Source organism: Aquimarina celericrescens, from assembly GCF_042682765.1.
In the GTDB taxonomy this organism is placed as follows: Bacteria; Bacteroidota; Bacteroidia; order Flavobacteriales; family Flavobacteriaceae; genus Aquimarina; species Aquimarina celericrescens.
Genome location: NZ_JBHUHY010000003.1, coordinates 230,686 through 288,356, shown reverse-complemented (window position 1 = coordinate 288,356; position 57,671 = coordinate 230,686). Strand labels below are relative to the sequence as shown.

The 57,671-nt window shown below is 35.0% G+C and carries 54 protein-coding genes (2 of these 54 only partly in view); 26 read left to right on the top strand and 28 right to left on the bottom strand.

Translation table 11 applies throughout. The features are described from left to right. The 9 genes from ACFSJT_RS05150 to ACFSJT_RS05110 all read right to left on the bottom strand — a co-directional run. Nucleotides 1–397 carry the 5' portion of a transposase gene (locus ACFSJT_RS05150; protein WP_378319149.1) on the bottom strand. Its footprint begins 260 nt before the window's first position, so the window shows 397 of its 657 coding nt (coding positions 1–397); the start codon lies at nt 395–397; its stop codon lies beyond the left edge, outside the window. Between the two features lie 83 nt (nt 398–480). Beyond that, the gene (locus ACFSJT_RS05145) at nt 481–855 is read right to left on the bottom strand and encodes a hypothetical protein (RefSeq protein ID WP_378319148.1); all 375 of its coding nucleotides are present in this window, start codon (nt 853–855) and stop codon (nt 481–483) included. Between the two features lie 7 nt (nt 856–862). Then, a complete protein-coding gene (locus tag ACFSJT_RS05140; protein WP_378319147.1) occupies nt 863–2,014 on the bottom strand; it encodes an RHS repeat domain-containing protein in 1,152 nt (383 codons plus the stop codon). 406 nt (nt 2,015–2,420) lie between these two features. Then, entirely contained in the window at nt 2,421–2,654 is a 234-nt protein-coding gene (locus ACFSJT_RS05135; RefSeq protein WP_378319146.1) for a hypothetical protein, read from the bottom strand. A 557-nt stretch (nt 2,655–3,211) separates the two neighbouring features. Next, nucleotides 3,212–3,490 carry a type II toxin-antitoxin system RelE/ParE family toxin gene (locus tag ACFSJT_RS05130; RefSeq protein WP_378319145.1) on the bottom strand — a complete coding sequence of 93 codons (279 nt, stop codon included), beginning with the start codon at nt 3,488–3,490 and terminating at the stop codon, nt 3,212–3,214. After that, the gene (locus ACFSJT_RS05125) at nt 3,480–3,746 is read right to left on the bottom strand and encodes an addiction module protein (RefSeq protein WP_378319144.1); all 267 of its coding nucleotides are present in this window, start codon (nt 3,744–3,746) and stop codon (nt 3,480–3,482) included. The genes ACFSJT_RS05130 and ACFSJT_RS05125 overlap by 11 nt, the downstream gene beginning before the upstream one ends. A 59-nt stretch (nt 3,747–3,805) precedes the next feature. Beyond that, a complete protein-coding gene (locus ACFSJT_RS05120; protein ID WP_378319143.1) occupies nt 3,806–4,696 on the bottom strand; it encodes a tyrosine-type recombinase/integrase in 891 nt (296 codons plus the stop codon). Next, nucleotides 4,693–5,610 (bottom strand): tyrosine-type recombinase/integrase, encoded by a 918-nt coding sequence (locus tag ACFSJT_RS05115; protein WP_378319142.1) that lies wholly within the window; start codon nt 5,608–5,610, stop codon nt 4,693–4,695. Before ACFSJT_RS05115 ends, ACFSJT_RS05120 begins: the two co-directional genes overlap by 4 nt. A 51-nt stretch (nt 5,611–5,661) precedes the next feature. After that, nucleotides 5,662–7,248, bottom strand: coding sequence for a hypothetical protein (locus ACFSJT_RS05110; RefSeq protein ID WP_378319141.1), 1,587 nt, complete (start codon nt 7,246–7,248; stop codon nt 5,662–5,664). 145 nt (nt 7,249–7,393) lie between these two features. On the opposite strand from ACFSJT_RS05110, the gene ACFSJT_RS05105 reads away from it, so the two are divergent. Genes ACFSJT_RS05105 through ACFSJT_RS05095 form a run of 3 tightly spaced genes read left to right on the top strand, consistent with a single transcriptional unit; the run spans nt 7,394 to nt 8,523 of the window. Continuing rightward, nucleotides 7,394–7,720 (top strand): helix-turn-helix domain-containing protein, encoded by a 327-nt coding sequence (locus ACFSJT_RS05105; protein ID WP_378319140.1) that lies wholly within the window; start codon nt 7,394–7,396, stop codon nt 7,718–7,720. Continuing rightward, nucleotides 7,721–8,092, top strand: coding sequence for a hypothetical protein (locus tag ACFSJT_RS05100; protein ID WP_378319139.1), 372 nt, complete (start codon nt 7,721–7,723; stop codon nt 8,090–8,092). 8 nt (nt 8,093–8,100) lie between these two features. After that, a complete protein-coding gene (locus ACFSJT_RS05095; RefSeq protein WP_378319138.1) occupies nt 8,101–8,523 on the top strand; it encodes an energy transducer TonB in 423 nt (140 codons plus the stop codon). A gap of 51 nt (nt 8,524–8,574) precedes the next feature. On the opposite strand, the gene ACFSJT_RS05090 is transcribed toward ACFSJT_RS05095, so the two are convergent. The 3 genes from ACFSJT_RS05090 to ACFSJT_RS05080 all read right to left on the bottom strand — a co-directional run bounded on the left by ACFSJT_RS05090 (nt 8,575) and on the right by ACFSJT_RS05080 (nt 16,445). Continuing rightward, nucleotides 8,575–12,816, bottom strand: coding sequence for a DUF6443 domain-containing protein (locus ACFSJT_RS05090; protein ID WP_378319137.1), 4,242 nt, complete (start codon nt 12,814–12,816; stop codon nt 8,575–8,577). Nucleotides 12,817–12,881: 65 nt separating this feature from the next. After that, a complete protein-coding gene (locus tag ACFSJT_RS05085) occupies nt 12,882–15,017 on the bottom strand; it encodes a hypothetical protein (RefSeq protein ID WP_378319136.1) in 2,136 nt (711 codons plus the stop codon). A 186-nt stretch (nt 15,018–15,203) separates the two neighbouring features. Next, complete coding sequence (locus tag ACFSJT_RS05080; RefSeq protein ID WP_378319135.1) at nt 15,204–16,445, bottom strand: hypothetical protein; 1,242 nt, start codon at nt 16,443–16,445, stop codon at nt 15,204–15,206. A 964-nt stretch (nt 16,446–17,409) separates the two neighbouring features. On the opposite strand from ACFSJT_RS05080, the gene ACFSJT_RS05075 reads away from it, so the two are divergent. Then, nucleotides 17,410–21,102: a T9SS type A sorting domain-containing protein gene (locus ACFSJT_RS05075; protein WP_378319134.1), complete on the top strand. Its 3,693-nt coding sequence runs from the start codon at nt 17,410–17,412 to the stop codon at nt 21,100–21,102. Between the two features lie 73 nt (nt 21,103–21,175). Beyond that, nucleotides 21,176–21,634: a hypothetical protein gene (locus ACFSJT_RS05070; RefSeq protein ID WP_378319133.1), complete on the top strand. Its 459-nt coding sequence runs from the start codon at nt 21,176–21,178 to the stop codon at nt 21,632–21,634. Between the two features lie 13 nt (nt 21,635–21,647). Here ACFSJT_RS05070 and ACFSJT_RS05065 read toward each other — a convergent pair whose 3' ends face one another. From ACFSJT_RS05065 to ACFSJT_RS05040, 6 genes are all read right to left on the bottom strand, one after another. Further along, nucleotides 21,648–22,751, bottom strand: coding sequence for a TFIIB-type zinc ribbon-containing protein (locus ACFSJT_RS05065; protein WP_378319544.1), 1,104 nt, complete (start codon nt 22,749–22,751; stop codon nt 21,648–21,650). A 40-nt stretch (nt 22,752–22,791) separates the two neighbouring features. Further along, a complete protein-coding gene (locus ACFSJT_RS05060; protein WP_378319132.1) occupies nt 22,792–23,931 on the bottom strand; it encodes an SPFH domain-containing protein in 1,140 nt (379 codons plus the stop codon). Between the two features lie 67 nt (nt 23,932–23,998). Further along, nucleotides 23,999–24,727, bottom strand: coding sequence for a metallophosphoesterase (locus tag ACFSJT_RS05055; protein WP_378319131.1), 729 nt, complete (start codon nt 24,725–24,727; stop codon nt 23,999–24,001). 70 nt (nt 24,728–24,797) lie between these two features. Further along, nucleotides 24,798–25,934 (bottom strand): ATP-binding protein, encoded by a 1,137-nt coding sequence (locus ACFSJT_RS05050; RefSeq protein ID WP_378319130.1) that lies wholly within the window; start codon nt 25,932–25,934, stop codon nt 24,798–24,800. Between the two features lie 226 nt (nt 25,935–26,160). After that, nucleotides 26,161–26,550, bottom strand: a complete 390-nt coding sequence (locus tag ACFSJT_RS05045) for a four helix bundle protein (protein ID WP_378319129.1) — start codon at nt 26,548–26,550, stop codon at nt 26,161–26,163. Between the two features lie 33 nt (nt 26,551–26,583). After that, nucleotides 26,584–27,339 carry an SDR family NAD(P)-dependent oxidoreductase gene (locus tag ACFSJT_RS05040; protein ID WP_378319128.1) on the bottom strand — a complete coding sequence of 252 codons (756 nt, stop codon included), beginning with the start codon at nt 27,337–27,339 and terminating at the stop codon, nt 26,584–26,586. Nucleotides 27,340–27,589: 250 nt separating this feature from the next. Between ACFSJT_RS05040 and ACFSJT_RS05035 the strand changes: the two genes are divergently transcribed. The 8 genes from ACFSJT_RS05035 (at nt 27,590) to ACFSJT_RS05000 (ending at nt 36,843) form a co-directional block, all read left to right on the top strand. Further along, entirely contained in the window at nt 27,590–28,591 is a 1,002-nt protein-coding gene (locus ACFSJT_RS05035) for an AAA family ATPase (protein WP_378319127.1), read from the top strand. Between the two features lie 97 nt (nt 28,592–28,688). Beyond that, nucleotides 28,689–29,555 (top strand): DUF58 domain-containing protein, encoded by an 867-nt coding sequence (locus ACFSJT_RS05030; protein ID WP_378319543.1) that lies wholly within the window; start codon nt 28,689–28,691, stop codon nt 29,553–29,555. Between the two features lie 41 nt (nt 29,556–29,596). Beyond that, nucleotides 29,597–31,246, top strand: coding sequence for a BatD family protein (locus tag ACFSJT_RS05025; protein WP_378319126.1), 1,650 nt, complete (start codon nt 29,597–29,599; stop codon nt 31,244–31,246). Nucleotides 31,247–31,248: 2 nt separating this feature from the next. Continuing rightward, on the top strand, nt 31,249–32,253 hold the full coding sequence (locus ACFSJT_RS05020) for a vWA domain-containing protein (RefSeq protein WP_378319125.1): 1,005 nt from the start codon (nt 31,249–31,251) through the stop codon (nt 32,251–32,253). 102 nt (nt 32,254–32,355) lie between these two features. Further along, nucleotides 32,356–33,390: a VWA domain-containing protein gene (locus tag ACFSJT_RS05015; protein WP_378319124.1), complete on the top strand. Its 1,035-nt coding sequence runs from the start codon at nt 32,356–32,358 to the stop codon at nt 33,388–33,390. Continuing rightward, nucleotides 33,380–34,258, top strand: coding sequence for a tetratricopeptide repeat protein (locus tag ACFSJT_RS05010; protein ID WP_378319123.1), 879 nt, complete (start codon nt 33,380–33,382; stop codon nt 34,256–34,258). The genes ACFSJT_RS05015 and ACFSJT_RS05010 overlap by 11 nt, the downstream gene beginning before the upstream one ends. Nucleotides 34,259–34,313: 55 nt before the next feature. After that, nucleotides 34,314–36,080 (top strand): BatD family protein, encoded by a 1,767-nt coding sequence (locus ACFSJT_RS05005; RefSeq protein ID WP_378319122.1) that lies wholly within the window; start codon nt 34,314–34,316, stop codon nt 36,078–36,080. A 13-nt stretch (nt 36,081–36,093) separates the two neighbouring features. Beyond that, nucleotides 36,094–36,843, top strand: a complete 750-nt coding sequence (locus ACFSJT_RS05000; protein ID WP_378319121.1) for a tetratricopeptide repeat protein — start codon at nt 36,094–36,096, stop codon at nt 36,841–36,843. Nucleotides 36,844–36,846: 3 nt separating this feature from the next. Here ACFSJT_RS05000 and ACFSJT_RS04995 read toward each other — a convergent pair whose 3' ends face one another. After that, a complete protein-coding gene (locus ACFSJT_RS04995) occupies nt 36,847–38,052 on the bottom strand; it encodes a DUF418 domain-containing protein (protein WP_378319120.1) in 1,206 nt (401 codons plus the stop codon). A gap of 186 nt (nt 38,053–38,238) precedes the next feature. Between ACFSJT_RS04995 and ACFSJT_RS04990 the strand changes: the two genes are divergently transcribed. The 4 genes from ACFSJT_RS04990 (at nt 38,239) to ACFSJT_RS04975 (ending at nt 43,003) form a co-directional block, all read left to right on the top strand. Next, on the top strand, nt 38,239–38,559 hold the full coding sequence (locus ACFSJT_RS04990) for a hypothetical protein (protein WP_378319119.1): 321 nt from the start codon (nt 38,239–38,241) through the stop codon (nt 38,557–38,559). Nucleotides 38,560–38,705: 146 nt separating this feature from the next. Beyond that, nucleotides 38,706–40,286: a SulP family inorganic anion transporter gene (locus ACFSJT_RS04985; RefSeq protein WP_378319542.1), complete on the top strand. Its 1,581-nt coding sequence runs from the start codon at nt 38,706–38,708 to the stop codon at nt 40,284–40,286. A 101-nt stretch (nt 40,287–40,387) separates the two neighbouring features. Then, nucleotides 40,388–41,017, top strand: coding sequence for a carbonic anhydrase family protein (locus tag ACFSJT_RS04980; RefSeq protein ID WP_378319118.1), 630 nt, complete (start codon nt 40,388–40,390; stop codon nt 41,015–41,017). Nucleotides 41,018–41,134: 117 nt separating this feature from the next. Next, nucleotides 41,135–43,003 (top strand): SulP family inorganic anion transporter, encoded by a 1,869-nt coding sequence (locus ACFSJT_RS04975; RefSeq protein ID WP_378319117.1) that lies wholly within the window; start codon nt 41,135–41,137, stop codon nt 43,001–43,003. Nucleotides 43,004–43,025: 22 nt separating this feature from the next. On the opposite strand, the gene ACFSJT_RS04970 is transcribed toward ACFSJT_RS04975, so the two are convergent. After that, nucleotides 43,026–43,544 (bottom strand): CvpA family protein, encoded by a 519-nt coding sequence (locus tag ACFSJT_RS04970; RefSeq protein ID WP_378319116.1) that lies wholly within the window; start codon nt 43,542–43,544, stop codon nt 43,026–43,028. A 204-nt stretch (nt 43,545–43,748) separates the two neighbouring features. Between ACFSJT_RS04970 and ACFSJT_RS04965 the strand changes: the two genes are divergently transcribed. From ACFSJT_RS04965 to ACFSJT_RS04940, 6 genes are all read left to right on the top strand, one after another. Beyond that, entirely contained in the window at nt 43,749–43,991 is a 243-nt protein-coding gene (locus tag ACFSJT_RS04965; protein WP_378319115.1) for a hypothetical protein, read from the top strand. A gap of 5 nt (nt 43,992–43,996) precedes the next feature. Continuing rightward, nucleotides 43,997–44,287 carry a hypothetical protein gene (locus ACFSJT_RS04960; RefSeq protein WP_378319114.1) on the top strand — a complete coding sequence of 97 codons (291 nt, stop codon included), beginning with the start codon at nt 43,997–43,999 and terminating at the stop codon, nt 44,285–44,287. A gap of 166 nt (nt 44,288–44,453) precedes the next feature. Further along, nucleotides 44,454–44,999 carry a fasciclin domain-containing protein gene (locus ACFSJT_RS04955; protein WP_378319113.1) on the top strand — a complete coding sequence of 182 codons (546 nt, stop codon included), beginning with the start codon at nt 44,454–44,456 and terminating at the stop codon, nt 44,997–44,999. Between the two features lie 237 nt (nt 45,000–45,236). Beyond that, nucleotides 45,237–45,593: a hypothetical protein gene (locus tag ACFSJT_RS04950; RefSeq protein ID WP_378319112.1), complete on the top strand. Its 357-nt coding sequence runs from the start codon at nt 45,237–45,239 to the stop codon at nt 45,591–45,593. Nucleotides 45,594–45,992: 399 nt separating this feature from the next. Beyond that, a complete protein-coding gene (gene pheS, locus ACFSJT_RS04945) occupies nt 45,993–47,012 on the top strand; it encodes a phenylalanine--tRNA ligase subunit alpha (RefSeq protein ID WP_378319111.1) in 1,020 nt (339 codons plus the stop codon). Between the two features lie 97 nt (nt 47,013–47,109). Further along, the gene (locus ACFSJT_RS04940; RefSeq protein WP_378319110.1) at nt 47,110–47,505 is read left to right on the top strand and encodes a hypothetical protein; all 396 of its coding nucleotides are present in this window, start codon (nt 47,110–47,112) and stop codon (nt 47,503–47,505) included. 15 nt (nt 47,506–47,520) lie between these two features. Here the strand turns inward: ACFSJT_RS04940 and ACFSJT_RS04935 are convergent, their stop codons facing one another. Further along, nucleotides 47,521–47,943, bottom strand: a complete 423-nt coding sequence (locus ACFSJT_RS04935) for a hypothetical protein (RefSeq protein ID WP_378319109.1) — start codon at nt 47,941–47,943, stop codon at nt 47,521–47,523. 149 nt (nt 47,944–48,092) lie between these two features. After that, the gene (locus ACFSJT_RS04930) at nt 48,093–48,296 is read right to left on the bottom strand and encodes an energy transducer TonB (protein WP_378319108.1); all 204 of its coding nucleotides are present in this window, start codon (nt 48,294–48,296) and stop codon (nt 48,093–48,095) included. A 226-nt stretch (nt 48,297–48,522) separates the two neighbouring features. Between ACFSJT_RS04930 and ACFSJT_RS04925 the strand changes: the two genes are divergently transcribed. Then, complete coding sequence (locus ACFSJT_RS04925) at nt 48,523–48,996, top strand: hypothetical protein (protein ID WP_378319107.1); 474 nt, start codon at nt 48,523–48,525, stop codon at nt 48,994–48,996. A 187-nt stretch (nt 48,997–49,183) separates the two neighbouring features. Here ACFSJT_RS04925 and ACFSJT_RS04920 read toward each other — a convergent pair whose 3' ends face one another. Both ACFSJT_RS04920 and trpS read right to left on the bottom strand, forming a co-directional pair. Further along, on the bottom strand, nt 49,184–49,915 hold the full coding sequence (locus ACFSJT_RS04920) for a DUF6261 family protein (protein WP_378319106.1): 732 nt from the start codon (nt 49,913–49,915) through the stop codon (nt 49,184–49,186). Nucleotides 49,916–50,581: 666 nt separating this feature from the next. Beyond that, complete coding sequence (trpS, locus tag ACFSJT_RS04915) at nt 50,582–51,550, bottom strand: tryptophan--tRNA ligase (protein WP_378319105.1); 969 nt, start codon at nt 51,548–51,550, stop codon at nt 50,582–50,584. Between the two features lie 229 nt (nt 51,551–51,779). On the opposite strand from trpS, the gene ACFSJT_RS04910 reads away from it, so the two are divergent. Then, nucleotides 51,780–52,523 carry a lysophospholipid acyltransferase family protein gene (locus tag ACFSJT_RS04910; RefSeq protein ID WP_378319541.1) on the top strand — a complete coding sequence of 248 codons (744 nt, stop codon included), beginning with the start codon at nt 51,780–51,782 and terminating at the stop codon, nt 52,521–52,523. Nucleotides 52,524–52,755: 232 nt separating this feature from the next. On the opposite strand, the gene ACFSJT_RS04905 is transcribed toward ACFSJT_RS04910, so the two are convergent. The 4 genes from ACFSJT_RS04905 to recA form a co-directional block, all read right to left on the bottom strand. Continuing rightward, nucleotides 52,756–54,336, bottom strand: coding sequence for an outer membrane beta-barrel protein (locus ACFSJT_RS04905; RefSeq protein ID WP_378319104.1), 1,581 nt, complete (start codon nt 54,334–54,336; stop codon nt 52,756–52,758). Next, nucleotides 54,333–54,884 carry an RNA polymerase sigma factor gene (locus ACFSJT_RS04900; RefSeq protein WP_378319103.1) on the bottom strand — a complete coding sequence of 184 codons (552 nt, stop codon included), beginning with the start codon at nt 54,882–54,884 and terminating at the stop codon, nt 54,333–54,335. Before ACFSJT_RS04900 ends, ACFSJT_RS04905 begins: the two co-directional genes overlap by 4 nt. Before the next feature lie 23 nt (nt 54,885–54,907). Next, entirely contained in the window at nt 54,908–55,339 is a 432-nt protein-coding gene (locus tag ACFSJT_RS04895; RefSeq protein ID WP_378319102.1) for a hypothetical protein, read from the bottom strand. Between the two features lie 223 nt (nt 55,340–55,562). Further along, nucleotides 55,563–56,570 (bottom strand): recombinase RecA, encoded by a 1,008-nt coding sequence (gene recA / locus ACFSJT_RS04890; protein ID WP_378319540.1) that lies wholly within the window; start codon nt 56,568–56,570, stop codon nt 55,563–55,565. A 385-nt stretch (nt 56,571–56,955) separates the two neighbouring features. On the opposite strand from recA, the gene ACFSJT_RS04885 reads away from it, so the two are divergent. Next, a protein-coding gene (locus tag ACFSJT_RS04885; protein ID WP_378319101.1) for an RHS repeat domain-containing protein crosses the window boundary here: on the top strand, nt 56,956–57,671 show its beginning. Its footprint extends 2,473 nt past the window's final position; 716 of the gene's 3,189 nt are visible here — the first part of the coding sequence; its start codon is at nt 56,956–56,958; its stop codon lies off the right edge, out of view.

The following is a 57,671-nucleotide window of genomic DNA, read 5'->3' as shown; positions in this document are numbered from 1 at the left end:
CCTGGTCTGCTAAAAGAAGTACCACTTGATTGAAGATCTTTTTGAACTTGCCTTTCAATTTACCCGAACGAAAGTTGCTGATCGTATCATGATCCGGTGTAAGACCTCCGGATAACCACATAAAATGAATGTTCTCTGATAAAGATTGTTCTATCTTACGGGAAGAATACAAATTACGTAAGTAAGCATAGACTAAGATCTTCAATAAAACCTTGGGATGATAACTCGAAGTGCCACCTCCTTTATAACTAGCCTCCAAACTACTTAAATCTATGCGATCCAAAATCGTATTGACAATTCGAACCGGATGGTTGACAGGAACTAGATCATCATAATTAGGAGGAAGTAAACTTAATTGACCCTGATGGTTGATCTTCCAGACTTGTGTGCGTTTCATACCTAAAAATACAAACATCACAAATCTTATCAAAAAAAAAGAAGCTGCCTTTTTAGACAGCCTCATTTATACACTCTTTTTTTCTATTCAAATCTCGGCGACAGATAAAAAGTATCTTTTAAAAACCCTTGCTCTGTAAATTCTATTAGTTGCCAGTTGTATAATCCTATAAAAATTATATCTGTTTCATAATCAACTGATGAGTTAACACCTTCTAATCTTAGTTTATTTCTGCCAAAAGAGAGAGTGTATTCTCCGATATGTGCAAAATGGTCATTTAAGTTAACAGTGTCTTTCTTAACATCATTAATATACAATACAGCTTTTCCATAATTACTTCTATTTTGACCACTAACCACCAAATATGTATTGCCTTCTGATGTTATAAAGAGATATGCTTCATAAACTATCAATGCTAAAATTAAAAGTAGCGCTATATATAAAATCTTCTTTCTCATAAGCCTGTTAATTTTGTAACATCTTCTTGAAGAAGTCTGCTTTATTCAGTTTTTTATTTCGCCCTTGAGTATTCGTCGTATTAAATATTCCTTTTCCAAATAAAACACCTTGATTTGGAAGTCCATTTGCATCATAGTTTGAACCTTGATTTAAATTACCTTTCACATAATCTCTTATTATTGACCCAAACTGAGAACTACTTACGGAAGTACCACTACCACCTGAGCGCATTAAACCTGTCTCCGTATGTCTTAAATTAAAGAGATGTCCAAATTCGTGGGCAGCTGTTCTTTCTCCTGTATTCCCAAAATTAGTGTCATACCACCCTGTAAAATAGTCTGCATCCAGAAAAGCTACTTTACCTCCGAAGTTGTTAGCTGCGCCTGAGATATTACCTTTATTTTTACTGCCTGGTTCTGCTAAAACAAAAAGGTGGTCGTCTTCAGCAACATCTTCCATAGAATCAGCTACACTAATATTAGCTGTTGTACTTACCTCTAAACCTGCATACTCGCCGCTAAAAGATTCTTCGATTTCACTAACAATATCGGTTAACGCTCCAACTAAGTCTACATCATTATCAGAAAAATTAATCAACTTACCTGTAATGTTAATATTTACACCTGTTTTTATTCTATTGCCATCGTCATCTAATACATCATTCCCATCATCATCTTTTTGATACGTATAACTTATATCAATTCTCTTACCATCAGGGTCAATAAAATATATAGGATTATTAGCCGTGTATGTATATGGGCTTATATTATAGTAATCATCTGCCAATGGGTCAATATTCATCCAACGTCCTAATGAAGCATCATAATTTCTAAACCCGAAGTCGTGCCAGTCTAAACCAAGCTCTTCATTTTCTTCTTTACCATTATATCCATATGGATGTTCGCGTCCAGTTATCGAATTATTATACCCCTGGTGCGTTAATCCAAATGGATAATAATTATTTTCCTGTACAATCTCATTTTGACTTATAGTACCATCACTATTAATGTCTTTGTAGGATAGTCTAATATTTCCTAAATGATCTTTGTATTGGTAGATATAGTCAAATGATGAGATTACCGCGCTACCGCTCGCAATGACAGGTTCTACATACCCTTCGGCATGATTAAAGAACTCTAATTGTCCATTTTTGTACACATAATTTCCAGTGTATTCAGTTACGCAAAAAAATAAATTCTGTACCCTTTTTTTTAGCGGCCTGCTGCTACGAAGCAAAAATTAAGAACGTTCTTCTCTGTCATCATCTCTCAACTGAAGCAAAAGTACTAAATACTTCTATTGCCACCGCTACCACCAAAGCTATGTTTACATAATTGGTAGTTATAGCCGCTCTTCCTCTCGTCAGGGTCTATAACGCAACTATGTAAAATAGCCGCACACCGACTGCTATACTTGAAGATTTGGGCTTTAAGACACGTTTTTTGGAAACAATATTATAATATTATAGAGGTATAATTGTGTCGTAGAACGCTTCCCTAGCGTTGTGGGGTCATTCAATCGCCATTAAGGCTAGTATTTTAATAAAAATCGGAAGTCCAGCCACTTAAAGCCAAGGCATTCCGCTTTTTACTAAAATATCTATAACACTACTTGGTTTCGTAATTGCTAAAATTATCATCACTATGATTAAGCCATATTGCCACCATTTCCATTTAGGGAACTTTACTTTTATTTCTTTTATAAAAATCATATTTAATTGGTTAAAAGTTATAATAAAAAAGCCCCAACCCTCTAAGGCTGAAGCTTTCAGTAAAAATAAAAGTTTAATTTTAAACATGCAAAAAGCTTAATTCTACTTTAAGCTTTTTGCTTTTTACAATAAATTTATTAAACAAACATTTAGATTAAAGTTGAAGTGCGCAACGGCAGTTGCTGCTGACCTTCCGCTTTAATCTAAATGCTAGCCATACGGCGATTGAGTTGCCTGCGTGGCGAACGCTAAACAAGCGTAGCCTAGCGGAGTGGAGCGAGTGACGCACAGAGGAAGTCCCGACAGGGCGACTGTGCGCCAGATGATTTTTTGTGACCTTAATTCAACAATATAAACTTTCACAAAAAATCATATAACGAGCGACTTAGCGGCGTAGCCCATGAAGTGGCGGTGGATTGTGACGTAGGAACAAGACAGAGTAGCCACGGGTGAACGTAGCAGAAGCGTTGGCAGCGCAGCATCCCGGTGACGTCCGGGGGCTGTGCCTAGTGTAGGGCGGAGTGAACACCTTTGATCAGCCCGTAATTTTCGATTTATAACTGACGTTTAATTAAAAAATCCCAGACCTTCCGATCTAGGATTTATATTTCTAGCGAGCTGCGACTGTAAGGAGCAGCGAAGCTTTATCCTCTTGGTTTTCTACTCGTATGTAACACTGCGTGTACATACACTGTTTTATCTTCTACCGTATAATGAACTCCATAACGGAAGCGATCTGTAAATACAATTCTGATGTCTTTGTATCGTTTCTGGAAGTTGTCGGGATCTGTTTCTATTCTGCTTAGAACTTCATCTATTTCAGTAAGTAAATCTAGTGATAGCTCTGTGTTTTCTGCATACCAATCAAGGGCATCTGCTATATCCAGTTCTGCTCCTGGTTTAATAATCAGTTTATAGCCCATGTTTTGCCTGTAGATCAGATTTCACTTCTTTCCAACTTCTACCACTTTTAGGATTTGCTTTGTGATCTGCTAAACGTTGATCTAAGATTTTTTTATGATCATCTGATATGTGATACGCTGATTTTATAGCTTCTCTTCTATATTGTAGCATATTTTTAAAGGCTTCAATAAGTGTGGGATCTTTTACATCTTTCAACTCCTCCAATATCCATTTAAGATCTGCCTGTAAGTCCATAATTCTCATTTTTACATTCATAACAAAGATAGTTTAATATAGTAATATTTTTACATTTTGATTTTTAGAGGTACATATTTTCACCCTAATGGATGGAACTGATTAATAGCTTCATGCAGACTTTCTAAGTTATCCTGTTTGTAGGATTCTGTAGAGCTAATATATCTGTGACCTGCCATTTGTTGTACTTTTCTGATGTTGTATTGGCTTAACCAGTTTACAATAACACTTGTTCTGATATGGGTATTATTAGTAACCTTCTGATTATAGGTTTTTAGCTTTTTTAAGATCGGGTGTAAGATCATACTGAACTGTGATGTATTTATTGGGAACAGCTTTTCATCATACGTATGTATATGATCCTGTATGATGGGACGTACATCTTCGATGTATTCTTTGAGTTCTATGATTTGCCAAGGTTTTAATTCTAGTGTTCTGTATGCATTTCTTCTTGTACTAGGTATGTAAACCGTTCCTTTTCGTAAGTCTATATGTTCTAATGCTAAGGATTTGAAGTTGTTACTTAGTAAGCCCTGATAAACCAATAATCCTACTATAACTTTGTTACGTTTTGCAGTAGCTCGATAATAAAAATTATCCTTCCATATCTTATCAGTTTCATAGCTATAAAACAAATCTTCCAACTCATCGCTAATAAGTAGGTTATGGAAGACTTTTTTACGTTCTCCTCGTACCTTTAGATCATCTGCAATATTCTCTGTTCGATAGCCTTGTTCGATTAAATAGTTGCAATAATGTTTGATTGCCCAGATATGCCTGTTAATGGTTTCAGGTTTGTTGGTGGTTTTTAAATGAGTGATGTAGTTGAGTAATTGCCTGTACGTTAGTTCTTCAGGGTTCGTACGTTTGGATTTACACCATTGTTTGAGTTTATCTACATTGTAAACATTGGTTTTAATGGTTCTTTCGCTATGTTGTAATTCTTCAAGGTAGGTGTAATAATCTTTCATAATAATTCAAGTAAGTGGGTATAGATTTGTGTTGATTTTAAGGAGCCATGTCCTAAAAATTGTTGTATGTCTTCGATCTTCATTCCTTGTTGTAGTAAGTGAGTAGCTATGCTATGTCTAAGGCAATGCGGTGTAATATGTTTTTCTCTTAAGGTTTCATCGTCGACAAGGGTTAGTAAACGTTGTAATCGTCTTTCTAGGTCTTGGCCATGCATACGGTTTCCGTATCTGTTGATCAGCAACGCTTCTTCTCTGTATGTATCATTGTACATCGGTCGTGCCTCAAAAATGTAATCCTCTAAGATTCGTAAGCTGTATTTATTGATCGGTACATATCGTTCTTTGTAATTCTTGCCTTGCTGTACAAACACACGCCCTGCATCAAAAAGGATATCGCCAACATTTAAACTAACCGCTTCTGATCTTCGTAAGCCACAACTGTACAGTATGACAAGGATAACTTTATCTCGTAATCGAGTATGACTTTGCTTGCTACTGTAACTAGTCACTTCAAAAAGCTGTTTAACCTCTGATTGAGTAAGGATATCTTTGATGGTACTTTCTCTCTTTTCTAACCGAAGATGTACTTTAAAGGTTCTGGCTCCTTGTTTTTGTAAATACTCCCTGAACTTTCTTAACGCATTTTGATGTTTATTTAGATAAGCTTTGCTTAAAGCCCCGCTTGTTCGTTGGTTACTGCGTTCCCCTAAGTATTTGTAATAGGCTTTGACTGTATCAAGGGTAATCTTTTCTAATCGTTGGATATCATAACTTTCTAACCAATGGAAGAACTCTCTGATAAAGATCGGTGTATAGTATACCGTCTTTTGGTTATACCCTAAAATATCTAACCATTCTTCAAAATCAGATAATAACATCTTATAGCTATCATTTTGTAGCTTTAATTTTTTCATCGGTATGTGTTTTTTGTGATTTTATGGAACAGCTATGTAACTAACTGTCATCTATATAGTTGTTTGTTCCATTTTACTAGTGGAACATGTCGGAACGCCGGAACGATCGGAGTCCGATAGACTATTTATTTTTATAATACATTCTTGTAATGCTTTAGTAATTGCTTCCTCTAACTCTTTGTATTCATTAGGGTTAGTAATTTCGTATCGTACTATCGTTTCCCCTTTTTTCTTACGTATTTTCTTTATGTAATAGCTTTCTATAAGTTGTTTGTGATACCGCCACTGGGTAGTTTTCTTAACTTTTAGCCTCCTTCGGATTTCTAAGGCAGTAAAAGTAGTTTGGTTATTGACTTGTAAATACTTTTTTAGTTCTTCTAAATAATTACGGCAAGCTCCTGTGATTTCATCGCTTTTACGTAGTAAAACCTCGATGATTAATTGGTTAGCCGCTTTAATATCTTCAATCGTGGTTTCGATATATTCCTCTCCTGTCTGCTTATCATACTTCTTCTGTCTCTGCCACTGGCAGTAAAAGGTAATCGCTTCTATAAATTGTAAATAATGTGAGTTTGTCCTTCTTGGTTTAAATACACTTTGTGGGAGGCTAAGCCTCATTGCGTAAGGGTTACGAACTGCAATAGGATGTAAAGTTCTCTGTACATCTCGTAAAAATCTAGCGGCTATACATTCTTCATGCTTGCTTACCTGTCCCGCCGACTCGGCGCGCTGGTAGTGCATAATCTTTTTGTCTTGTTCCTCTGATTCATCGATATATAATAAAAAGCTTCTATTGCTATTATCTTCGTATACTGACTCTTGGGTAGTGCAACCTGCAACACTTACCGGACCTTCTACGGTTAGGTGTATGGTTTTGGTTGTTCCTTTTCGATCTTTATGAACCACCGTTTTGGTAATTCGTTTTTTGCTTTGTAATTCACGTAATGGGTAGAGTACAGATTCTGCTCCGTCTAGATCTTCTATGAGTATGAGTTTATTTCGTAATTCTGTACGGTTGAAGTAGTAAAAAGCATTGGCAGACAGTACCGTAATTTCTACTTTATCTTCATCAGGGATTAACTCTGCTACTTTGGATTGCAGGTGTGTTTTACCAACGCCACTACTACCCAAGCTGATACAATGTAATGGATTGTTGGTCTTTCTAGAGGTAAAGATCAGGTACATTAATAATCGGTTGGTTTCTTCGCCTATGACTCCCGATTTACCAATGAGTTCATTGGTCTTTTTTAATAAGTCTTTTGATTTTAAAAAGGTAATCGCTGCTTGTTTTTCCTTCGTAGATAATTCTTCGATTGGGATTTGGTTAGCCTCCTTCTCTCGTTCTAGTTCTTCTATACGGTATTGTTCTAACTCACTAGTGAGGTTTTGTAAGGTCTCACGTACTATACTCGTCCCGATCTCGATACGCTCTGCGATTTTTCTTACGAACTTCTCGACCATATTATCATTATACAGATCGATACTATGGCGCAACACATTGTGTTGTTTTATTTTTTTAATGCTCATCGTTACTCGCATACGCTCTAGATTATTGAACTTGATACCACCCAAAATGTGGATTTCTAAATCGTTGGTGATGTAACTATAGTTGTGCGGGTTGGTGGTATCTAACATCATTAAAAAATATTTTTTCTGATATATATATCACAAAACTAAACTATTTATCAGATTTAAACAAGACTTATACACCTTTGTTATGATATTTATATCACCTATATTTGCTAAAACCTTATTATATATAGCATTTTAACGACTTTTAAGTATGACTTTAGGTGAACAAATAACGAAGCTACGTAAGCAAAAAAAGCTTTCGCAAAATGATTTGGGTAAAAAAGTAGGTACCTCAGGAGACATTATTGGTCGTTATGAACGCGATGAAGTAAAACCATCTATTGAGGTTGCTTCTAAAATTGCAGATGTGCTAGAGGTAAGTTTGGATTTCTTAATAGGTAAAGTAGCTGTAGAAGTAGACCACCAACTCCTTAAAAGAGTCATCGAAGTACAGCAAATGGATGATAACGATAAAGAGCATATCCTATATACTCTTGATGCTCTTATCAAAAATGTAAAACTTAAATCTATCGCATAAATGATTTTAAGAGTTTACTGTAGATCCTGTTCAAAACCTAACAAGATTAGTAGTTATGCCTCTGATAGAGTAGAATTATCTAAAGAAAAAGGGGAGGTAATTAATGTTAAATGTAAATACTGTTCAAAAACTTATGGGTATGGTGTAAATGATGTAAATGCAGAAAACGGTATTTTAAATTTAATCTTGCTAATTGGTATGGTTGTTGGCACAGTTGTAATAGCAAAATTTTTATTACAGTATATTGATAAAGGCGGAGTTTATTCTATGTTTTTATTGCCAGTAGGAGTATCAATTCCAGGAATTATTTATTTCGGTTGGTTATTAGAAGAAAAAAAGAGGATTAGGATGTTTAATAAATTTAGAAAATAATTTGTTCTATGCAAAAGATAAGTCTTTTGATTGTGATGTGTATAATGTTCTACTTTGTGGGTAATTCTCAGGTTCAACAAGAGCAAGAGATCTTTTTAAAAAAATCTACCTCTAAAGACAAAACATACAATAATAATAAGGTAGATCAAAAAGCAACATTTATAGGTGGAGATTCTGAACTATTCAAATTCTATAAAAATAACTCTACGTTTAAAGTCAATCATTTTCAAGTTCCAGACAAGTCGACTTACTTTAATTTATATATTGATGAGAAAGGCAATGTTTATGATTTCAAAATTATTAAATCAGTTGATGATGATCACAACAAAGAGATAGAAAGATTAGTGAATATTATGCCTAAATGGAATCCTGCTAAAAACAACAATAAAACAGTAAAGGTTATTCTACTTGACTATATAACCTTTCAATAAAAAAAGGATGCTTATTTCTAAACATCCTTCTATCCTAAATATAAAATATTGTTACTGTTGGGTACTACTCTTTAACGCCCTGTAATCTTGCGAAGCTTTTTTAACCCAATTTTGACCGGAGTATTTGCCCTTATTAGCACTTAAAAATGCATTCCAAGAATTCTTTACTCTACTTGCTGATGTTTGACTACTACCTCCAGAAGCAGACTTACTTATCGAACCTGAGTTAGATGTAGTTTTACCAGAAATAGATCTATATGCTGTTTTACTGGAATTTCTTAGAGCATTTCTTGTAGAAGATTTAGATGCTGCTAGGGTATTATCTAAAGAACGCCCTTGTTTTCTTAATGCATTATAACCTCTTTGCGCTACTCCTCTAGCTCCTCCTTCAGGCATAAAATAATGCTCAGCACCAAACCAAAATGCAGAGTTGGTACCCCATTTATTAACATATGCATCATAAGCAGTTTTACTATGAACAGGAATAGCATCTCCATTAGTTTCAGCTTCTCTGACTTGACCCCACAAAACACCGCCTAATTCTTTCAGTTGATGCCTCTTTTTTAAGTCTAATCCTGTATAACTATATCCAGAGTTAGAATTATACCCATCAGGAATATCTGATGTTGCATCATAACTCGATATAAAGACACTATTTTCTAATTGAGCAACATGAACTTCACTACCAGCTACTGCACCACTTCCTAAATCATCGCCTTCATTATTAGTCACTTGAACAATCTGAACATCAGCTCCTCCAGTATCATCAACCCATTCCAATTGGTTTGTATCTGTATTAAAAGACCATAAATCATTAACAGCATTCCCGTCAGGATCTATAAAGTAGATTGGATTATTAAGAGTATAATTATACGGACTCCACTCGGCATAATCTTCACTCATATTATCAACATTAAACCACCGACCTACAGCAGGGTTATAATTACGTGCTCCAAAGTCTAACCATTCTAAACCAAGCTCATTTTGTTCTTCTTTTCCTCCAAACTTTAATAATTGCGCAGTAGAGTTTCCTAAAGAAGATACAGCGCTATTATAGCCTTTATGTTGTAATCCAAAAGGATAGTAATTACTTTCCTCTATAATCTCAAGAGTACCTGCGTCATTTTTGGTATAACTTAAACGCGTATTGCCAAGGTGGTCTTTATACTGGTACACATATCGATATAAACCACCTTCTGGTGTTGCATATCCTTCGGGCGTAGCCATATACTGTAATTGGTTATTCTTATAAACGTACTTACCTGCATACTCTGTTGTTAAAGAACTCCCCTCTGTTACGATCTTTTTAAGCTTTGTACCAGTGGCATCATAAATATAGTTAATATTTCCGGTTCCCTCACTGTTACTTATAGAAACTGTTTCCGGCAAATTTAGATAGTTATAAGTAATATTAGTGATGCCTTTATTTTGATCTAAGATCATATTTCCGTTTTCGTCATAAGAAAAATCATCATTGGTATTAGTGCCATCTTTAAAACCGTATGCATTGTTTCCGGTATCTGATACTTCCAACAATTTGTTTCCTGCATTGTAATTGTACGCCAAATTATCCATATCGGTATATACTGTTGTGTTCTGGAAACCGTTTCTAGAAAGGGACAAGATGTTTCCAACTTTGTCGTAAGTAATACCAGATACTTGATAATTGGTGGTATTATCTATAGCATCAGTAATTCTGTTCAAAGCATCATAGGTATAGGAATAATGTTTTAATGAATTATCTGTATTGGCTGTTCGCCAGTAGGTTTGGCTAATGTTTCCGTTAAATAGCTTCTTAGACGTGTCAACAATATCATTATAGGTCATCTTAAAGCCAAAAAGGTCATCTCCCAAAGCAACAGGATTATTGATCTGTTTTAACCAACCACGAACGTTATAGGTGTAATCAACGTTTTGTAAGCCAACGTTACCACTGGGTAGCGTTGTTCCATGACCCACTTTCTTAATAATGAGTTGTCCCAAAGGATCATACGTATTCGATATAAGAATTTCGGGAGTTTGATTATTAATGGTTTGGGTTTGCTTTTTGAGCCTATTCACATGATCATATTCAAAAGTATCAACAGTCACGATAGCAGGATTGTTGTCCTTGGTATGGGTGGTCTTAATCTCTAACACTTTTCCTGCAAAATCGAACTTGGTTTCTACAATATCTATAGTATTGAGGTACTCGTTGGTGGTGTGGATATAAATAGGCCTACTTTTTTGATCATAATACGTTACCGTTGTAATCCAGTCATTGGTACCTAATACTCTTACTTTGTTTCCCGTTGCCAGTCCTTTAGCATTGATATCAATTGTTTGCCCTAATGAGGTTATGGGATTAGGAACATTATGATCAAAGGTGTAGTTATCATAATAGTTAATAGTGTACACTTTATCAAAGCTATTGGGAAATGCGTCATTGGTATAATAGACTGGAGTGCCAGCATAAGTGTTCCAGGTTTCGGTTTTGGTAACGTATTGATTAATTGCTGCATTGGCCTGAGTTTGTAGTGTTGCCCTGTTACTTGTGTTTCCACTATCAAGTCCGGTATAGGCAACTCTTCCAAAGGGATCATATACTGTAAATAACCATTCATTATCTGCCTTTTGTTTTGGATCTTGGGTTAATATTGGTTGATCAAGTACATTATAGACTATAGACTCAAAAGCAGTGGCATCACCTTTTCCTGCTATTTTTTTCTCAATCAAGCGATTTCTATAATCATAGCGGTATTGATAACATAGTTCATCTAGCTCAGTTTGGCTTACTCCATCCGTAGCATCTATTTTTGGAGATAGAACGAAAGTAAGATTACCAAAATCATCATAAACATAATAGGTGTCATGCTCAATAGGGCCTGCTGAGCTTGTCGAAGCATAGGTTCGTTTTAAAACTACTTGATTTAATTTATTTTTATATTCTTTGGTGGTATGATTATTACCATCTCCTTCTACCCAGTTTTCATCTTTGGTAATGGTTACATGCAATTTATTGGGACTGAAATAACCAACTTTGACTAGAGTCGGGGATTCTGTATTTCCATTGACAAAATCCACTTTAAAATAAAACACATCATTATCATTATTTACATCCCAAGCGAATTTAATAGTGTGACCTGCGTTGCTTGATGGCTTTGCCTTCCAATCTTTACCAGGAGCTCCTAACTCTGTTATCCGGCTTAGAGGAGAACTTTCATATATACTTTCTGAATATGCGTTAACATCGGCTGTAAGCACACTGGCAAAATCATCAGGGTATCTATTTTTATAATAACTATTAATATCATTAGTAACATTAATAGTTTTATAACTCCCTACCGATACTTGGGATTCAAAAGGAAGATACTCTAATTCTTTCCTGTTATAATTGTCATATTTGATATAAGCTACAATATCCTTTTTATCAGGAGAAGCTTTTATACCTATTTGCTGGTTAGGCCTCCCTAATCCATCAAAATAGGTGATTTGCTCAATAACATCACTCTCTTGGTCTATCTGGTTATCATTTAAAACTTCTGTTTGATATACTTTGGTCAACACATAATTTTCGTTGCTTAAGGTCAAAGGGGTATACGTATCAGGGCAGGCGTTGTTCACATTTGAGAAATCAGGACATTCGTCTAAGGCATTGTCTACATATCCAGAGAGCTGTAAGCATAATGTTCTATGATCATTTGGGTCTCCCAGACCATCTCCATCTGTATCAGCATACCATATAGCCGGAGTGATCGAAGGATTGTTATCATCACAATCTATTCCTAATAGTCTTGGATCATTCGCATTAATATAATTAGCTCCGGGAGAGTTAGTGCCACAAGTAATAACTATTACTGGAGGAAAACTTGGAGCACTAAATAAATCACCACTATTAGAAATAGGTGCTTTATAGAAATCACCATCAGCATCTAGATACCACGTGTCATTAGTAATATTGGCATTAGTATCATCGCAATCCACATTATTGGTTACCAGGGGTAAATTGGGATCAGACATAGCCAAACACAGAAAGTTATTGGGGTCTCCAAAGCTATCCCCATCGTTATCATAATAATACCTTCTAACACCAATATTTATAGTTGGATCAGAATCATCACAATCAGAGTTATTCGAAACATAGCCAGGAGTTGGAATAGGAAGTTGTATACATTGTGAATCAATATCACCGTAACCATCCCCGTCTGAGTCTGTATAAAAGCAAGGAGGTGGAGGTGGAGGTGGAGGTAAAATTTGTGAAAATAAGGGCGAAAAGGTTCCTAAAAGCAGGATATATATAAGTATATTTTTCATCGGATTTATTTTTTAGTGATTTCCTAAAAATGATTCTACAGGTTGAATAGAACCGGTTTAAAAAATTAATTAATTGAGAAAGAATCTCCTACGCTTGAGGGGGATCCTATTTGTCCAATTGTAGTGCTAACTAAAGTTAGATTTGTACCTCCTTGGGATGTGCCGTCAGAGGATATATGCTGTACAGTACAATCCAAATATCCGCCAGAAGGTATTTCTGCAGTTCGTGTAAGGATTTGATTTAAAGAAACTGAAGTTCCTACATCTCCAACATATACCAATCCAGATTGTGCGCTATTAGCACCGCCTGTTCTTACAGTATAAGTAACTACAGCTCCTGGATCACCATTGAGTCTGGCAGTGGTTGCTCCGGGACCCGAAGGCACAATGTTGCTAAAGTAAACATCACCCCCTGGAAGAGGAACTGGTTCTGATTTCTCTTGGACCAATATATTGGTGTTTGAAGTTGTAAAGTTATTCTCATCGGTATAGACAAATAATTTAGCCACTTTCAATCCTAGTTCTGTATATGTATGGGAATAACTCGATGAAGGAGACCCTGTTCCTTTTAAAATAGTACCATCTCCATAATCTAACTCCCATTTTAATACATTAGAAAATCCTGCAAGAGTTATATTTAATGTAACAACGCTTTCAAGCTCAACACTGTATTTATTGGTTGATAATGAAATAGTTGAGCCGCAGTCTAGGCAAAAATCAGTTTGATCCTTGTATCGATAATCATTCTGTGCAATAAGAAAATCTTGATCATCCGATATGGCTAATAATCGCTCATTATCATCAAATATGTAGTTAGTAGAATATCCTTTAGGATTGGTAATAGTTGTGACGCCAACAAGTGGATCATAAGTGTAGGTGCTAACCATGGCATTTGGTAGACTTTGACGTATTTTATCCAACTCTGTACTCATAGTAATGTCAGAAGTATTAGAATCATTGATAATATCCATAGCGGTAATGGAATCAATGTCAATTTCGTTGCGACTAGCATTTTCTATTTTAGCTACTAAGTATTGTTTGTCATAACCCCACACATAAGAAATTGGTGCTGATTTTGGTCTTGACATCTCTAAGAGGTTGGCATAATCATCATAATTAACAAATGAGACTCGAGTGTCCATTTGATCAAAAGGTAATTCTTCTTTGTTTTCCTGAATTGATGATGGCATTAAGATTCCTTCATAATCTCCGTATCTAATAAGTGTATGTTTTACAAGGTTATTATTTCTATAATGTCGGGTGTAAACCGGTTCGGTAATTCTATTTTGAAAGGCGACACCTCCCATAAAGGGTACTAAAGAAACTCCATACTCTTGATCGAATGGATAATAATTTTCTGTTTTAAGACTCACCTCAGATTCTGAGGAGTTACTAGTAACAGAAGCTACCAGGTTTTTTTCATTATAAGTATACCTTGAGTTTTGTGAGATAAGCATACCGTTCTCGTACCTATTCTCTCTCTTTTCTGTTTGTAGATGAATAGTCTTATAAACATTATAAGGGTAGTAGTTAATTACTTGGTTATAAAACCCTTGCTGACCTCCAATTATGGTAGTAAGATTAATATAAAATATTTTGAAGGCATTTGCAATAGGTATTCGATCATAGCTATATTGATAAGATACTTCGTTGACAATATCACCATTTTTGTTGTAAATTTTTTCATCAAGGACTTTTCCATTTTTTGCTTCAAAATGATAAGGAGGAGAATTTGCAATTATAAAACCTGAGCTATTTGCTGTTTCATTTGGTTGATTTTCAAAGGTTGTAACAATTCTACCAATGTCATCAGTATCATCTTTATTAATTATAATTTCTTCAACTTTAGAATATCCTATATGATTTCCTTGGGCTGCATTTTCTGTTCCCAACATATTTCTTGAAGTAATTATAGCATTTGTATATAGTGCACCTGTAATACCACTAACACCATCACCGATAACATAGTAGATCATCCTATTCATTAATTTTCCGTAGGATTTGGGGTAGGAAGTACTAGCAAGATCATCATATTTATAGCGTTTGGCTTTTATAGTAGTGCCATTATTATCCTTTTCAATTGTTTTAGCAATTCTGGCACCTCCTATTTTATAATTTTTAAGAGTACCCGATGCATTTGCATCTTGTGGATACCCTGGCTCTAGGTTATTTTGCAGAAGTAAAGAATGCGTATAAGGCATTTGCGAAGGTTCAACGATAGCCGTATGGCTTTCATAATAAAACTCTGTAGACCCTTTGGTGGGGTATTCTATTTTGTTTAATAGACCAACTTGACCATATGTGAAGTTACTTCCTCTTTTCGCATCATTCTTTACATAAGTAAAAGGTGTTCCGTTAAAGCATGAATCGTTAACGGTTATAGAAGGCTAAATAAACTGATTATTTGCACCATTATAAAACCCAAAGAAGTCTACATCTTTTGACGTCTTTTTTGGTAAAGAATTCGGTTGATTATAAACGAATTTATATTCTTGATCATCAACATTGATACCATCTAGTTTTAACCTTAAATAACTTTGTTTTCGGACGTCGTTGATTTTGTCACTATTAAAGTAGTTATAATTGAAGTTTACTCTTTTTTTAATTTTTCCTCTTGAATTGATAATTTGTATTTCACTTAGTTTTTTAGGGGATTTTGTTCCAGTACTAATACAAGAATAAACGGATCCAGGTAATTTGCAAGTAGCGCCAGGGCCTCCGTTCCATGTTTCAGAATCAATTAGATCTTCTCGATCTGAAAGTTTAAAAACAATTCTATTACCGTTGCTTAGATCAGTAATGTCTTTCAAATAAACAATCTCTTGTACTGTTTGTATAGGGCTATTCAAAGATTCGAATTTTGCACTACCATCGTTCTGCCCTACAAAGCACTGAGTATCAGTTCTTGTTTGATTGTGTGTGGGTTGGCTAATGGAAATAAAATAACTATTCTCTTCACCATCTAGATAATAATTAAAATCTAATGTTTTTCCGTGTGGGGATATAATTTTTGTAACATACCATGCAGTAATAATATGTACATCGCGTTCAAAAGAAAATTGGAGACACCCATCACAGTATTCATCGTAGAATAATTCATCAGGTTTTTCTCTAAACACATTAGTACTATATTCTTTTTTGTCAAAATAGTAAGTGAAACCTCTATCATCTGTTAAGGTGAAATTTTTTGAATAGTCATTATACCATATCTTTTCATTTCCTTCATCTAATAGTTGTACTTTGATTCTTCTTTCAGAAGGTATGGGAGAGGGGTCTGAATCTTTTTGAGTCAGTATAAATTTTACAGTCCTTCCAAAAAGGTTTGCTACAAAAATATCTGGTTGTGTGTCAATATTTAAAACACCAAAATGGGATTCTAAATATTCTTCGTAAGCACTATTATACGTATCTGGAATTTCTTGTTCAAAAGCGTAACCATAATCACCAATACGGTTTGCTGACACACGTTTGCGGGAACCAATATCGCTTACTTGATTAATGGACCTGGTTATAATTGCATTAGAAGTTAGAGACCATCCTAATCCTACCCAAGATGATTCTTGGGAAACCTTGATTCCACTAGCGTGATAAGAAAGACTTAAAGGGATTTTTAAACCATCAAAATCCATTTCGTAAATAGGAATCGAAATACTTGGGATTCCCGTATACTTGTTTACTGGTATAAAACCATACTTTCCTAGTTCAGCAGTATTCGGTGAAGGAATGGTAAGTTCATGATGTTTAAAATACCCTTGTGAGAAGAATGAAACAGAGTATAAAAAAAAGCAATGATGATTAATTTTTTCATAGTATAATGTTTAAGAGTGATTGATAGTAACGCGATAAAAATAAGTTGTGCCAGTTTCATTTTTTGAAACTCCAAAAACCAGCTTGGTTAAAATTTTAATCTTATGTTAAAAAATTAAGAAAATCTAAAGGAATAATGATATTAAAAGGAGTATTGTAAATGATGCTTATAGTTAAGTACAATATTTACAGTAGTGTACGGAGAAATACGATTTGTTTTTAACATAATTTTAGGCTTTAAGTTAAGGCTTCTGTAAAATTATTTAAAAAAGCATCATCTTGTAATACGGTTAAACCACAGCTTAACAGTTTGATAACAAATTAGTTGTGAATTGTTTACGCTACAAACAAATTGATTAAACGATTTTAAAATGTGTAGATTATCTATTTTTGTAATTCGATCGCCGATTCTATTAGAGGATCTCGTTTTTTAGAGGAACAAAAATGAGTGCCTTTCAAAAATTTCAATAAATAAAAAATAACAAATTTTTAACGTTGAATTCCTAATTTTAGAGGTCTCTTAATAAAATTATAAACATAGGTGTATTTTTTAATACGGCCCTTGTGTATATTGTATTGATTTGGATTATTAAAAGTTATAGCGAATATTAGATCCTATCTCCATCATTAACTGATGGATGACATTACTACCTGGACTTGTACACTCCAATAATTAATATTCTGACTACGGCATCATAGATAAACTCTTAAATTTCCTTAAATTTTAAGAAAAAAATTCGAAAATTTAAGTTAGATTTGCGAATTACTCACAAATCAGCTTAAAAAATGAAAACATTTTTATTTTATCTCAAACATTTGGTTTGGGCGTTTTCCCTAATGGGAATCATTACTTCTGTGAACGCTCAATCTACACAACTTAAAACAGAAGCAGATTCAAAAGGAGCCAAAGCTCATAATCAAGGTCATAAGGCTTATAAAATGTCCAAGCTTCATGATAATACAGCAGATATTCAAGCTGTAGGTGATAACGCAATTGATAGATATGATTGGGAGTTTGGTCGATTCGAAGATCCAAAAACCGGTAAAATTCTTAAAAGAGAGGCAGAGCTTAAATTTTCTAGTAAGATTGCTATCGGAAATGATTCAAAACAAGCTATTGCGTCTGCCGCAAAATCATCAAAGGCTGCTCGTTTTTCATATTGGAAGAATAGAGGTCCTTTTAATGTAGGTGGTCGAACTAGAGCATTAGCTATTGATCGCACTAACGAGAATATCATTCTTGCCGGTGGAGTGTCTGGTGGATTATGGCGCTCTACAGATGGAGGACAAACCTGGAGGAAGGTGACTAACAGTAGACAGTCTCCTAGCATTACGTGTATTGTGCAGGATCCAAGACCAGGAAAAGAAAGAATCTGGTATTATGGTTCTGGTGAACGTCTTGGTAATTCTGCAGGAGCAGGTGGAGCATTCTATCAAGGTAAGGGTATTTACAAATCAGTAAATGGCGGAAGAACATTTAGACTTCTCGAAGCCACCAATGATAACGATGTAAGAGGTTTTGGTGCTTTGGATCTTATAAATTCTATTGCTATAAACCCCACTAACGGAGACATCTATGCGGGTACTATTCTTGGAATACAAAGATCTCAGGATGATGGAAGAACCTTTACAGAGGTTTTAAGTGGAGGATTTGATAGTAAGGGTGAAGTAATGATTACTCCATCTGGTAAAATTTATGCAGCTTTAGATTCTGAGGGTGATCCAAATAATGGTTATTTCACTTCTACAGATGGGGATACATGGACAGAAATTTCACCTAATATTTTATCTGAATTATCAGGGCAGTATGGAAGAACAGTAATGGAAGCAGATCCTTCTAATGAAGATACAGTATATTTCTTCACCGAGGCAATCGGTGTTCCGGGCCTTACTGCTTTATTATTAAAATATGACTCAACTGCTACTACTCCCGAAGAAACTTGGACAGACCTAAGTGCAAATCTTCCAACAACAATAGGAGGGTCAGTAGGAAACTTAAACCTTCAAGGAGGTTACAATATGGTGATTGAGGTTAGTCCTGCAGATCCAAATTTGATGTTCGTTGGAGGAACAAATATTTATAGATCTACTACTGGTTTTACTACACCTACGGGTCAAGAAAGCTGGATAGGTGGATATTCACCTATCAATAATGTAAGTACTTATCCTGGTCAGCATCCCGATCAACATGCGTTACTTTTCTATCCATCGAATCCCAACAAAGTATTGTCTGGTAGTGATGGTGGAGTAGCGGTTACCGAAGATATAACTACTTCTCTTTCTGCAGAAGAGCCTGTAGATTGGACATCGTTAAATAATGGCTACTTAACCACTCAGCCTTATCATGTTTCTTTCGATCCAGAAGCTAATTCTGATGATTTGGTAGCAGGTTTTCAAGATAATGGAACCTGGTTTACTGATTCTACAGATCCTACTGCACCCTGGATAGAAGATTTTGGAGGGGATGGTTCTTATAACGCAATTGCCGATGGAGGCAGAACTAGATACGTTTCTTCTCAAAGAGGAAATGTATACAGATTTAATTTTAATGAGACAGGAGAATTTGAATCATTTACAAGAGTTAGACCTGCAGGGGCTAATAATCTGGCATTTGTTGCTCCATTCGTTTTAGATCCAAATAATGACAATATTATGTACTTACCGGCGGGTAATAGAATTTGGAGAAACAACAATTTAGATGAGATTCCATTATTCTCAAATGCATTCGCGACAGTCAATTGGGTTGATCTTCCTAATTCTGATACACCTTCCGGAACTTCTATTACTTCTTTAGATGTTTCTGATTATCCTGTGGCAAACAGATTGTACTATGGTACCAATGGAGGTCAGGTGTATAGAATGGATAATGCAAATCTTGATGGACAGGAAGCGATTGATATTACTACAGGAAAAGGGTTGCCGGTTGGATTTGTAAACGATATTAACGTTGATCCTTCAGATGCAGACAGAGTAATAGTAACTTTTTCAAACTATGGCGTTATTAGTTTATTCCTTACCGAAAATGGAGGAGATACTTGGACTAATATTAGTGGTAATTTAGAGGAAAATGCAGATGGAACCGGAAACGGACCTTCTGTAAGAAGTACTGCGTTTTTAGGAGGTAGTCAAGGTTTTTTTGGATCAAGATTACAAAAAGTATACGCAGCTACAAGTACTGGTCTGTATTATACAAATCGATTAAATGGTGAGGGAACTCGTTGGATAAAAGAACCTTTTGCAATTGGTAATGCTGTTACAGATGAAGTAAAGACTCGTAAGGATGGATTTATTGCACTTTCTGCTCATGGTAATGGTTTATATAGTGCGAGGTTTCCTATTTTCAATCAATTACCAGAAAACACTTTAAGTGTTGCTTATCTATTACCGGATCTTTTAGTGGCTGAGAATAGCGAAGATATCGAAATAGATGTTACCGATTTATTTGTACAGTCCAATGGAAATCCTATAGATATAGAGTTTACGAATTCAAACCCAGAGTTGGTGACCGCATCATTAAACGGTAATACCATCACACTCTCTTTTGCTCCTGATAGTCTTGGTGATGCTACTATTGGTTTAATTGCTACTTCTGGAAATGAGCAGGTTGCTGAAGGATTTACTGTTTCAATTTCTGAGTTTGCGATATACCAGCAAAATGCAGCAGCAGTTTCTTCATTACCATCACAAAATTTCCTTGATTTTGGTGCTTTAGTACAATCAGCAGACGATTTTACAATTCCTGAAGGAAATAGCTGGACTATTGAAAGGATTTTGGCGTTTGGAGGCGCAAATAACTCACCTGAATTAACTAGCGCAACAGTGATAATTTATGCTGATAACGGTGGCGTTCCTGGTGATGAAGTATATAATAGTGGCGAAATTGTACCGATTTCTGAGCTAAATGATACTAATATGAACTTGTTACTTCCTTCAGCGGTTACCATAGAAAGTGGAACTTATTGGATAACGGTTTATGCTAATTTGGCCTTTGGTGCGGCACAGCAACAATGGTTCTGGTCTGCTCAAAATGCAGGAATTGGCCAGGAGTCTCATCTGAAGGATCCAGGTAATTTATTTGGTGCAGGAGCACTAGATTGGACCCCTGTAACGTCTGCTTTTGGTAGAGGCCCCTACGATCAGGTGTTTCAGATTTATGGAGAAATTGATGATGCTGGTGCAGGTATTGGCACAGAACTTAATAAAGAGCCTTTAGCTACATTAGAAGGAAAAACGAGTGCTTTAGTGTTCCCTAATCCTTCTTCTGATGTGTTTAGATTTAATTTAAAAGATCTAAAAATACAAGAGCGAGTAGATATCAGTATTTTTAATATTACCGGTAATCTAGTCTATCAAAAATCTGGTTTAGATACAGACTCAACTGTATTTGACTGGAATGCATCCGGAATGACACCAGGATTCTATTTTGCAAAGATTACTAGTGATACATTTTCTGCAAATGTGAAACTTGTGAGAAGATAAATCATCTTTAAAAGATTCTAAATATTATTCAAAAGGAGTTGATTATATCAGCTCCTTTTTTTATTTTAAGATCATGAATAAAATAGTATACATTATATTAATATCTGTATTGTTTTCTTGTAAATCAAATAGTGCTGCACAGGAAAAAGAAAAGACAAATACTGATAAACCAAAAGTGGAAAAACCAAAATTTGGTGACGTGGACACTAATAATCAGATTGAACCGGGCACAGTGTATCTTACCGGCTCTGTTGTAGGGGTTTTTAAAGATAAAGAAATTTGCGGCAAATCATATAAAGCTACTACAGTCATAAAAGTTAATGAAGTGACTGGTTCTGGCTCTGGTATTGTAAATTTAATTTCTTCGGGACAAGAGATTACTTTTGGTTTTTTGAGAGGTAATGTAGAGGATTTTAAAACTTTACAGCAAAAATTCACAAAAGATCAACAAGTCTTTTTTATAGTGAGAGAAAGTCTATGTCCCGATATGAATGGAACAGTTTATGAAATTATTCGTTTCAATAGTCAATAATCAGCTAAGGTTTTTATGATGATATAAAAATTAATATTGTAACAAGAACAATAATAAACACTACAAAAAAGAATATCTTCCAAAAAGAATATGGCCTGCTGCCAGAAATGGTTCCTGTTTGACCATTCACAAAGAAATTATATTTTTTCCCACTGTATCGGTAAGCACTTATGTAAACTGGTAATAGAATATGTTTAAAAGTTTGCTCGCTTAAACTCATATCTACATCATGTACACGCTGTGTGTCTCCACCAATATCTCGTCTGGCCCAGGAAATTGCAATTTTCTCTGCTTCTTTGGTAGATGACAGGTGACCATCTTTTAAAGGAATAGTATATTTTTCGGTGACAAAGCCAGATAGAAAACTGGTATTAAACGGTTGGAGCGAATCCAAATTCCAATTTGAGATTTTTGACGGAATAGCATTCTTTTTTTGATGAGAAGCCTTAATCAAAGTATCGTCTATAAAACCATTGATGTTTCCGCTCGCAGGAGTCCATCGGGTTCTTCTTTCTTGTCGCGTTCTTCGAACGGTTTTTCCATTAACCGTAGTAGTATAAGGCACACTAACATAGTAATAATCACCACGTTCGCCAGTATATGTAGCATGTAATTGCGCATCAAAAGTCCAGTAGGGTAAGTATAAGCCTTTGGTGTTCTGAGGGTCTAATGCTGCTTTTTTAAGGTTGTTTGGAGCAAACCATAATCCTTTCACCCATTTAGAAAATATCTGATGTGATTTTTTTTGATCAAACTGAAAAGGCAGAACAGCACCTGGCAAAATCCAGTCTTCTTTGTAGGCATCTTCAACAATCAATGGCATTGTACAGTAAACACAATGTAGGGATTTATAGTTTTCTTCGATATGTTGATTGGCCCCACAATTTTTGCAATGCAACATCATGATTTCCTGAGAATGTGATTGCGAGCCCATTTCATCAAGATAAGGTTTAAGTTCAAGCTCTTTAAATCCGTCTTGATCCTGAACTATGATTTCCTCATGTCCGCAATACTCACAAGTGATATTGGTAGTACCAGGTTTGTATTTTAATTCTGCCCCACAGTTTATACAGGCTTTTTTTAGTTCTGAAACTACTTTCTTTTTTTCTTCTTCCATAAACGCTAGCCGGGATCTTTTACTATTTTCAGAAGTTGTATTAATTTCCAGGTAGTGGAGGAGGAGTGCTACCACCAAGGAATGATTTTAGTTCTTCAATATCTTTAAGAGCTGTCCAATCAGCCATTCCTTGTTTCCATATTAAAGAGTCTCTATTAATTGTTCTGTTGGCAAACAAAGCCTTTAATCGATCAAAAGATACAGGGCCAGCTTGTTGACCATTGCTGGCATAAAAATATTGCACTTGTACAGGCATTGGTGGTGGAGCCACAGGAGTATTTTGTTGAGGTAAAGTAGCTTTTGGTTGACTACTCATAGGATTCATCATACCTCCCATTTGTTGCGCCAGTACAAACCCCATTCCCATACCCATTCCTGCTCCTGCAGTACCACCCTCATTAGCCGCTGCGGCTTCAATAGCTTTGGCAGTTTTAAATTTGGTGAGTTTATCCAGGTCAAGTTTGTCGATTCTACTGTATTCAAAAATCTCCTTTTTAAGTTCTTCTGGCATGGAGACATTTTCGATAAAGAATTTTTCCAGTGAGATGCCTACAGAATTGAATTCAGGTTGCATGACTTCAAGACAAGTTTCAGATAATTCTGAAGTATTGGCCGCATACAACTCTATAGGCAAGTTTGCTTCGCCAATAGTATCTGTAAAACGGGTTGATATCAGGCTCTTAAGGTGTTCATTGATTTCAAAATTGGTAAAATTAGCATCTGTACCTACGATATCAATTATAAACTTACCTGCGTCATTAATTTTAAATGCATAGGTGCCAAAAGCTCTTATCTCAACCAGACCAAAACGCTCATCATTAAGCGTAATTGGATTTTTGGTTCCCCACTTTTCATCGGTAAATAAGTGGGTATTCACAAAATATACTTCTGCTTTGAACGGACTATCGAAACCGTATTTCCAACCTTTAAGCGTAGTCAAAATCGGAAGGTTCTTTGTGTTTAATGTATAGGTTCCTGGTGTGAACACATCGGCAAGTTGCCCTTCATTAATAAAAACTGCAGTTTGTCCTTCCCTTACTATAAGCTTGGCATTATTCTTTATTTCGTTTTGATAGCGTTCGAACCTGTGAACAATGGTATCATCGGTATAGTCTAACCATTCTACAATATCTATAAACTCGTGGCTTAGTTTCTTCTTTATTTCGTCAAAAATCCCCATAGTTAAATTGATTTTAAATTTGTGTCCTAAAGCTACGAAATAGAATGATTGATGGAAAATTAATTAATTAATTCCTTCCATTTTCTTCAGGATAAAGTGTATGCACAGGATCGCTTTGCCAGAATTCTTTGGTATCAATATCGATGGCGGTTAAAGGACCTTTAAAGGCTGCACCGGTATCAATATTCCAAACGCAGGTAGCTTGAGCTGGCGTAGTTTTGCCTATTCTGGTTACAGGTGTATGACCGATATAGATTTCATCAAAAAGTAGTAATCTTTTTGGGTACCTGGGGTCTGTTTTTTTGAGATCTGTATCTATAGAAAGTGCCATCTCCCATAATGTTCTGTCCCAATAGAACAACTTACTAAAATACTCTCTATCGGGACCGTGAAGATTTGTGAATCCCGCATGTAGAAAAAGTCGATTACGATCGTCTATATGAAAGTTGGTAAGATTTTCATAAAACTGAAGATGTGCATTAATTTCTTCTTGAGATAGTTTCGAATAAGAATCCATAGTTGTTTGCCCACCATGCTTAATCCACTCTGGATTATACGTTTTTTTTGTGAGCCAGTGATAACAAAGCTCGTCATGATTACCTCTTATAAATAAACAATTCTGTTTTTCTTTGAGTTCAATCAAAAAAGAAACCAACTGTGCGCTTTGACTCCAACCATCTACGTAGTCTCCCAAAAAAATTAGTCTGTCATCTGTGGTTATTTTTACTTTTTCAAGTACTTGTTGTAATGCTTTTAGGGCACCATGCATGTCTCCAATAACTAGGGTTCTGCTCATTTATTTGTATTTTTTATAAAAACATAGTTTTCTAAGTGCTCTATTTTAACTAACTGAAGGAGTAAAAACTCTAACTATATCTTACTTTTCTGAGAATTCTTATACTTTCCTTATACGAAGAATAAATCTCATTATCATAGGATTTCAAATATGCTTTGGCCTCCTCTAATCTTTCTATGGCTTCACTAAAATTATTAAAATAGCATAGGAGATACGTAGCAGGAAGGTTACGTATATCTTTTTCTTCGTTTTTTGTTAGTGGTATTTTGTTCTTTAATTTTTCAATTAACGTGTTATTACTGTTATATAAATGAAATAATGTTTTGCGATCAAATTGAGGAGGTTCAAAAAGAAGTTTACTTTCTATGTCATAACTGGCATTATCTTTAAATGTAATTACAACCTCCTCTAAAGGATAGTATCTGTAGGTATCTTGAAGGCCCAACTGTACATATTCGATAATTTTAAATTGATCATCTGACAAAGCAATACTTACTTCATCCAATTCTGAATAAAAAAGCTTTACATGTTCATTAATCAATTCGATATCAACTCTAGAATAATATATTTCACCATTTTGTCTTTTTTCTTTTGCCGCCCAACACACCACAAAATACTCTTTGAATACTTTGTAATTGGGATTGTAATCTTTTCTTGAATTCATAAAATCAAAAACTCCATCGAGTGTAAGCTCTATGTTGTTCTGCGCATGACTTTCTATAGCACTAACGATTTCTGAATTAACATCTTTAATTTCGATATCAAATACTTTGGGCATACTTATGCTGCCATCTCTAAGAAAAACTGTGCCGCCATAATATTTCCAAATGTTTTTACGAAGTGCGCACAGTTTACCCTCAAGAGGTCGAATTGAAACAAGACCTACTACCTTATCACTAGGCAAATGAGGAAAAGGAATATTCTCGTATGCAACCAATGGAGGATTGTCTAAATAAGCATTGACCAGGTTTTGTATTTTACTGTCGTCAAAAAAATCGACGCCAACAATTTGATTGTCCTCATCTTCAACTCCAATTACGATATATGAGTTGTTTTTAGGATTAGAATTCGCTAAGGCACAGATATGTTTCAGGAATTTCGCTTTGCCTTCCTTTTCGCCAATATTGAGCTTACGCTTCTTATCATAAAAACTGTTTTCGTCATTATGGGCCAGTAGGTTTTTAATAAGAAGGCGCTTATTGATCACTACAAGATTCTTTATTCTTTAATTTTTATTGTGATTATCCGTAATATGTAATAATGTAATTCTTTAGCGTCATTCCGAACCTGCCTGCATTACCGCAGGTAGGCAGGTTTATTTCGGAATCTCATTTCGTTCATAAACAATCAGTTGTAATGAGAACCTGAAACGAGTTCAGGTTGACGATTATGGTATATGATATATTACGGATATTCAATATTTTTATTATTTATTAATCAAATTTCGCACCCTTTCTTTCAGATTTTTTAAGATAGTTGATAAATCTTGAAATCTGATCTATTAATTCTTGTGATTTATTGGATAACCGCGAGTAATCTTCAATAGTAATATGGTTTCTATCCAATGACCGTTGCAATTGAGCTTTGGTTTCTGAACAAGATCCTCTGGCATAGCTCAAAAAATTAATAAATTCTTTATTTCCGCCCCTACCAAATCCTTGGGCTATATTATCCATTACTGAACCCGAAGAACCATTAATTTGTTCTCGCAATTTGTAATCTTTACCAAGAGCGGTTGAAATAATTAATCCCCAAATTTCATCACATTGAACTCTTGCTAATTTATAAATTTCTAATTCTTCAAACGATTTATAATGAGCCATATTCAATAAATAATAAAAATAGAAAATTAAAAATTAGTCAAAGCTTTTCTTAACTATTGTACTACTCGCTTGCGCAGTTGGGAATACAATCAAATCGGCAATATTAACATGATAAGGTCTCGTTACGACAAATGCAATAATATCGGCAATATCATTTGGAGTTAGTGGATCAAAACCGTCGTATACGCTGTCAGCCTTTTTATCATCACCTTTAAAACGTACATTACTAAATTCAGTTTCCACTAATCCGGGATGAATAGCTCCTACTTTAATTCCGTAGGGGTTAAGATCCATTTGCATACCTTTATTAATAGCATCTACCGCATGTTTGCTGGCACAATACACGTTTCCATTTGGATACACTTCTTTTCCTGCAATAGAACCAATATTGATAATATGCCCAGATTTTTGGTTAATCATTTTAGAAATTACCGCTTTAGAAACGTATAATAACCCTTTTACATTAATATCAATCATAGCATCCCAGTCGTCAATACTTCCGGTTTGGATAGGGTCCAACCCATGCGCGTTTCCAGCATTATTGACTAGGATATCTATGGTGTTAAATTCTGTAGGTAGGTTTTCTATACTTTCAAACACCTTTTCTTTATCTCTAACATCAAAACAAAGTGTATGAACTTTTACAATTTTGCTCAATTCTTGTTGTAAATTGTCTAATCGATCTTGTCTTCTTCCACAAATAATGAGGTTAATATTATGCTTTGCGAGGGTTATAGCGGTAGATTTTCCGATTCCGCTGGTAGCTCCTGTAATTAATGCTGTTTTCATAGATGATATAATTTCTTAAAAAAAGTGCAACACTAGCATTTGGTTATAGTCTTTTCTAGGCGCATTATTGAAAAATGATGTGTATTGTTGTGTCTTGGATTTTTTTCAAAACAGAGTTTAAATATACTGTAAATTTAAGGTACACATGGTCTATATTTAACCAAGAATTAACAAGAAGTCGAAAAATATTTTAACAATTTGCATTGCTGAATAAGTAGTATTAAATTCACGCTTTAAAAATACAAAATAGATGGAAGAAAACAGTTCTATTGATATTGCTTCAATCAACCAGAAAATAGAGAAAGAATCTGCGTTTGTAGATTTACTTACTTTAGAAATGAATAAGGTAATTGTGGGTCAGAAACATATGGTAGAGCGTCTACTTATTGGACTACTAGGTCAGGGTCACATTTTATTAGAAGGAGTTCCTGGATTAGCAAAAACGTTAGCTATTAATACTTTGGCCAGAGCAGTACATGGTAGCTTTAGTCGGATACAGTTTACACCGGATCTGTTACCTGCAGATGTAGTGGGTACATTGATTTTCAATATGAAGGAGAATGATTTCTCTATTAAGAAAGGACCCATTTTTGCTAATTTCGTTTTGGCAGATGAAATTAACCGTGCTCCTGCCAAAGTACAAAGTGCTTTGCTAGAAGCGATGCAAGAGAAACAAGTAACTATTGGTGATGAAACCTTCATATTGGACAAACCATTTTTGGTGATGGCAACTCAAAATCCGGTAGAACAGGAAGGAACTTACCCTTTACCAGAAGCCCAGGTGGATCGTTTTATGCTAAAAACAGTAATCGATTATCCAAAATTAGATGAAGAACAACTTATTGTTCGCGCGAACCTTAAAGGATCATTCGAGCAGGTAAATCCCGTAATATCTTTAGAGCAAATTTTAAATGCACAAAAGGCAGTTAGAGAGGTATATATGGATGAGAAGATCGAAAAATACATTCTTGATATCATTTTTGCTACACGTTATCCAGAAAAATATGGGTTAGAAGAGCTTAAACCTTTAATAAGTTTTGGGGCGTCACCTCGTGGTAGTATTAATTTGGCCACTGCAGCAAAATGCTACGCATTTATTCGAAGAAGAGGATACGTAATCCCAGAAGATGTTCGCGCTATTGTTCATGATGTATTACGTCATCGTATTGGTATTACTTATGAAGCCGAAGCCGAAAATGTAACCTCTGTAGACATTATTAATAAGATCGTAAATGAGATTGAAGTACCATAGTGTTGTCATTCCTGCGAAGGCAGGAATCTTCATTATAATTTGATAAAAAGTATGATTCGATAGATTCCGCATCAAGTGCGGAATGACAAAAAGAAACATGGATACTAAAGAGTTACTAAAAAAAGTTCGAAAAATTGAAATTAAAACGCGTCGCTTAAGTGACCATATTTTTGGAGGAGAATATCATTCAACCTTCAAAGGGCGTGGTATGACCTTTAGTGAAGTGCGACAGTATCAATTTGGAGATGATGTGCGCAATATCGATTGGAATGTAACGGCTCGCTATAACGAACCCTACATTAAGGTATTTGAAGAAGAGAGAGAGCTCACTATGATGCTCATGGTCGATGTTTCTGGCTCCCAGTTTTTTGGAACACAGCAGCAGTTCAAGAAAGAGGTTATTACTGAAATTGCTGCTACATTGGCTTTTTCGGCTACCCAGAATAATGATAAAATAGGCCTGATCCTGTTTACAGATCAGATAGAATTATTCATTCCACCCAAAAAAGGAAGATCGCACGTCCTTCGAATTATCAGAGAGTTACTAGAATACGAACCTAAGAGCAAAAAGACCGATATCACAGAAGCGCTGAAGTTTTTGTCTAATGTGATGAAAAAGAAAGCAATTGTTTTCATACTTTCAGATTTTATCACTGATGATTATCAACAAACACTCAAGATCGTTGGGGGGAAACATGATGTGACCGGCATCAGGGTATATGATAGAAGAGAAGAAGAGATTCCAAATTTAGGAATGGTGCAAATGGAGGACGAAGAGACTGGCGAACTAATGCTTGTAAACACAGGATCAAAAAAAACACGTATAAATTATAGTAAATATTATCAGGAACGGGTAGCTTATTTCAGAGATAGTTTTACCAGAAGTGGAGCAGGGTCATTGAGTAGTAGAGTGGATGAAAGTTACGTTAAAAAATTATTAGGCTATTTTAAAAGAAGAGGATAAACCATTTTTTGTCATTCCAGCGTAGGCTGGAAACTGTTAACATGAAAGAAAATTTCAAAAATACACAATTGTCATTTCCCCCTTTGAAATGGGCTAGGGGGATGTTGCTGATGTCCTTCTTATTACTTTTTGCCAAAACGAGCTTTGCCCAGGTTTCTGCCACAATCGATTCGACATCAATCAAAATTGGTGAAGAAATTCGTTATAAAATGCAAGTTGAGGCAGATTCTACTCAAATCGTTGTTTTTCCCGAAGGACAAACATTTACCCCGTTAGAAGTAATCGAATCCTATAAAATTGACACCGCGAAAAGAGCAGGCCAACTGGGATTAACCAAAGAGTATGCATTAACGCAGTTTGACTCTGGCAAGTATACAATTCCGCGGCAAAAAGTGATGATAGGTGATCAGATTTTTTACACAGATTCGATTAAAGTTGAGGTAAGAGAAGTGCTCGTAGATACTACCAAACAGAAAATGTTTGAAATTAAACCTTTGGTAACTGTCGATACATCTTTCTTGAATTGGAAAAAATATATCTGGTGGGTACTTGTTCCTCTACTACTACTAGGCTTTATTGCCTTTTTTGTTTTCAGAAGAAAGAAACGAAAAGAAGCCAAAGAAGAAGAATTGCCTCCCTATGAAAGAGCAATGATGGCGTTAAGGCGTATCGACGAATCTCATTTATTAGAGAAAGACTCTCATAAAGAGTACTATTCACGATTAAGTGAAACTGCGCGTAGGTATATTGACGAAGAGGTATACGACCACGCGTTAGAAAGTACTACAGATGAATTAATTATTCGTCTTGATGAAGAAATAAAATCAGGATCTCTAAATCTGGATAAACACACAATCGAGGAACTTAAAAGCGTTCTTAAGACAGCTGATATGGCAAAGTTTGCAAGATCAAAACCCGATATAGGAACTGCAAAGGCTGATCGAAATGTAATTGAACGCGTGATCACCGAAACAAAAGAAGCCATTCCTGAACCAACAGAGGAAGAATTACTTGCCGATGAAGAGTATAGAAGAACGGTTGCAGAAAAAAAACGGAGAAAAAAAATAATATTTGGAAGCCTGGCTGGATTGGGGGTGGTGGCGACCACTCTAATTATTTTTATTGCGATAAAAGGATACGATATTGTTAAAGATACCTTGCTGGGGCATCCCACAAAAGAACTGGCAGAAACACAATGGATAACCAGTGCATACGGTTCTCCGCCGGTTACTATAGCTACTCCCAAGGTTTTACTCCGAAATAATTTCAAACTAACAGAAGAGCAGAAACAGATCCTTAAAGGAAATGAAACATTTACTTATGGTAGTATTCTCGGGAATTTTTATATTGTGGTAACTACCATGTCTTATCAACAGCAAACTCAAGTAGATCTCAATAAAGCGGTTGAAGGAGTAGTTGGATATCTGGAAGGGCAAGGAGCGAAGAATATCACGGTAAAAAATGAAGAGTATCAAACATTGGGAGGAGCAAAAGGAATTAAGGTTTTCGGAAACTTTGATGTAAAAAATGTTGTCCAGAATGAGACCAAAAAAAATGAATACGTGATGTTGAATTTTGCAGAAAAAGGAGGGTTTCAGCAAATAACAGTAATTTATGATATTAACGATCGTTATGCAAAAGATGTTGCGCAACGTATTATTAATTCTGTTGAACTAAGAAATGCCAAATAACCATGTTTGAAAATTTTACATTTGAGAACCCACAGTTTTTCTGGTTATTTTTAATACTACCACTGGCAATTGCATGGTTTATCTGGAAACGTAATAAGCAGCAAGCTGAATTAAAAATATCTAGTATCAAAGGGTTTAAAGCTTCAGGAAGCCTACTTGCCAAGCTAAAGCCTATTTTGTTTGTTCTCAGGCTTGCAGCTATGTCATTAATCATTACTGCCTTGGCCAGACCAAGAACAGTAGACGTTTCTACCAAAACTAAGACTACCAGAGGTATAGATATTGTAATGGCAATCGATGTTTCGGCAAGTATGCTGGCAAAAGACCTTAGACCTAATCGATTGGAAGCACTAAAGGATGTTGCAGCAGAGTTTGTAAAAGGCAGACCAAATGACCGTATTGGTTTGGTTATTTATGCCGGAGAGAGTTTTACCAAAACACCTATAACCAGTGATAAGTCTATCGTCCTTAGCAGTATGAAGGATGTGAAATATGATAATGTTCTGGAAAACGGTACCGCTATCGGAATGGGATTGGCTACTTCGGTTAATAGACTTAAAGACAGTAAAGCTAAAAGCAAGGTCATCATTTTACTTACCGATGGTTCTAATAATGCAGGATTCATCGATCCAAAAATTGCTTCAGAATTAGCAGTTGAATATGGCATCAAGACCTACACGATTGGTTTAGGAACTAATGGAATGGCATTGGCCCCCGTGGCATTGCTTCCTAATGGATCTTTTCAATATGGCAGAGTTCAGGTAGAAATCGACGAAGATTTACTTAAAGAAATAGCAAAAGCTACCGGAGGCAAGTATTTTAGAGCAACAAATAACAAAAAATTAGAACAGATATATCAAGAAATTGATAAATTGGAAAAGACAGATATCGAAGAGTTTAAATTCTATAATTACGAAGAGAAATTCAGATCCTTGGTATTGTTGGCCGGATTGTTAATTTTTATGGAGTTTTTATTACGGTATACTGTGTTTAGAAGTTTTATTTAAAAATTTGAAAAAAGGAATCATCATACTAGGGAGTTCAAGAAGTAACTGGGACAATTTCATTGAAAAACTATGTACTGACTACTAAAAACTATGGACTAATACATGTACTTATTAGAAGAAAAAATATATTTTTGGTTGCTATTGGGTATCCCAATACTTATACTACTCTTTTTGGGAGTTTTGATATGGAAAAAAACCACACAAAAGAAATTTGCAGATGCTTCGTTGCTTAAAAAATTAAGTCCAAATCAGTCTGTTTTTAAATCGATCTTAAAGATTATTGTGATTAGTCTTGCTTTGGCATGTTTTGTTTTGGCCCTGGTTAATCCCAAGGTAGGCACCAAACTAGAAACGGTAAAACGCGAAGGAGTCGATGTGGTTTTTGCGATAGATGTCTCCAAAAGTATGTTGGCAGAAGATATAGCACCTAATAGATTAGAAAAATCTAAGCAGCTTATTACACAGATTATTAATAATCTGGCGAGTGACAGAATAGGTATTATTGCCTATGCTGGTAGTGCATTCCCACAATTACCTATTACTACCGATTACGCTTCTGGAAAAATGTTCTTACAGGCGATGAATACCGATATGCTTTCTTCGCAAGGTACGGCAATTTATGAGGCGATAGAGTTGGCAAAAACCTATTATAACGACGAGGAGCAAACCAATAGAGTATTATTTTTGGTAAGTGATGGCGAAGATCATGAAGGAAATGTAAAAACCATAGCCGAAGAAGCTTCAAAAGAAGGAATCAAGATATTTACCATCGGGGTAGGATCTGAAAAAGGAGCACCAATTCCCATTAAAAGGAATGGAATTGTTCAGAGTTACAAAAAAGATAATCAAGGCAATACAGTAATTACCAAGTTAAATATGACAACTTTACAGGAAATTGCCAAAGAAGCAAATGGCACGTACATTGATGGTAAAAATACAGCCAATGTAGTGGAAGAAGTCACAACGATTCTTCAGAACATGGATAAGAAGGAATTTGAAGCTAAGCAATTTGCAGATTTTAAAGACCAATTTCAGTGGTTTCTTGGAGCAGGATTGTTGTTACTATTTTTGGATATTTTCTTGTTAGAGAGAAAAACATCCTGGGTCAAAAAACTAAATCTGTTTAATGAACAGTAAAATGAAAAAATACGTAGTTATCATAATTTGTTTTCAATTTGGGATGATCTTTTCACAGGAAAAGCAACTTGAAGAAGCCGCCAAAGAAGCAAAACAATATATAGCTCAAGGAAACGAATTGTTGACCGATCATGGAAATTTTCCTAAAGCGGAAGGCGAGTACAGAAAAGCTATTGCTACAAATCCTGTGAGTCCGATAGCTAAATATAATTTAGCAAATGCTTATTATGGTTCTGAAAAATATGATGAAGCGACTTTACGTTATACAGAAGCTACAAAGGCAACAAATGCAACTAAGTCAGAAAAACATAAGGCGTTTCATAATCAAGGGAACACCTATATGGAACAAAAAAAATATAAAGAAGCAGTTGAAGCTTATAAAAATGCGTTAAGAAACAATCCAAAAGACGACGAAACCAGATATAATCTGGCGTTGGCAAAAAAGATGTTAGAACAGCAACAGCAACAGAACGATCAGGACCAGGATCAAAAAGATCAAAACCAGGATCAGCAGGATCAGGATCAAAAAGAAGATGACAAGGATCAAAAGGACGGTGATGATAAAGAAGAGAAGAAAGGTGACGATGGAGATAATAAAGATGATCAAAAGGATCAAGGAGATCAGGGAGAAGATGAAAAAGATGAACCTAAGGATGATCAAAAAAATAAAGGAGATCAGGGAGAAGATGAAAAAGATGAGCAAGGAGAGCCTAAAGAGCAGCAACCTCAAAGGCCTCAAGGTCAATTATCTCCTCAACAAGTAAAAAGCCTACTTGAGGCAATGAATAACGAAGAAAAAAAGGTGCAGGATAAGATTAATGCAAAAAAAGCGCAGGGGTCCAAAGTGAAAACTGAAAAAGATTGGTAACACTTTTGCAACCTTACTTTCAATGCTATTGAAGGTTTAAATGAAAGAGAATAAGATGAAACTAAAACTAATTTTTCTAACAGTAGTTCTGGCGATAAGTCAGCTTACCTTAGCACAAGTTAAATTTGAGGCCAAAGTAAGTAAGAATAAGCTAGGAATTAACGAAAGGTTACGCATAGATTTTGAAATGAACAAGGATGGCGACAACTTTACCCCTCCTTCGTTCTCGGGATTTACAGTAGTTGGTGGGCCAAACCAATCTATTAGTAACTCCTGGATTAATGGGAAAAGATCCTATGCTAAAACATTTAGTTATTTCTTAGAACCCACAAAAAGAGGAAAATTTACGATAAAACAAGCTACGATAGAGATAGATGGTCAGACCTACAAAACACTACCTGTCACTGTAGAGGTAACAGGGGCGGTTGATAAACCAAAAGATGGCAACGATACTGATTTTCTGGCCAGTGAGAATTTACATTTGGTTGCTGAAGTTTCTAAAGCTGATCCTTACCTCAATGAGGCAATCACAGTAGTTTATAAACTCTATGTCAGTCCACGGATTAGTGTAAGTAATTGGAGAGAATTGGATAGCCCAAAATATAGTGATTTCTGGAGCCAGGCTATTGATATGAAACAGCTCAAGATCGAAAATGGCCAATATAACGGAGAACCTTATCGCTTTGTAGTGCTTCGTAAAACCGTATTGTATCCTCAAAAAACAGGAAAATTGAATATAGAACCACTTACATTGACTGTTTCTGTAGATGTTCCAACCAAAAGAAGGGATATTTTTGGTGGTAGACTGTATTCAACTGTTAATAAAACGGTGGCCGCGGGTAACAGAACCATAAATGTAAAGCCTTTACCTGAGAAAGGTAAGCCCGATGACTTTTCTGGTGCTGTAGGGTCATTCGATTTTGAAGTTACTGTTAATAAAACCACCTTGGATGCTACTGAGTCTCTTGACGCAAAAGTGTTAGTTTCTGGTAACGGTAATTTAAAATTGTTTGATCTGCCCAAATTAACTGTTCCAAATGGTTTAGAACAATACGAACCTGAGCATAATGAAAGAGTAAGAACAAATTTAACAGGGATGGGTGGAAATATATCCGACACCTACACCTTAGTACCGCAATATAAAGGTAAATATCCAATACCTTCGATTTCATTTACGTATTTTGATCTAAAGACCGAAACCTATAAGCGAATTACTTCTGACGAGATTATTATCAATGTTAAAACGGGTCCTGATGGAGGAGATGTTGTTACTACGAATGAGTCTGTAGTAAGAGGTAAAAAACCAGTGACACAAACCGGCAATCAATTTAGGTTTTTGAAGTTGAATGCAAATTTACAACCCATTCAAAAAGATCATTTTTTTAAATCTACAACGTTCTGGGTGTCTCTAACAGCTCCTTTGCTGGCGATACCCTTGTTTTTATTCTTCGGAAAAAGGAGAGAACAACGATTGAGTGATGTGAGCGGGAACAGAGTGCGTAAAGCAGATAAACTGGCTCGAAAATATTTGTCTGAAGCCAAGAAAAATTTAGGCAATCAGAAAGAATTTTATATAGCAATGGAAAGAGCTCTGCATAATTATCTAAAGGCAAAGTTACACATTCAAACAAGTGAAATGAGTAAAGATCGTATACAACGATTACTAAAAGAGCGCGAGGTAGATGATACTGTAGCTATAGAGTTTATTGCTTTATTAGAAAGCTGTGAGTTTGCCAGGTATACCCCATCTTCTAGCTCTGCAATGCAACAGGACTATGATAAAGCGTCTAGAGTTATTGCGACTATGGATAAACAATTATAAAATTGCGAAAAAAGTGAAAAGAGCATTTGAAATATTTATTTTTTTGATAGTGGCTATGGCTTTTTCACAGGATGAAGAAGCATTTCAGAGGGGAAATTCGCTGTATAATCAAGAAAAATATCAGGAAGCTATAGATGCTTACAAATCTGTTTTGGATGCTGGCAAAGAATCAGCATCATTGTATTACAATTTAGGGAATGCCCACTATAAACTTACCAATATTGGTCCAAGTATTTACTACTATGAAAAGGCATTAAAGTTGGCACCCAACGATAATGATATCAAAAATAACCTAATCTTTGCCCAAAACGCTACAATCGATGCGATCGATGTAATTCCAGAAGGTATTGTCTCCAGAATATTTAATAGACTTACTAATGCAATCACCTATGATAACTGGGCTTGGTTTTCAGTGATATGCGTGATATTGTTTGTTGTACTTTTTATATTGTATTATACCGCGCATGTTTCCTCAAGAAAAAGATTGTTTTTTGTTGGATCCTGGTTGGTTCTGTTTTTTGGTTTGTTTGGGTTATTTTTTGCATTTAGACAATACGATACCATTAAAAAGAATCAGTTTGCTATCATTTTTGCACAAGAAACCACAATAAAGAGCGAACCAAATTTGCGTAGTGAAGAAGTATTTCAACTTCATGAAGGAACTAAGGTACAAGTAACAGAAACCATAAATAATTGGAAAAAGATTAAACTTGCCGATGGCAAAATTGGTTGGATTCCTGCAACAGATCTAAGAGAGCTGTAATTGTCATTTTTTAAATGATTGTAGTTTGCCCAGAGTAGCGCTTCTCCATAACCATTCTAACGGGCCATATCTAAAATGGATGAGCCAAATTTTGCTAAATATGGTTTGAAAAGCGATTAAAATTATAGCGATAACAAAAAGAAAAGAAGTTTGGATTTTTCCTAGAAAACCAAGACCCCATCCAAACAGTATTGAGGTACCAATAATTGATTGAAAGATGTAATTTGTAAGCGCCATTCTTCCGTATGGAGCAAAAAAGGATAAATATTTTCCTCCCCGATTTTTCATGTAAATCAAGATAAAACCACATAGAATAATGGCAGTAAGCGCCATGTTAGACCAGTCGTAGGCATTAATACCCAGTACATGTATCCAGCTTTTAAAATCAACAGGTTGAGGTGCCAAAGCAAATAAACCTCCGGTGATTAATAAAGCAATGATAAAAAACACTAATGCTCTAATTAGCCATCTTTTTATCATAGGGATATTGTTTTCAACATTTTGAAACAACCCTATTTTACCAAGCCATAAACCAATTAGAAAGTATCCATAAGTTAAATAGAATCTTCCAAAAAAGCTAATTTGAAAATCCATTTTTTGTAGCATTCCCTGGCCGGCATTCGCGATAAATACATCCGTTATGTTTCCTTCTTTAAGTGTATTAATGTACGAAGTGTTCAATTCACTATTAAAATCCATAAAAGATGAAAAACCAAAAGCGCTTTCTGTACCTAATATCATGTAAGAAATAAATCTTGGAATACTAAGTAAAAAACATCCCGATATGAGTATCACCCATTTGTTATTTATCTTGTAAAAAGGAATAAGAAAAGGTGCCAAGAGGGCATAGATCGTTAAAATATCTCCTTTATAGAAAATTTGATGTATGTATCCGATGATAAAAAGCAAAAATACCCTCCAGAGAAAACGACCTGCAAAATTTTGTCCTCGATTTGCTGCAGATTCCATTTGAATAAAGAAGCTCAAACCAAATAAAATGGAGAATAAAGCAAAAAACTTACCCATGATAAAAAATCCAATAATACCACTTAAAATATTATCAAAAGTGCCATTCGTAACTTCCATTAAGTTGTCTGTAGGAGCTGAAGCTATATATTGTTCGGTCATATGCACTAGTGCTACACCTGCAAGTGCAAAACCTCTTAGGGCATCTATAATTACTATTCTATTTGGTATACTAGTTTTCAATACGATTAAAATACCGCTTTAATTAATTATTAAACAAAGAACAGATTATTTTAGTATATTTTTGATATATAAGAAAAGTTCTGAAAATAATCTAAAAGCCTAACAAATTATTAAATAGATTTACAATTCGTTTAACAAATTATGAAAGTAATACTGTTATTTTAGCTACCTTAGCCTTTCTAAATGATGATAAAGTTATACATAGCAAAGTACTTGATTGTTTTGGGATTTCTTCTAAATATCTCAAATTACGGTCTTGTTTTGATTAATTTTTACAATGATGACAATCAGACCTCTATTGCTATTGAAGAATCTGAAAGTTCTGAACAAAAAGAAAAAGAAAGCTCAGAAAAGGAAGACCTCAAAGAAAAAGATAAGATTTCTCAGAATAACGATGATAGAGTTTCTTCATTAATAGATTCAGTGGATAGCTTTTATCCTGATCTATTTAACCCCAATTCTTCGGTATATCTTGAAAAGAATACACCTCCACCAGAATTTTCATAGTACATCTTTAGTCATTTGATTCGAAAAGTGGTCCTTATTTTGCAAAAGAAGATATTCCTTTTTTCTAATCTTTTTCAAATCTATTTTATCAAATTGTTCTTAATCCTAAGTATAGGGAAGAACGACAAATTTTTATAACTATGAACATTTTTAAGAATTTAAAAAATGATTTACCAGCAAGTATTGTAGTGTTTTTTGTAGCATTACCTCTATGTTTGGGGATTGCTTTGGCAAGTGGAGCACCTCTTTTTTCAGGATTAATTGCTGGGATCGTAGGAGGAATTATTGTGGGGGCCTTAAGTGGTTCTCAAATTGGTGTAAGTGGACCTGCGGCAGGTTTGGCAGCTATAGTATTAAGTTCTATTGCTGCACTGGGAGGTTACGAAAATTTCTTGGTTGCTGTAGTACTCGGCGGTATTATCCAGTTGATTTTTGGAGTATTAAAAGCCGGTATTATCGGATATTATTTCCCATCCTCAGTAATTAAAGGAATGCTTACAGGTATCGGAATTATAATCATTCTAAAACAAATTCCGCATTTTTTTGGATATGATGTCGATCCAGAAGGGGATTTTGCTTTCATTCAGGTAGATGGAGAAAACACCTTTTCAGAAATCATCAATTCGATTAACTTTATAAGCCCTGGTGCTACTATCATTGCAATTATAGGTCTCGGCATATTAATCTTATGGGATAAAGTATTGACAAAAAAAGCTAGAATTTTTCAATTAATACAAGGGCCATTAGTTGCAGTTGTAGTAGGAATTCTTTTTTATGTTTTTACCAAAGATCATGAGAACCTGGCAATCTCGCAAGATCACTTGGTTAGTGTGCCCATACCAGGAGATTTGTCTTCGTTCTTAGGACAGTTTAGTTTTCCTAATTTTGCTGTTATAGGTCGAACAGATGTCTGGGTAACGGCCTTCACTATTGCCCTAGTAGCAAGTTTGGAAACACTCTTATGTGTTGAAGCGACAGATAAATTAGATCCCGAAAAACATGTGACACCTACGAACAGAGAGTTGTTGGCACAGGGAACGGGAAATATCATTTCTGGAATGATTGGAGGGTTACCAATTACACAAGTAATAGTAAGAAGCTCTGCAAATATTCAGTCTGGCGGGAAAAGCAAAATGTCTGCAATCATCCATGGTTTCTTTCTTTTAATTTCGGTGATTTTAATACCTAGATTATTAAATATGATACCGCTATCGGTTTTAGCGTCAGTTTTGCTTATTGTAGGATATAAATTAGCGAAACCAGCATTATTCAAACAAATGTATACACTTGGATGGAAACAGTTTCTACCCTTTACGGTAACTGTTGTTGGGATTGTTTTTACAGATCTTTTAGTAGGAATTGGTCTGGGTCTTTTGGTAGGAATTGCTGTTATTCTTTTAAAAAGCTACCAAAATTCTCACTTCCTTCATATAGAAGATGTTAGTAATGGCAAACATAGAGTAAAGATGACTTTAGCAGAAGAAGTTACCTTTTTTAACAAAGGGGCTATCCTTAAGGAGCTTGATCAATTACCAGAAGATACTTATCTTACATTAGACGTTAGAAAAACAAGATATCTGGATAATGATATTATCGAAATTCTGGAGGATTTTTCAGAAAAAGCAAAAAACAAGCATATAGATATTAAATTGATCTCAGAAAGAGGGGAGATTGAAAATCCCAGCAGTTTTATACAATTTTTTAAACTAAGGCCAAAGACGACATAAAATTTTAAGAAATAAAACGAGAAGGTCTAAATAATGTTTTTCGTATCAATCGCTTATTTAGGAATTCTTTTTACAATATAAATAACAACACATAAAAACAGATGAAAGCGCATACCAAAGAAACACAAGCGGCAATAACCCCACAAATGGCAGTTCAACTTCTAAAAGAGGGGAATGAAAGATTTCTGAAGAATAAAAAAGCCGGTAGAGATCTTCTAGAGCAAGTAAGTGAAACAAAAAGTGGACAATTTCCCTTTGCTACGATTTTAAGTTGTATTGATTCGAGAGTGTCGTCAGAATTGATTTTTGATCAGGGAATAGGAGATGTTTTTAGTGCAAGAGTTGCGGGAAATTTTGTAAACGAAGATATTTTAGGGAGTATGGAGTTCGCTTGTAAATTAGCAGGGACCAAATTAGTGCTGGTTTTGGGTCATACTAGCTGCGGTGCGATCAAAGGAGCTTGTGATGATGCGCAATTGGGGAATCTTACTGCCCTTATTAGTAAAATTAAACCCGCTGTTGCGGCCGTTAAAGAACCTACTGATACAACATTACGAAATTCAAAAAATATAGATTTTGTGAATGAGGTTGCCATAAAGAACGTACACATGACGATTGATAATATTAGAAAAGAAAGCGAAGTACTTCGAGAAATGGAAGATCGTGGTGATATATTGATTCTTGGAGGCATGTATGATATAAACGATGGAAAAGTCACCATTTTCGAATAAAAGTTAATCATAAACTTTTCCCAAAAAAGCACCATCACGATTATAGTGATGGTGCTTTTTTGTGTTATTTCTCAATAGTTTTACTATTATTGTTATTCAAGAAAATTAGGGTATCGTATGAAAGGTTTTTTTAGCAATCTTAGAGGAGATACTTTTGGTGGCTTAACTGCAGGAATTGTTGCATTACCATTGGCATTAGCTTTTGGGGTTTCTTCTGGGCTAGGACCAAGTGCTGGATTATATGGTGCAATTTTTATTAGTTTTTTTGCTGCTCTTTTTGGAGGAACCAATACTCAGATTTCCGGACCCACAGCACCAATGACAGCGGTAAGCATGCTAGTGATTGCTGGTTTAATAGGTGCGAATAATGGAGACGTAAATAAAGCATTACCCGCAATTTTAACAGTGTTCCTTCTGGCAGGTTTGATGCAAATCGGTTTAGGGGCAGTTGGTATTGGAAAATACATTAGATATATTCCTTATCCGGTAGTGTCTGGTTTTATGACCGCTATCGGGGTGATGATTTTAGTCACTCAATTTTTGCCGGCATTGGGATATTATCCTAAAGAGGACGATGAATACGTAGAAAGATTTAAACCAGAAGCCGAGGAGGTAATTCTCGATAAAATCCTTAAAGAGGAAGCAGGAGAGGGGATTCTTGTCTTAGAAGATTTCAAAGAAACTATCAAAAGAGCAGAAAATATTTCGGAAGAAGAAATTAGACTAGAGGCCGTAACACTCGCCCAAAGTAATGCATCTGGGGTTGTAGGAGCAATAAAAAGTCTTCCCAGAGCGATAAAGAATATAAATTATTTAGAACTTATTCTTTGTGTCTTTACTATAGTGATAATTTACGGATTTAAAAGAATAACTACTGCTGTTCCGAGCACATTGGTGGCATTGCTGGTTGTATCTGGAGCAGCGTATGGTTTTGGATTACAATACAGGCCTATCGAAGAAATTCCGAGTGGATTTCCCATACCTAATTTGACGATAATTACTGATTTCAGTTTAGTGGCCATTACACCTTACATTTTCACAGCATTATCACTTGCTTTTTTGGGTGCCATAGACTCTTTATTGACTTCAGTAGTTGCAGATAATATGACCAAGACTAGACACAACCCAAACAAAGAGTTGGTGGGGCAGGGAATTGGAAATAGTATTGCCGCGTTTTTTGGTGGAATCCCCGGGGCAGGAGCAACTATTAGAACAGTGGTGAATATTAATGCTGGAGGTAAAACAAGATTGTCGGGTATGATAGCAGGGATTCTATTACTTGTCGTTTTATTAGCCTTGGGACCCATCGCGTCTCAAATTCCTGCCGCTGTGCTTGCGGGTATTTTAATTACTGTTGGGATTGGAGTAATGGACTATAGAGGGTTGAAAGCTATCCCGAGTATGCCTAAAATAGAGGTTCTTATTATGTTTCTCGTTCTAGTACTTTCTGTGGTATGGGATTTGGTATATGCGGTTGGTATAGGTTTGGTTTTAGCATCTTTAACGTTCATGAAAAAAATGGGAGATGTTACCGCTAGTGAGTCTCGGATAGAATCTTATCAGGGTCTTGAGAATAATATTTCAAATCAATTATGGAAAGATGAGCGTAGTTTTCCAAAAGAACTTAAAGAAGAAATTTTTATAAAACACCTTAACGGGCCGGTATTTTTTGGATCGACTAGCGAATTACAACAACTAGCAAAGCAAATACCCGACTCAGCCACGCATGTTATTCTAAGAATGGATCGAGTACCTTATATGGATCAATCTGGAGTGTATACGCTCGAAGAAATCATTCTGGGACTAGAACAAAAAGGAATTAAAACTCATATTGTTGGCATTCAAAAACAACCCTTATACCTTGCAAAGAGTATCGATATCATCCCCGATCTTGTGCCTGAAGATTGCGTGTTTGATGATTTTGAATCTAGTATTGAATATTTAAAAAGCGTAGTAGAAGATGTACCTGATGCAGATCAAGTTTAATTCTTTTTAGAGCATCTACAGATTATTTTTTTGATGAGTTTTCTTTTAATACAGGGAGTACAGCTGGAGCAATTCTACTTACTGGATGATATAGCAGGGAAGAATCTAGTGTTTCCTGTTTGATGATGGTGATATTACTATTTACAGCATTGATAAATATAATAATTACGCTGGCAATAAATCCCATTTTTAGAATTCCGAAAGCACCACCAAGAATTTTATTTAGGATTCCTAAAGCTGCGTAATCTGCAATTTTCGTTAACAACTTGCCGGCCAAAGAGACTAATATAACCACGACAATAAAGGTCAAAGCAAAAGCTGTTAATTTCATAGCTCCTTCAGACCAATCTACATATTGCCTTACAAAACTTGCTGCAAAATGAGAAAAGTGGACAGCGATATAAATTCCTACAATAAGTGCAACTAAAGAAGCTAAGGAAGCAAATAATCCTTTGCTAAGGCCTTTTATCATTCCCCATAATAAAAGTATCCCTAGAATAACATCAATGTAATTCATTAATCCAATGGTAATTGTTTTCAAATATAATTCATCAAAAAATCATTTTACAAAAATTCGTAGACTATTATTCATTATGGCTCAAAATTAACCAATCAAGAAAGTTTAATTTTACAGGCTTTGTTGCACTTCAATGTTTTTTATCAAATTAATTGACTTCATCATCTTGTAGTCGTTCTTTTCAAATTAATTATATATATTTAACATACAATATATATAAAACATATGATGAGAAAAATTATAGATATAGACGATCAAATAATACCTAAATTAAAACTGATTGCTGCAATAGAGAACTCTAGCGTAAAAAAGGTAATGGAAAATGCAATTATCTGGTATATTGAGCATAAGAAACAAGAACAGATAAATAGTATGTCTTTGGTGCAGAAAGAAGACTTGGGCTTATTGCTTTTGATGCAACAAGCAAATCCATCCTTGTTAGTGGATGAGGAAGAATTATTTGAATCCTAATCGCGATGGAAGTAAAAATTTCCAGTCAATTTGCTTCAGATTTCAAAATGGTGAATGATGTTTCATTGCACGAAAAGGTAAAAAATGTTTTAAGAACTATAAAAAGGGCTCAGGGTGTAGATCAAGTTCCTCATTTAAGAAATATAAAAGGAAATAATTCTGCTTATAAAATAGGAGTTGGGTTTTATTATCTGGTCGGAGTCTTAACTTCTGAAAAAGAAATGATATTTCTAAGGTTTTTGCACAGAGATCAGGTGCTGGATACGATAAATAAAAGTAACTCCCAACGCCACTAGTAAATCCTATTTTTTGAACAGCTTATAAAGTGTAAGTGTATTGTTTTTAACGTGTTAAACGTTAATTTTTTTTTAAAATACAGATTGCGTTCCTTTTTAAAGCTATCGAGCAAAAATCATTCTCGCATCAGTTTTAATTTAGTTATCTAACTTTAAAATTAATACTATGAAAACTAAACATTTTGGTATAGTACCGCTTTTTATAGCTTTACTATTCATCAATTTTAGTGTGAAAGCACAATCAGACCTAGAAATTCTTGGCAAAGTAGAAAACACAAAGCTTTTTACTACAGCAGAATTGGTTCAAATGGATAGGAACTTATCAAATTTTGCGGTTTTACTTAGATTGTCTGGATTAGAAAAATCTTTAAACTATGCTAATGGGCATACATTATTAGTGCCAACCAACGAGGCACTTAACAAGATGTCTATTGATAAATTTGCAGAATTAACCAACCCAAAGAATAAAACAAAGTTGATGCAATTCATTAAATATCATTTTATTGCCAAGAAAGTTACCAAATGGGAGATGAAGGATAATGACATTATTGACGAAGCCGGGACACAAAAAGAAATCAGATTGTCTAATAATGGGGATATTGTTTATGTAGGGGGTGCCCAAATTATTACTCCAGCTATAGAAGCATCAAATGGACTAATGTACGTAGTAAATAATACGGTTACACCAAGTAGTGATATTGTGTTAGATTAAGCAATATTTTAATTAGTTAAATTGAGACAAAAGGGATATCTAAGCATCGTTAGATATCCCTTTTTTGATTTAAAAATCTACAAGTTTCCTTTGTACGTAGCATTATTTTAAATGAAATTTAGATTCGGGATCTCTGGTTTTTAGTATTTTTGTTGATTCAAAAGAGTATCAATATAAATAATCACAAACAACTTAGAATCCGTTCGAAATTTTTTAAAAACGGATTCAAAAACTTATATGGCCAGAGACGAAAAATTAAAAGAACGCTGGGGAAACCTGGTTCAAAAATTATCAGATCAATTTGCTGAGGATGATGATTTGGACCTTGACGGAATCATTTACCTTATCGGAGTTCAAGAATTAGGACAGATACACCGCCGATTCAAAAAAGATGAAAAATTAGATCTGATGCATATCGCAATTTGTAGATTGCTTGAGCCTTATGGATATTATGAGTTTGATTATTTTGATGATGATGGTTGGCCACATTATAAAGTAAAAGAACAATTACCCAACCTTAAGTCTGGTGAGCAAACGATCTTGATGAAAGAAGCCATCGTCAATTATTTTCTGATAAGCCAGTATATAGAATAACCTAAAGTTATGATTATTGAAATTTGTAGCTGTGAATGCAGAGATTTTGGGATTTCTTCCAGCCTCTAATTTCTTAACATTAAGAACTTCAAACTTGTCTAAATCTGGTTTTTTTCTATTTAGAATCACTTCTTTAAAAAGCATGTTTAAATCAATAATATCTGTTAATAACTCATCATCGTAGCTGTTTTGAGTTTTCTTTGGCAGTTGGTTTTAAAAGCCTTGATAAAAATTTGGAAACTGATCTTTTGTTGATGGGAACATATTGGTTATGGCATCTTTTTGGAAGATTCTTTGCCTTCTTTTTGATGCAGTATTTATATCAAGATAATATTCAATTTGAAAAGACTTCGATTTACTGAAATTGCGTAAATTTGCCATTCTATTAAGAAAATAGTGATGATTGATAAGATTAAAGAGTACATAGCCGAGGTTGATGCTTTCAAGGCCAAAACAAAAGAAGAAGTTGAAACATTCAGGATCAAATTTTCTGGTAAAAAAGGGTTAATCAATGAGTTCTTTGCAGAATTTAAAAACATTGCAAATGATCAGAAAAAAGAATTTGGTCAGGCTATCAATGCACTCAAAATAGCTGCAGACGAAAAAGTAAAGTCTCTTAAAGATGAATTAGAATCCAAAGAAGAAGAAAATGGAATTTACGGCGATCTTACACGTCCTGCAGAACCTATAGCATTAGGATCTCGTCATCCAATCTCTTTGGTAAAAAATCAAATTATCGATATTTTCTCTCGCATAGGATTTAACGTAAGTGAAGGACCCGAGATTGAAGATGATTGGCATAACTTTACGGCACTTAATCTACCAGAATATCACCCTGCACGAGATATGCAGGATACCTTTTTCATACAAACCGATCCAGATATTTTATTACGCACCCATACTTCATCAGTACAGGTTCGATATATGGAAAATAATCAACCGCCTATTAGAACCATTTCTCCAGGCAGGGTATATCGTAATGAAGCCATTTCGGCAAGATCACATTGCTTTTTTCACCAGGTTGAAGGACTATATATCGATAAGGATGTTTCGTTTGCAGATCTTAAGCAAACTTTGCAATACTTTACTACAGAGATGTTTGGTAAATCAAAGATCAGGTTACGACCCTCTTATTTTCCGTTTACAGAGCCAAGTGCAGAGGTAGATGTATATTGGGGATTAGAAACCGAAACAGACTACAAAATGACCAAAGGAACTGGGTGGCTAGAGATTATGGGATGCGGTATGGTAGATCCAAATGTACTTAAGAATTGTAATATCGATCCAGATGAATATAGCGGTTTTGCCTTTGGGATGGGAATTGATCGTATTGCATTATTGTTATATGGTATTTCAGACATTCGCATGTTAAGTGAAAATGATGTGCGTTTCTTAGAACAGTTTAAGTCTGCTTTGTAAATTTTTCAAAAAGAAATTTTTTTATTTACATTTCATTCCAGATAGCGATGGGGATGTGCAAGGAAATAGTAAATAAATACTTTCCAAGGAATAAAATATGAAAAAAGATATAGAAATACCTATTGTCGAAGATGTATACGTAGCTGTTGTTAAAGAATGGAATAAAGAATTTTTGGCTCAAGACTGGAATTCATATATCATCAATGATCGTGACACATCTATAGAAATGGTTTTGGTAGTTACAAAAGGGTATGATGGTGAGCGCAAAACATCGTTGTTGCGACATGGTATTGGTACAATAGATGCCAAATCGTCTGCAAAAATCGAAATGCTTCAGGAAGAACTGTTGCAAATGAATAATGAATTTGCTGTTACCTTTTTTGCTGGTAATAAATTGTACGAAAAAAAATATATTTTCAGAAAAAATACAATTAACGAAAATGCTTTTCAGGATTTACCTGTAATGGATCAACGAGGGATTTTAGTTAAATAAATCGGTATTTGATCTTCAGATTTTTGATTCTACAAAATGATCAATAGAGTCAAATACATGATCTGGGTCTATAGTATCTAGTATAGAAACGATCAATTTTCCAAATCCCGAAAGTGTGTTTTCTTCTTGGTTTTTGCCTAGTACACTCGATATGGTTTCGTCTCTATGGCCAAATTTGTAGCCTTTTCTTTTAATCCATAAAAGGTTTAATATATGCTGCATAACCACATTACCCAGCTGATCTATAGAAACCGCTATTTCCAGAAAATAACCTCCTAATCCTTTTAAAAAACCCGTAAATAATCTATAAAAGAAACCGTAGAGAAAACCGATAGGGGTTGTTGTAATAAATAATACAATTGAAACAAGAAAAAGCAAAATTCCTATAAAAATATTAGTTTTTCTTTGTGTTTGTTGGTCTTTACTTGCTGTATTCATGATGTCTGAATTTAATGAAGTGGCTAAAAAACGGTAGATAAAGGTTAAGGGCAAGGCACTATATCTATGAAGATAAGAATTCTTTATCAAAGAAGCTGAAGCAACAATTGTTGCTTCGGCTTTTTTTTACATCGTTAATAAGGTTTATATTATTTTATTGCGAAAGCAATAGGTAGTGAATACATTACATTTACAGGTTCGCCGTCTTTAGTTCCTGGTTTCATAAGAGGTAAGGATTCAATTACCCTTATGGCTTCATCCTCCAACTCTTTTTGAGGTCCACGAGCTTCAATATCTGTAACTTTTCCTAATTTATTAATTTTAAATCTTGCAGCGGTATTTGTTTTGGGCAACAAAATGATGGTGAAATTATCTATTATGATGATTAACTGTTAAAACCACAAGAATTCTTAATGGTATTCTGTAAAAATTATTACGATCTATTCCATAGAAGTTAAGTTCATGAACAATCGATAAAATGCTTTTTTTTACGATGAAATACCTTTTTTATCGTTAAATATTTGTTAAAGGTAAGTTTTTCACGTACTTTTGATGCGGTTATTGCAAATATGATTTATGATGAAACTTTTACTCGTATATATTGTTCGATTTATAATGCTTAGTTTGATATTTTGTTCCTGCGGGAGTAGTGGCTCCAATACTCAGGATATCTCAATTACCGGGAAATGGAAATTGCAACAAGAATATACTAATGCAGGACAGGATACACCGCTCAAAGAATTTCCACTATCTTCTTGTGATATGCAAACAACCTTGGAGGTTTTAAATACTGGTAAATTTATCGAAAAAAATTATTATGAAGATTCCAGTATTGGTGGTGAATGTGGTAAAGATAGTCAAGATACCAAAGGTGATTGGAAAAAAAGTAATGATGGCAAGTATCTATTTTTGTATGACAAAAATAATCCCCTTAAGCTTAGAGGTTCTCTGGTTTCAATCGAAAATGGAAATCTCGTCGTTAACTGTGTCTATAACGACAGAGATTTTGGGCCTAACACAAAACTGAAGTTTATTTATGCTAGGGTACAGTAAGTGTTAATTACCCTTGTTATTATAAAAGCCTGTGCATAGCACAGGCTTTTATGTCTATTACCGGCTGTTACCTAAACAATGTGGAAATGAGGGGGGCTCACTACAACAGGCCGGCAAAAGACAATCTTACTATCAAATTAGGGATAATGATTTTTCACAAATCAAATCTCTTTAGAAAGTGACCATGTTAACTTTTTACAATTTGTTTTATTTGGTTGTTTATATTTCCTCTTTGCTCTGCTTTTATGTTATATTCTTCGGTTAATCGATTGATTTCTTTTATTACAATTTCATATTTTTTTGCTACCGTTAATACAGCATGTTTAGTAATATGACTGATTAAGATATCATAACTTTCTTTCGCCTTGTCTCTAAGATTAGTGAAGTTCATTTTGTTATCCAAAACGTCATTCTCAGGACTACGCTCTAAGTATTTTGAGTTAAAAGATTCGTTACTTTCCTTAAGTTCTTGTGCCCAGTCAATAATATCTAATGTTACAAGGGCCGCTTTTAGCATTAACGTTTTATCCCAATCTTCAGTAAGATTATGAATAGTAGTGGTTTGCGTTTGATAATCAAATTCTTTTAAGCCATATCGATCCATACTTTTAATAAGCTCTTCGCCTGCAGTACACTTTGCTATATCAAAGTGATAGGTAAATGCCTCTGCAACTGATCGTATTCCCATTATGGCAAGTTCCCTGCGCTTTTCTAATGCTTCAAGCTCTCTGGCAATGGTGTTATCCAGCTCTCTTTTATATACAGCACTTAAATGGGTGAGCTGTTTATTCAATAAAACTGCTTGAGGCAGTACCTTTAAAATTTTTGGATTGCGTTTCTGTACTATATTCTTGATATCGGTTAAGTATTGGATAAACTCGCTATTGTAGTACTTGTAGAAAGTGGGCGGTGTAAACATTCGGTTTTATACAGATTTATAGTTGTTGGCCATAGTTTTAATTTTCTAAGTAACACTCGGATAAACCTAAAAAAAAGGTTTATCCTCATGATACTCTTAGTGTCGCTAAAGAGATTTTTTATATCTCTGTTGCAACTTTTGTTTTCCCGATGCCAAACTAAAAATAAAATCGTAACGAAATTTACGGAAACCCACAGGGCATACCGGGTTTTTTTCCCCTGTTGATGGTTGGGAAGCACTACTATTGTTGAGTTTACTGCTCGATAAAAATTAATAATTTTTTTTTGTACTTTTTTAAAGAAAAAAGTCAAAAATATCGATAGGTCAATATTTATAGTAGGTCAGACAGATTTAAAAGTTGTGAAAATAGAATAGATTTGATACAAAAAAGAACGTTTTCGAGAATTTTAAGGTAAATTTTTTTAGAAAACGTCATATCAAAAGGTAGATAGGAGCATAAAGTTGTGAATTTTTGACATAGGAGACTCTTAAAGTTAACCCCTATATCAAACAAACTAGAATCAATTCTAAGATAAGAAGTGCATATTGCGATATTATATGGTGTGTTTGAAGAATAGTTAATAGCGGTGAGATTTCACCACTACGCTAGCTTTGAAACTTTAAATTTGATACTTAGGTAGTATCAATAAAATTAGTATCAACTAATTAATAACCGATTTTCTCTCGAACTCTTTTTAAAACTTCGGTAGCCACGTCAGTAGCTTTATTGGCTCCAATTGCTAAAGCTTTATCTACTTCGTTCAAATTTTCCATATAGTAATTGTAGCGTTCGCGCTCTTGTGAGAACTTTGAGATAAGCAATTCATACAATGCTTGTTTGGCATGACCGTAGCCATAGTTACCACCCAGATAATTTTTACGCATTTCAGCTTCTTGGTCTACAGTTGCAACGAGTTTGTATAAAGCAAATACGTTACAAGTGTTTGGATCTTTTGGGTCTTCCAGTGGAGTACTATCTGTTTCGATCGACATAATTTGCTTACGCAATTTCTTATCTGGCAAAAATAAATTGATAATATTTCCTTTAGACTTGCTCATCTTGCTACCATCTGTTCCGGGCACGTACATCGTTTCTTCTTGCACTTGTGCTTCTGGTAATACAAACAGTTCGTCTACCTGGGCATGTATGCGAGATGCTACATCACGAGTCATCTCTAAGTGCTGTAATTGATCCTTACCAACGGGAACAATTTCTGCATCATATAATAAAATATCTGCAGCCATTAACATGGGATACGTAAACAGTCCGGCGTTTACATCTTCTAAACGATCAGATTTATCTTTGAATGAATGCGCTAGTGTTAAACGTTGATATGGAAAAAAACAACTTAAGTACCAGCATAATTCTGTAACCTGTGGTATATCACTCTGTCTGTAGAAAACTGTTTTTTCAATATCTAATCCAAAAGCTAACCATGTAGCAGCAGTAGAGTAGGTGTTCTCTCGCAAAGTTTTAGCATCTTTTATTTGGGTAAGTGAGTGCATATCAGCAATGAACAGGAAAGACTCATTTTGCGGTTGATTTGCCATTTTGATTGCTGGAATAATAGCTCCCAGCAGGTTTCCCAAATGTGGAGTCCCGGTACTTTGTACTCCTGTTAGAATTCTGGACATAATAAATTAATCTATATTATCATTTAAATCTCGTGCTTTTGCTAAATAAAAAATATGAATCTTTAAAATTCAATTAGTTATGTAGTTTTGAGTGCGCCGTCTACAGAATATATTCTTACACTGTCAACTATTTACTGCCCACTCCGTACTTCTTGCACGGGCTCATGCTTTTCCGGCAAAGGTAATTTTTTTGTGCAGATAGGTCAAACCATTTATGTATTTTTGGGCCATGATCATGATCAGGAACATATTCATCCTACTTTGGCGTATTTGGTTCTATATTATTATGGGGATTCCCATAATAATTATGTTTCCGGTCTTATTGATACTTACCTCTAGAGAACAATGGTATCCTCAGTTTTTTGTATTGGCGAGATTTTGGGCTAGAATTGTACTATACGGTATGGGTTTTGTTCCAAAAGTAAGTAGAGAAGCTAGACCAGATCTTGATAAAAGTTATATGGTGGTCGCCAATCATACCTCGATGACCGATATTATGTTTATGCTACATTGTGTAAAGCATCCCTTTGTTTTTGTAGGTAAAAAGGAATTAGCAAAGATTCCCATTTTTGGGTTTTTCTATAAGCGAACATGTATTTTGGTGGATCGCAATAGTCAAAGAAGCCGAAAGGAAGTCTTTGATAGAGCCCATGCCAGGTTACATGATGGGACCAGTATTTGTATTTTTCCTGAAGGCGGAGTACCCGAGGATCAATCCCTGGTCTTGGATGAATTTAAGGACGGTGCTTTCAGACTGGCAATAGATCATCAGATCCCGATTTTACCGCTAACATTTTTTGACAATAAAAAACGCTTCTCTTATAAGTTCTTTAGCGGAAGTCCTGGTATCATGAGAGGACATATTCATAAAGAAATTTCAACTGAAGGACTCACCCAGGAAAACAAAAAGGAATTAAAAGAAAAGACGCGAAGTATTATTTTGGCGGCGCTGGAAAAAGATTTTAATCAATAGTTTAACGCTCATCACAAAAGTTCTACTGCATAATTCGGGTTCAATTTTCAATTAAATCTTTTATGCCAATTTGTGTTGATTTAGCTATAAATACAAAAGCCGCTCCTCTCAGGAGCGGCTTTGCTCATCATTGCTCATCATATAGAGCAATAACTACCCAACTAAAAACTTTATATACTTTACCTGTTGTGTGTTTTGATTTATTACTTCCAAAATGCACAACAGATATATTTTAGAATTTTATACTAACCCCGGTATATATACCGAAATAATAAGGTCTAAAATTTTCTGTGTTACCATTGAATCCGTTAAACTGATATTTGAATATAGGTTCTAGATTGATTTGAAATTGATCTGATAATTTGTAATCAACGCCTATACCAATATTACCTGTAAAACTTACATCGTTTACATTATTTGCCTCCCCAATAGTAGTTTCAAAATCTCCTGCTTCTATAGAAACCTCATTATCTTTTAAAAACAAGGTGCTCACACCACCAATCATATGCAAACCTAATTTTTTGTTAACCAGTGCGTATTTCATTTCTAAGGGAACTTCAATGTACCCTATACGTTGATTTAACAGCCCTTCATTTTGAGTTAGGTTTATAGCTTCTCTATTAATATCAGAGGCAACAAATTGATTGTTTTGATTTTGACCGATATCTGAAACCAAAATAACTTCTGCATTTGGACTATAATTAATACTTTCTAGATTTTGCCCCACAATACTTGAGGGCGAGAATCCAATATTTTGTGTATTATAACTGAGATCTACTTTGTTGACTCCTGAACGTACACTTAATCGCTTATTTACATGATAAGAAACATGTACCCCATAGCTTAAATTTACTTGTCCGCTTTTATTATTATCGGCAAACTGGGTATCAATGGAGGATCCGTCTCCAAAAGAGTCATAATAAACAGGTGCAATATTCGGAGTTACATTCCATTTTTTTGCTGTGTTTTTTTCTTCGGTAATGGCTTCTTCCTTTTGATTAATCGCATCAAATAGGGATTTTTTATTTTGATTGGCCTCAGGGGTTTCGTTACTAAATTCTTCTTTACCAGGGTTTTGATTGGTATTTGCATTATTCTCGGCCACGCCAGGGTTGGCAACATTATTTTGCTTATCAGGACCTTTTAAAAACAAGTTTTCTTTTTCAGGATTGGTATTTTGGTTTTTATGATTGGCGATATCAGCTTTATCGATTTTGGTATTCTTTTGAAGAATATCACCCGCTTTTTTACCGGTAGACGTGTTTGAAGGGGTATTATTTGGTTCTAAATTGTTTGCGATTGTTGATTCCTTCGTATTTGGCGTACTGGTCTTACTTTCAGTAGGTATTGAAGAACCTTGTTTAGAACCAGCTATTGTTGTCTTTGGGTCGTTATCAATAATTTTTTGGGAATTGCCATTGTTGGTATCGTTAGTTATACCCTCATTTTGAGGATTATCAGTCGAATTAATTTCTTCTTCATCTGAAGAAACAACAAAATTATTTTGATCACTTTCTATACGCTCCTTATCTGCGTTCTCTGGCGAAGAAACATCATTTGTAGCTGGGTCTTTACTGTCATTTGATACTACAGTTTCAGTAGTAGGGTCGGTGCTTTGAGAAAAATAGCCTATGGTAAAGATAACTGCAATCAATGCAGCAACACCGGCAGCTCTATACCAAAAGGGCAGTATAAGAGCTCGTTTTTTATTTTGGCGTGCCTTAATTTTTTCCCAGACAGCTTCATCAGGAGTAACTTCAAAATCTTTGAATTTCTCCTGAAATAATCGGTCTATATTTTTTTTATCATTCATCTTTGTTCGTCGATTGCTCGAACACAAGGTTCTTTTTTGGTTTCAAGTTTGGTTTTTAAAATATTTCTGGCTCTTGCCAGATTCGATTTGGATGTCCCAATAGAGATTTCTAATAGTTCAGCAATTTCTTTGTGAGCGTATCCGTCTAACACATAAAGATTAAATACCAATCGATACCGATCGGGTAGTTGCTGAATGATTTGTAAGAGATAATCTAAAGAGACTTCTTCCTCATTTATTTCTATTGCTGGTTCTTCAATTTGTTCTTCATTAATGATATCAAAAACTTTTTGCTTTCTATATTTTTGCAGAGCAGTGTTTATGGTCACTCGTTTTATCCATCCTTCAAAAGACCCTTTGTGCTTGTACTGCACTATTTTTTCAAAAATTGTAATAAAGGCATCTTGCAAAGTGTCTTCAGCACTAGGGTAATCATTAGAATATTTTAAGCAAATAGAAAATAATTTACTGCTATACATTCTATATAATTGCTCTTGCGCTTTGGCATTTTTTTTCTTGCATTTTTTTATGAGTTGATCCAAACCCACTAACATCCTTTTTTTGATTACTATTATTGTTCGTCTACTACCGGCACTTCTATGGTTAAAAATTGATTATTCCCTTGATCATCTCTGCCTTGCCAGAATCTAAAAACATACGAATTCTCTCGTCCGACAAAAAAGGTAAAAGATGCTTCAACCAGTTCTGTTCTTTCGAGATCTTCACAAGGGGTGGTATCATCATCAATCACAATATTAAAGACAGCAACTGTTCGTTCATTTCCGAATCCACCATAGTCAAATCCTGAAAAAGAATGACAGGTAGAGGGCCTAAAATAAGAAACAGTAATCTTATACGTTTCACCTCGAGTGAATTCGTCTGGGATCGTTACTTCTTCTATAGCAACCACATCATAAAAGAACGGAATGTTATCGTCATCATCTAAACATCCTGTAAAAAGGGCTGCTAGAAAAAAAGCTAAAATTAATTTTACTTTTTTCATATAAATAGGGTTTGAGGGCAAATGCAATTATTCTACTATAAAGATGTAGAGATATCGTTATGGTTGCTTTTAAGGTATAAAAAAATCCCGTCTTGATCATGATCAAGACGGGATTTTAGGATTTTTACTTGGATAATCGAGATTTTTAAATATCACAAGATGAGCCTAGACACCATAAAGTCTTTTCTTTTTGAATGTCTTGTAGGCCTTCGCCTAAGGTTTTTTACTCTTTTACAATCTTTATGGCTTCTTTAATTTTTTCTTCTAGCTCTTCCATGAGTTCTGGGTTATCATTAAGGAGTGCTTTTACTGCATCGCGCCCCTGACCCAATTTTGTATCCTGATAACTAAACCAAGAACCACTTTTCTTGATGATCTCATAGTCTACACCCACATCAATGATTTCTCCTGTTTTAGAAATACCTTCACCATACATAATATCAAATTCTGCAGTTCTAAAAGGAGGAGCAACTTTGTTTTTCACTACCTTAACACGTGTTTTGTTACCTTGCACTTCACTATTACTATCTTTGATTTGTGTAGAACGACGAATATCAAGTCGTACTGAAGCATAAAACTTTAAAGCATTACCACCGGTAGTAGTTTCTGGATTTCCAAACATCACCCCGATTTTTTCACGAAGCTGGTTGATAAAAATTACCGTACAGTTGGTCTTGCTTATAGAGCTTGTTAATTTTCTAAGTGCCTGGGACATGAGTCGGGCATGAAGTCCCATTTTAGAATCTCCCATTTCACCTTCGATTTCGCTTTTAGGCGTAAGGGCAGCGACAGAATCAATGACAATAATATCAATAGCACCTGATCTAATCAAATTATCGGCAATCTCTAGTGCTTGTTCGCCATTATCGGGTTGTGAAATAATCAAATTCTCGATATCTACGCCTAGTTTTTCGGCATAAAAACGATCAAAAGCATGTTCTGCATCGATAAAAGCTGCAATACCCCCTGCTTTTTGCGCTTGGGCGATGGCATGCAAGGTAAGTGTCGTTTTACCAGAAGATTCTGGGCCATATATCTCAATCACCCGCCCTCTTGGGTATCCACCTACACCCAATGCTAAATCCAGACCAAGGGATCCTGTGGGAATCACGTCTACTTCTTGAACGGCACTATCACCCATCTTCATTACCGTTCCTTTTCCGTATGCTTTATCTAATTTATCTAAGGTAAGTTTTAATGCTTTTAATTTTGCGTCTTTCTCTGTACTCATTTGTTGTTCAAATATATCTGGATTTGACATTCATATTAACTTTTTGCTAAAGTACTATTTCTTTTTATAGCTGCGATATGGATTCTAAAATCATTATTAACAACGGGATGACTCTTTGCTACCATCTATAGAATTTCAAAGAAAAGAGATTTCAGTTTGTATGGTGATCATGGATAGGGATTTATTTTTTTAAACTTAATTCAACTCGAGCTTTCCAAAGATTTATTTACAGTCACTATATATTAAAAACTAAAAATGATACAACAACACTAAAACTTTAACATTTTAATTTTTCCCAGTTTCAAAAAATGAAACTGGCATGGATTAATATTGTCCTGTTGAGAATAAAAAATAAGGAAAATAAAATCAATTAATAAACTGTTTTATGAAGAATACACTTCTCTTGGCTTTGCTACTTGTGCATTGCCTTAGCGCTCAGGAAGAATTCAACCCTGATTATGTAGAGTATCATGCCGAGTATACACCTGTTACTCCCAATGCTGCTAGTTTTTTACAATACGGAAACACCCTGGTAAACCATGCTACGGGAGTACCACAAATTAGTATTCCGTTATTTACTATTGAAGAAGATGGCGTATCCATCCCCATTTCTTTATCGTATCATGCTTCAGGCGTAAAAGTAGATGATCTGTCCAGTGTAGTTGGATTAAAATGGACTTTGAATGCGGGAGGAGGGATTTTTCGACAGGTCAATGATAAGATCGACGAAGAAGGCTGGATCGTCCCCGATAAGAAAGGATATATCACTCCGGACTGGGTATCACAGCATTCCTTATTTGATTATACCAATCAGCAGATTATGGAAACCTCCAATAAGCTGGATGATTATTATCCCGATGATTTTACCTTTAGCTTTTTGAATTATAACGGCACTTTTATTTTTAATCCTGATGGCACGGTAGTCGATGAGTATAAAGATGCAATCGCTATTCAGAAGACCCCGGGAACTGGTTTTGGGATTAATTTTGAAGCCCGGGATGCTCAAGGAAATACCTTTTATTTTAATAACACCCAAGAGCACAATGCCAAGCGAGTGTATTCCAATAATGATTATTCAAGAGATCGCCAAAGCAATGTATC

Bases quoted from the DNA above. Each gene is read 5' to 3' on its own strand.
- ACFSJT_RS05145 (WP_378319148.1), bottom strand. From the start codon at position 855: ATGAGAAAGAAGATTTTATATATAGCGCTACTTTTAATTTTAGCATTG.
- ACFSJT_RS05135 (WP_378319146.1), bottom strand. From the start codon at position 2,654: ATGTTTAAAATTAAACTTTTATTTTTACTGAAAGCTTCAGCCTTAGAG.
- ACFSJT_RS05130 (WP_378319145.1), bottom strand. From the start codon at position 3,490: ATGGGCTATAAACTGATTATTAAACCAGGAGCAGAACTGGATATAGCA.
- ACFSJT_RS05125 (WP_378319144.1), bottom strand. From the start codon at position 3,746: ATGAATGTAAAAATGAGAATTATGGACTTACAGGCAGATCTTAAATGG.
- ACFSJT_RS05120 (WP_378319143.1), bottom strand. From the start codon at position 4,696: ATGAAAGATTATTACACCTACCTTGAAGAATTACAACATAGCGAAAGA.
- ACFSJT_RS05115 (WP_378319142.1), bottom strand. From the start codon at position 5,610: ATGAAAAAATTAAAGCTACAAAATGATAGCTATAAGATGTTATTATCT.
- ACFSJT_RS05110 (WP_378319141.1), bottom strand. From the start codon at position 7,248: ATGATGTTAGATACCACCAACCCGCACAACTATAGTTACATCACCAAC.
- ACFSJT_RS05105 (WP_378319140.1), top strand. From the start codon at position 7,394: ATGACTTTAGGTGAACAAATAACGAAGCTACGTAAGCAAAAAAAGCTT.
- ACFSJT_RS05100 (WP_378319139.1), top strand. From the start codon at position 7,721: ATGATTTTAAGAGTTTACTGTAGATCCTGTTCAAAACCTAACAAGATT.
- ACFSJT_RS05095 (WP_378319138.1), top strand. From the start codon at position 8,101: ATGCAAAAGATAAGTCTTTTGATTGTGATGTGTATAATGTTCTACTTT.
- ACFSJT_RS05090 (WP_378319137.1), bottom strand. From the start codon at position 12,816: ATGAAAAATATACTTATATATATCCTGCTTTTAGGAACCTTTTCGCCC.
- ACFSJT_RS05085 (WP_378319136.1), bottom strand. From the start codon at position 15,017: ATGCCTTATACGCATTCTTTACTTCTGCAAAATAACCTAGAGCCAGGG.
- ACFSJT_RS05080 (WP_378319135.1), bottom strand. From the start codon at position 16,445: ATGGATTTTGATGGTTTAAAAATCCCTTTAAGTCTTTCTTATCACGCT.
- ACFSJT_RS05075 (WP_378319134.1), top strand. From the start codon at position 17,410: ATGAAAACATTTTTATTTTATCTCAAACATTTGGTTTGGGCGTTTTCC.
- ACFSJT_RS05070 (WP_378319133.1), top strand. From the start codon at position 21,176: ATGAATAAAATAGTATACATTATATTAATATCTGTATTGTTTTCTTGT.
- ACFSJT_RS05065 (WP_378319544.1), bottom strand. From the start codon at position 22,751: ATGGAAGAAGAAAAAAAGAAAGTAGTTTCAGAACTAAAAAAAGCCTGT.
- ACFSJT_RS05060 (WP_378319132.1), bottom strand. From the start codon at position 23,931: ATGGGGATTTTTGACGAAATAAAGAAGAAACTAAGCCACGAGTTTATA.
- ACFSJT_RS05055 (WP_378319131.1), bottom strand. From the start codon at position 24,727: ATGAGCAGAACCCTAGTTATTGGAGACATGCATGGTGCCCTAAAAGCA.
- ACFSJT_RS05045 (WP_378319129.1), bottom strand. From the start codon at position 26,550: ATGGCTCATTATAAATCGTTTGAAGAATTAGAAATTTATAAATTAGCA.
- ACFSJT_RS05040 (WP_378319128.1), bottom strand. From the start codon at position 27,339: ATGAAAACAGCATTAATTACAGGAGCTACCAGCGGAATCGGAAAATCT.
- ACFSJT_RS05035 (WP_378319127.1), top strand. From the start codon at position 27,590: ATGGAAGAAAACAGTTCTATTGATATTGCTTCAATCAACCAGAAAATA.
- ACFSJT_RS05030 (WP_378319543.1), top strand. From the start codon at position 28,689: ATGGATACTAAAGAGTTACTAAAAAAAGTTCGAAAAATTGAAATTAAA.
- ACFSJT_RS05025 (WP_378319126.1), top strand. From the start codon at position 29,597: ATGAAAGAAAATTTCAAAAATACACAATTGTCATTTCCCCCTTTGAAA.
- ACFSJT_RS05020 (WP_378319125.1), top strand. From the start codon at position 31,249: ATGTTTGAAAATTTTACATTTGAGAACCCACAGTTTTTCTGGTTATTT.
- ACFSJT_RS05015 (WP_378319124.1), top strand. From the start codon at position 32,356: ATGTACTTATTAGAAGAAAAAATATATTTTTGGTTGCTATTGGGTATC.
- ACFSJT_RS05010 (WP_378319123.1), top strand. From the start codon at position 33,380: ATGAACAGTAAAATGAAAAAATACGTAGTTATCATAATTTGTTTTCAA.
- ACFSJT_RS05005 (WP_378319122.1), top strand. From the start codon at position 34,314: ATGAAACTAAAACTAATTTTTCTAACAGTAGTTCTGGCGATAAGTCAG.
- ACFSJT_RS04990 (WP_378319119.1), top strand. From the start codon at position 38,239: ATGATAAAGTTATACATAGCAAAGTACTTGATTGTTTTGGGATTTCTT.
- ACFSJT_RS04980 (WP_378319118.1), top strand. From the start codon at position 40,388: ATGAAAGCGCATACCAAAGAAACACAAGCGGCAATAACCCCACAAATG.
- ACFSJT_RS04975 (WP_378319117.1), top strand. From the start codon at position 41,135: ATGAAAGGTTTTTTTAGCAATCTTAGAGGAGATACTTTTGGTGGCTTA.
- ACFSJT_RS04965 (WP_378319115.1), top strand. From the start codon at position 43,749: ATGAGAAAAATTATAGATATAGACGATCAAATAATACCTAAATTAAAA.
- ACFSJT_RS04960 (WP_378319114.1), top strand. From the start codon at position 43,997: ATGGAAGTAAAAATTTCCAGTCAATTTGCTTCAGATTTCAAAATGGTG.
- ACFSJT_RS04955 (WP_378319113.1), top strand. From the start codon at position 44,454: ATGAAAACTAAACATTTTGGTATAGTACCGCTTTTTATAGCTTTACTA.
- ACFSJT_RS04950 (WP_378319112.1), top strand. From the start codon at position 45,237: ATGGCCAGAGACGAAAAATTAAAAGAACGCTGGGGAAACCTGGTTCAA.
- pheS (WP_378319111.1), top strand. From the start codon at position 45,993: ATGATTGATAAGATTAAAGAGTACATAGCCGAGGTTGATGCTTTCAAG.
- ACFSJT_RS04940 (WP_378319110.1), top strand. From the start codon at position 47,110: ATGAAAAAAGATATAGAAATACCTATTGTCGAAGATGTATACGTAGCT.
- ACFSJT_RS04935 (WP_378319109.1), bottom strand. From the start codon at position 47,943: ATGAATACAGCAAGTAAAGACCAACAAACACAAAGAAAAACTAATATT.
- ACFSJT_RS04925 (WP_378319107.1), top strand. From the start codon at position 48,523: ATGAAACTTTTACTCGTATATATTGTTCGATTTATAATGCTTAGTTTG.
- ACFSJT_RS04920 (WP_378319106.1), bottom strand. From the start codon at position 49,915: ATGTTTACACCGCCCACTTTCTACAAGTACTACAATAGCGAGTTTATC.
- trpS (WP_378319105.1), bottom strand. From the start codon at position 51,550: ATGTCCAGAATTCTAACAGGAGTACAAAGTACCGGGACTCCACATTTG.
- ACFSJT_RS04910 (WP_378319541.1), top strand. From the start codon at position 51,780: ATGATCATGATCAGGAACATATTCATCCTACTTTGGCGTATTTGGTTC.
- ACFSJT_RS04905 (WP_378319104.1), bottom strand. From the start codon at position 54,336: ATGAATGATAAAAAAAATATAGACCGATTATTTCAGGAGAAATTCAAA.
- ACFSJT_RS04895 (WP_378319102.1), bottom strand. From the start codon at position 55,339: ATGAAAAAAGTAAAATTAATTTTAGCTTTTTTTCTAGCAGCCCTTTTT.
- recA (WP_378319540.1), bottom strand. From the start codon at position 56,570: ATGAGTACAGAGAAAGACGCAAAATTAAAAGCATTAAAACTTACCTTA.